50 protein-coding genes and 5 tRNA genes (2 of these 55 cut by a window edge) are annotated in these 57,671 nt (G+C 60.0%); 38 read left to right on the top strand and 17 right to left on the bottom strand.

Annotated features, from left to right (window positions below; translation table 11 throughout):
- Both HMPREF3042_RS10405 and HMPREF3042_RS10400 read left to right on the top strand, forming a co-directional pair.
- Positions 1-1,462: the 3' portion of a type I polyketide synthase gene (locus HMPREF3042_RS10405; protein WP_070857119.1), read on the top strand. The gene continues 7,652 nt to the left of window position 1, outside the view; only the last 1,462 of its 9,114 coding nucleotides appear in the window; its start codon lies off the left edge, out of view; it ends in the stop codon at positions 1,460-1,462.
- On the top strand, positions 1,459-1,863 hold the full coding sequence (locus tag HMPREF3042_RS10400) for a holo-ACP synthase AcpS (RefSeq protein WP_070857107.1): 405 nt from the start codon (positions 1,459-1,461) through the stop codon (positions 1,861-1,863). The genes HMPREF3042_RS10405 and HMPREF3042_RS10400 overlap by 4 nt, the downstream gene beginning before the upstream one ends.
- 12 nt (positions 1,864-1,875) lie before the next feature.
- Here HMPREF3042_RS10400 and HMPREF3042_RS10395 read toward each other — a convergent pair whose 3' ends face one another.
- From HMPREF3042_RS10395 to bcp, 3 genes are all read right to left on the bottom strand, one after another.
- Complete coding sequence (locus tag HMPREF3042_RS10395; protein WP_070857106.1) at positions 1,876-3,645, bottom strand: neocarzinostatin apoprotein domain-containing protein; 1,770 nt, start codon at positions 3,643-3,645, stop codon at positions 1,876-1,878.
- 159 nt (positions 3,646-3,804) lie between these two features.
- Positions 3,805-4,464 (bottom strand): TetR/AcrR family transcriptional regulator, encoded by a 660-nt coding sequence (locus HMPREF3042_RS10390; protein ID WP_070429773.1) that lies wholly within the window; start codon positions 4,462-4,464, stop codon positions 3,805-3,807.
- A 75-nt stretch (positions 4,465-4,539) separates the two neighbouring features.
- Positions 4,540-5,067 (bottom strand): thioredoxin-dependent thiol peroxidase, encoded by a 528-nt coding sequence (bcp, locus tag HMPREF3042_RS10385; RefSeq protein ID WP_070857105.1) that lies wholly within the window; start codon positions 5,065-5,067, stop codon positions 4,540-4,542.
- A 150-nt stretch (positions 5,068-5,217) separates the two neighbouring features.
- Between bcp and HMPREF3042_RS10380 the strand changes: the two genes are divergently transcribed.
- On the top strand, positions 5,218-5,499 hold the full coding sequence (locus HMPREF3042_RS10380; RefSeq protein WP_038628049.1) for a DUF3618 domain-containing protein: 282 nt from the start codon (positions 5,218-5,220) through the stop codon (positions 5,497-5,499).
- 161 nt (positions 5,500-5,660) lie between these two features.
- Here HMPREF3042_RS10380 and HMPREF3042_RS10375 read toward each other — a convergent pair.
- A tRNA-Lys gene (locus tag HMPREF3042_RS10375) sits at positions 5,661-5,733 on the bottom strand.
- Between the two features lie 661 nt (positions 5,734-6,394).
- On the opposite strand from HMPREF3042_RS10375, the gene HMPREF3042_RS10370 reads away from it, so the two are divergent.
- The gene (locus tag HMPREF3042_RS10370; protein ID WP_070857104.1) at positions 6,395-7,564 is read left to right on the top strand and encodes a L,D-transpeptidase; all 1,170 of its coding nucleotides are present in this window, start codon (positions 6,395-6,397) and stop codon (positions 7,562-7,564) included.
- Positions 7,565-7,618: 54 nt separating this feature from the next.
- Here the strand turns inward: HMPREF3042_RS10370 and HMPREF3042_RS10365 are convergent, their stop codons facing one another.
- Entirely contained in the window at positions 7,619-8,302 is a 684-nt protein-coding gene (locus HMPREF3042_RS10365) for a LuxR C-terminal-related transcriptional regulator (protein ID WP_082149821.1), read from the bottom strand.
- Positions 8,303-8,363: 61 nt separating this feature from the next.
- The gene (locus tag HMPREF3042_RS10360; RefSeq protein WP_070857103.1) at positions 8,364-9,569 is read right to left on the bottom strand and encodes a sensor histidine kinase; all 1,206 of its coding nucleotides are present in this window, start codon (positions 9,567-9,569) and stop codon (positions 8,364-8,366) included.
- A gap of 149 nt (positions 9,570-9,718) precedes the next feature.
- On the opposite strand from HMPREF3042_RS10360, the gene HMPREF3042_RS10355 reads away from it, so the two are divergent.
- Entirely contained in the window at positions 9,719-10,735 is a 1,017-nt protein-coding gene (locus HMPREF3042_RS10355; protein ID WP_083327472.1) for an FtsX-like permease family protein, read from the top strand.
- Positions 10,736-10,828: 93 nt separating this feature from the next.
- Complete coding sequence (locus HMPREF3042_RS10350) at positions 10,829-11,623, top strand: ABC transporter ATP-binding protein (protein ID WP_070857101.1); 795 nt, start codon at positions 10,829-10,831, stop codon at positions 11,621-11,623.
- A gap of 315 nt (positions 11,624-11,938) precedes the next feature.
- Here HMPREF3042_RS10350 and HMPREF3042_RS10345 read toward each other — a convergent pair.
- A tRNA-His gene (locus HMPREF3042_RS10345) sits at positions 11,939-12,014 on the bottom strand.
- Between the two features lie 143 nt (positions 12,015-12,157).
- The gene (orn, locus tag HMPREF3042_RS10340) at positions 12,158-12,811 is read right to left on the bottom strand and encodes an oligoribonuclease (protein ID WP_070857100.1); all 654 of its coding nucleotides are present in this window, start codon (positions 12,809-12,811) and stop codon (positions 12,158-12,160) included.
- A gap of 293 nt (positions 12,812-13,104) precedes the next feature.
- Between orn and HMPREF3042_RS10330 the strand changes: the two genes are divergently transcribed.
- A complete protein-coding gene (locus HMPREF3042_RS10330) occupies positions 13,105-13,749 on the top strand; it encodes a TetR/AcrR family transcriptional regulator (RefSeq protein WP_070857098.1) in 645 nt (214 codons plus the stop codon).
- A 55-nt stretch (positions 13,750-13,804) separates the two neighbouring features.
- Here HMPREF3042_RS10330 and HMPREF3042_RS10325 read toward each other — a convergent pair.
- A tRNA-Arg gene (locus HMPREF3042_RS10325) sits at positions 13,805-13,877 on the bottom strand.
- Between the two features lie 110 nt (positions 13,878-13,987).
- Here HMPREF3042_RS10325 and HMPREF3042_RS10320 point away from each other — a divergent pair.
- From HMPREF3042_RS10320 to HMPREF3042_RS10300, 5 genes are all read left to right on the top strand, one after another.
- On the top strand, positions 13,988-16,135 hold the full coding sequence (locus tag HMPREF3042_RS10320) for a bifunctional copper resistance protein CopD/cytochrome c oxidase assembly protein (protein ID WP_048734880.1): 2,148 nt from the start codon (positions 13,988-13,990) through the stop codon (positions 16,133-16,135).
- A 233-nt stretch (positions 16,136-16,368) separates the two neighbouring features.
- The gene (locus HMPREF3042_RS10315) at positions 16,369-16,908 is read left to right on the top strand and encodes a single-stranded DNA-binding protein (RefSeq protein ID WP_038628068.1); all 540 of its coding nucleotides are present in this window, start codon (positions 16,369-16,371) and stop codon (positions 16,906-16,908) included.
- Between the two features lie 304 nt (positions 16,909-17,212).
- Positions 17,213-18,883 carry an energy-dependent translational throttle protein EttA gene (gene ettA / locus HMPREF3042_RS10310; RefSeq protein WP_016422285.1) on the top strand — a complete coding sequence of 557 codons (1,671 nt, stop codon included), beginning with the start codon at positions 17,213-17,215 and terminating at the stop codon, positions 18,881-18,883.
- 136 nt (positions 18,884-19,019) lie between these two features.
- Entirely contained in the window at positions 19,020-19,463 is a 444-nt protein-coding gene (locus HMPREF3042_RS10305) for an acyl-CoA thioesterase (protein WP_048734885.1), read from the top strand.
- 6 nt (positions 19,464-19,469) lie between these two features.
- On the top strand, positions 19,470-20,270 hold the full coding sequence (locus tag HMPREF3042_RS10300) for a DUF8185 domain-containing protein (RefSeq protein ID WP_070857097.1): 801 nt from the start codon (positions 19,470-19,472) through the stop codon (positions 20,268-20,270).
- Between the two features lie 19 nt (positions 20,271-20,289).
- On the opposite strand, the gene HMPREF3042_RS10295 is transcribed toward HMPREF3042_RS10300, so the two are convergent.
- Both HMPREF3042_RS10295 and pepN read right to left on the bottom strand, forming a co-directional pair.
- A complete protein-coding gene (locus HMPREF3042_RS10295) occupies positions 20,290-20,688 on the bottom strand; it encodes a globin (RefSeq protein ID WP_038628076.1) in 399 nt (132 codons plus the stop codon).
- A gap of 67 nt (positions 20,689-20,755) precedes the next feature.
- Positions 20,756-23,458 carry an aminopeptidase N gene (pepN, locus tag HMPREF3042_RS10290; RefSeq protein ID WP_070857096.1) on the bottom strand — a complete coding sequence of 901 codons (2,703 nt, stop codon included), beginning with the start codon at positions 23,456-23,458 and terminating at the stop codon, positions 20,756-20,758.
- Between the two features lie 177 nt (positions 23,459-23,635).
- On the opposite strand from pepN, the gene HMPREF3042_RS10285 reads away from it, so the two are divergent.
- A complete protein-coding gene (locus HMPREF3042_RS10285; protein ID WP_246822425.1) occupies positions 23,636-24,166 on the top strand; it encodes an SMI1/KNR4 family protein in 531 nt (176 codons plus the stop codon).
- Positions 24,167-24,314: 148 nt separating this feature from the next.
- Positions 24,315-24,959 (top strand): mycothiol-dependent nitroreductase Rv2466c family protein, encoded by a 645-nt coding sequence (locus HMPREF3042_RS10280; RefSeq protein ID WP_070857094.1) that lies wholly within the window; start codon positions 24,315-24,317, stop codon positions 24,957-24,959.
- Positions 24,960-24,986: 27 nt separating this feature from the next.
- On the opposite strand, the gene HMPREF3042_RS10275 is transcribed toward HMPREF3042_RS10280, so the two are convergent.
- A complete protein-coding gene (locus HMPREF3042_RS10275; protein WP_070857093.1) occupies positions 24,987-26,192 on the bottom strand; it encodes a TIGR04053 family radical SAM/SPASM domain-containing protein in 1,206 nt (401 codons plus the stop codon).
- 229 nt (positions 26,193-26,421) lie between these two features.
- Here HMPREF3042_RS10275 and HMPREF3042_RS10270 point away from each other — a divergent pair, with 229 nt between their 5' ends.
- A complete protein-coding gene (locus HMPREF3042_RS10270) occupies positions 26,422-26,895 on the top strand; it encodes a ribose-5-phosphate isomerase (RefSeq protein WP_070857118.1) in 474 nt (157 codons plus the stop codon).
- Positions 26,896-27,006: 111 nt separating this feature from the next.
- On the top strand, positions 27,007-27,624 hold the full coding sequence (locus HMPREF3042_RS10265; protein WP_070653411.1) for a DJ-1/PfpI family protein: 618 nt from the start codon (positions 27,007-27,009) through the stop codon (positions 27,622-27,624).
- Positions 27,625-27,640: 16 nt separating this feature from the next.
- On the opposite strand, the gene HMPREF3042_RS10260 is transcribed toward HMPREF3042_RS10265, so the two are convergent.
- Complete coding sequence (locus HMPREF3042_RS10260) at positions 27,641-28,525, bottom strand: hypothetical protein (protein ID WP_070566880.1); 885 nt, start codon at positions 28,523-28,525, stop codon at positions 27,641-27,643.
- Between the two features lie 146 nt (positions 28,526-28,671).
- Positions 28,672-28,905, bottom strand: a complete 234-nt coding sequence (locus HMPREF3042_RS10255; RefSeq protein WP_048734899.1) for a hypothetical protein — start codon at positions 28,903-28,905, stop codon at positions 28,672-28,674.
- A 372-nt stretch (positions 28,906-29,277) separates the two neighbouring features.
- Between HMPREF3042_RS10255 and HMPREF3042_RS11035 the strand changes: the two genes are divergently transcribed.
- From HMPREF3042_RS11035 to HMPREF3042_RS10240, 4 genes are all read left to right on the top strand, one after another.
- Complete coding sequence (locus tag HMPREF3042_RS11035) at positions 29,278-29,424, top strand: hypothetical protein (protein ID WP_242451370.1); 147 nt, start codon at positions 29,278-29,280, stop codon at positions 29,422-29,424.
- A gap of 43 nt (positions 29,425-29,467) precedes the next feature.
- Complete coding sequence (locus tag HMPREF3042_RS10250) at positions 29,468-30,802, top strand: glycoside hydrolase family 1 protein (RefSeq protein WP_242458658.1); 1,335 nt, start codon at positions 29,468-29,470, stop codon at positions 30,800-30,802.
- Positions 30,799-32,106 (top strand): MFS transporter, encoded by a 1,308-nt coding sequence (locus HMPREF3042_RS10245; protein ID WP_016422298.1) that lies wholly within the window; start codon positions 30,799-30,801, stop codon positions 32,104-32,106. Before HMPREF3042_RS10250 ends, HMPREF3042_RS10245 begins: the two co-directional genes overlap by 4 nt.
- 260 nt (positions 32,107-32,366) lie before the next feature.
- A complete protein-coding gene (locus HMPREF3042_RS10240; protein WP_141764803.1) occupies positions 32,367-33,887 on the top strand; it encodes an alpha/beta fold hydrolase in 1,521 nt (506 codons plus the stop codon).
- A gap of 38 nt (positions 33,888-33,925) precedes the next feature.
- Here the strand turns inward: HMPREF3042_RS10240 and HMPREF3042_RS10235 are convergent, their stop codons facing one another.
- Entirely contained in the window at positions 33,926-34,138 is a 213-nt protein-coding gene (locus HMPREF3042_RS10235; protein WP_048735147.1) for a hypothetical protein, read from the bottom strand.
- A 186-nt stretch (positions 34,139-34,324) separates the two neighbouring features.
- A tRNA-Gly gene (locus HMPREF3042_RS10230) sits at positions 34,325-34,399 on the bottom strand.
- Between the two features lie 563 nt (positions 34,400-34,962).
- Between HMPREF3042_RS10230 and HMPREF3042_RS10225 the strand changes: the two genes are divergently transcribed.
- The 5 genes from HMPREF3042_RS10225 (at position 34,963) to clpX (ending at position 39,293) form a co-directional block, all read left to right on the top strand.
- Positions 34,963-35,039 (top strand) — tRNA-Pro (locus HMPREF3042_RS10225).
- Complete coding sequence (gene tig / locus HMPREF3042_RS10220; protein WP_126107931.1) at positions 35,012-36,475, top strand: trigger factor; 1,464 nt, start codon at positions 35,012-35,014, stop codon at positions 36,473-36,475. The genes HMPREF3042_RS10225 and tig overlap by 28 nt, the downstream gene beginning before the upstream one ends.
- A gap of 140 nt (positions 36,476-36,615) precedes the next feature.
- Positions 36,616-37,188, top strand: coding sequence for an ATP-dependent Clp protease proteolytic subunit (locus HMPREF3042_RS10215; protein WP_016422302.1), 573 nt, complete (start codon positions 36,616-36,618; stop codon positions 37,186-37,188).
- A 46-nt stretch (positions 37,189-37,234) separates the two neighbouring features.
- A complete protein-coding gene (locus HMPREF3042_RS10210; RefSeq protein ID WP_369707172.1) occupies positions 37,235-37,858 on the top strand; it encodes an ATP-dependent Clp protease proteolytic subunit in 624 nt (207 codons plus the stop codon).
- Positions 37,859-38,030: 172 nt separating this feature from the next.
- Positions 38,031-39,293 carry an ATP-dependent Clp protease ATP-binding subunit ClpX gene (gene clpX / locus HMPREF3042_RS10205; RefSeq protein WP_070857090.1) on the top strand — a complete coding sequence of 421 codons (1,263 nt, stop codon included), beginning with the start codon at positions 38,031-38,033 and terminating at the stop codon, positions 39,291-39,293.
- 62 nt (positions 39,294-39,355) lie between these two features.
- On the opposite strand, the gene HMPREF3042_RS10200 is transcribed toward clpX, so the two are convergent.
- The gene (locus tag HMPREF3042_RS10200; protein WP_049190863.1) at positions 39,356-40,141 is read right to left on the bottom strand and encodes a TetR/AcrR family transcriptional regulator; all 786 of its coding nucleotides are present in this window, start codon (positions 40,139-40,141) and stop codon (positions 39,356-39,358) included.
- A 230-nt stretch (positions 40,142-40,371) separates the two neighbouring features.
- Between HMPREF3042_RS10200 and HMPREF3042_RS10195 the strand changes: the two genes are divergently transcribed.
- The 13 genes from HMPREF3042_RS10195 to HMPREF3042_RS10140 form a co-directional block, all read left to right on the top strand.
- A complete protein-coding gene (locus tag HMPREF3042_RS10195; protein WP_069359629.1) occupies positions 40,372-41,355 on the top strand; it encodes a malate dehydrogenase in 984 nt (327 codons plus the stop codon).
- A gap of 216 nt (positions 41,356-41,571) precedes the next feature.
- The gene (locus HMPREF3042_RS10190) at positions 41,572-44,307 is read left to right on the top strand and encodes a valine--tRNA ligase (RefSeq protein WP_070857089.1); all 2,736 of its coding nucleotides are present in this window, start codon (positions 41,572-41,574) and stop codon (positions 44,305-44,307) included.
- Between the two features lie 224 nt (positions 44,308-44,531).
- Positions 44,532-46,037: a bifunctional tetrahydrofolate synthase/dihydrofolate synthase gene (locus HMPREF3042_RS10185; protein ID WP_187402728.1), complete on the top strand. Its 1,506-nt coding sequence runs from the start codon at positions 44,532-44,534 to the stop codon at positions 46,035-46,037.
- Complete coding sequence (locus HMPREF3042_RS10180; RefSeq protein ID WP_016422309.1) at positions 46,034-46,549, top strand: DUF4233 domain-containing protein; 516 nt, start codon at positions 46,034-46,036, stop codon at positions 46,547-46,549. The genes HMPREF3042_RS10185 and HMPREF3042_RS10180 overlap by 4 nt, the downstream gene beginning before the upstream one ends.
- Before the next feature lie 99 nt (positions 46,550-46,648).
- The gene (ndk, locus tag HMPREF3042_RS10175) at positions 46,649-47,059 is read left to right on the top strand and encodes a nucleoside-diphosphate kinase (protein WP_038629458.1); all 411 of its coding nucleotides are present in this window, start codon (positions 46,649-46,651) and stop codon (positions 47,057-47,059) included.
- Positions 47,060-47,629: 570 nt separating this feature from the next.
- Positions 47,630-51,742, top strand: coding sequence for a translation initiation factor IF-2 N-terminal domain-containing protein (locus HMPREF3042_RS10170; protein WP_070857087.1), 4,113 nt, complete (start codon positions 47,630-47,632; stop codon positions 51,740-51,742).
- A gap of 383 nt (positions 51,743-52,125) precedes the next feature.
- The gene (gene rplU / locus HMPREF3042_RS10165) at positions 52,126-52,434 is read left to right on the top strand and encodes a 50S ribosomal protein L21 (protein WP_005511541.1); all 309 of its coding nucleotides are present in this window, start codon (positions 52,126-52,128) and stop codon (positions 52,432-52,434) included.
- 40 nt (positions 52,435-52,474) lie between these two features.
- Positions 52,475-52,732 (top strand): 50S ribosomal protein L27, encoded by a 258-nt coding sequence (gene rpmA, locus HMPREF3042_RS10160; protein WP_016422312.1) that lies wholly within the window; start codon positions 52,475-52,477, stop codon positions 52,730-52,732.
- Between the two features lie 257 nt (positions 52,733-52,989).
- A complete protein-coding gene (obgE, locus tag HMPREF3042_RS10155; protein WP_070857086.1) occupies positions 52,990-54,504 on the top strand; it encodes a GTPase ObgE in 1,515 nt (504 codons plus the stop codon).
- 98 nt (positions 54,505-54,602) lie between these two features.
- The gene (gene proB, locus HMPREF3042_RS10150; RefSeq protein WP_048735120.1) at positions 54,603-55,952 is read left to right on the top strand and encodes a glutamate 5-kinase; all 1,350 of its coding nucleotides are present in this window, start codon (positions 54,603-54,605) and stop codon (positions 55,950-55,952) included.
- Positions 55,953-56,126: 174 nt separating this feature from the next.
- Positions 56,127-56,840: a class E sortase gene (locus HMPREF3042_RS10145; RefSeq protein WP_048735116.1), complete on the top strand. Its 714-nt coding sequence runs from the start codon at positions 56,127-56,129 to the stop codon at positions 56,838-56,840.
- On the top strand, positions 56,841-56,993 hold the full coding sequence (locus HMPREF3042_RS10885) for a hypothetical protein (protein ID WP_005511511.1): 153 nt from the start codon (positions 56,841-56,843) through the stop codon (positions 56,991-56,993).
- 14 nt (positions 56,994-57,007) lie between these two features.
- Positions 57,008-57,671: the 5' end (the start) of a glutamate-5-semialdehyde dehydrogenase gene (locus tag HMPREF3042_RS10140; RefSeq protein ID WP_371440727.1), read on the top strand. 680 nt of this gene lie beyond the right edge of the window; 664 of the gene's 1,344 nt are visible here — the first part of the coding sequence; its start codon is at positions 57,008-57,010; the stop codon falls past the right edge of the window.

Raw genomic sequence — 57,671 nt, 5'->3', positions numbered from 1 at the left:
TCAGGTTCCGCGCCGAATGGCGATGAGCCGCTATGTTGGCGGTCAGATTCCGCAGGGCTTTGACCCGGCACGCTACGGTATTCCGGCGGACATGATGGACAATCTGGACCGCGTGAGCTTGTGGGACATTGTCTGTACTGTTGATGCGTTCCTGTCATCGGGCTTCAGCCCAGCGCAACTGCTGGAAGCGGTCAACCCGGCGCGAGTGTCGTCGACACAGGGCACAGGTATTGGTGCGATGGAGTCGCTGCGCAGTCTCTACATCGACGGCCTGCTGGGGCAACCGCGAGCCAATGACGTCCTGCAGGAGGCATTGCCAAATGTGATTGCCGCCCACGTTATGCAGTCTTATGTCGGTGGCTACGGACAGATGATTCACCCTGTCGCAGCCTGTGCGACGGCAGCGGTGTCGGTGGAGGAGGGCGTCGACAAGATAGCCCTGGGTAAGGCAGATTTCGTTGTCGCAGGTGGCTTCGATGACCTATCCACAGAGGGGATTACAGGTTTCGGCGACATGGCCGCCACAGCTGATTCCGCCACCATGGAAGATAAGGGTATCGACCATGCGTACTTCTCCAGGCCGAACGATCGTCGACGCGGAGGCTTCGTGGAGTCGCAAGGTGGCGGAACGGTGCTGTTGGCTCGCGGAGACATCGCTCGTGACATGGGACTCCCCGTGCTCGGTGTCGTTGCATACGCCCAGTCCTTCGCCGACGGCGCGCACACATCCATCCCGGCGCCGGGTTTGGGTGCACTAGCGGCAGCTCAGGGCGGCGAGAAGTCTCGGTTGGCTCGCGCACTTGCATCACTCGATGTCACTGCGGATCAGGTCGCGGTGTTGTCCAAGCACGATACCTCGACCAATGCCAATGACCCCAATGAGTCTGAACTGCATGAACGCATTGCAGATGAACTCGGTCGCGAGCGCTCGAACCCGCTGCTGGTGGTCTCTCAGAAATCCCTGACCGGACACGCCAAGGGTGGAGCTGCAGCGTTCCAGATCATTGGTCTGACTCAAGTATTGCGCAGCGGCATTGTGCCAGGTAATCGATCGCTGGACTGCGTCGATCCCGCATTGGCTGAGCATTCGCGTCTGGTATGGCCGACGAAGGCAGTCAATTTCGGCAATACGTTGCCGCTGAAGGCTGGCTTTGTTACCTCGCTCGGGTTCGGACATGTCTCGGCACTGGTGGCAGTCGTCCATCCGGAAGCTTTCTATCAAGCGATAGTGCAGCACGATGGCGCTGAGGTTGCGGAGCGTTGGCGTAGCGCGGCGCACAACCGCGAAGCGGCTGGTCTGCGTCGCATTGATGAGGCTATTTACGGTGGGGAAACTCTCTACGAGCGTCCACGCGAGCGAAACCTGGCGGACGGTGGCCGGTTCGGCTCACCCGCTGCATTGGAAAAGGCCGTCCTGCTTTCCGATGGCGCCCGTCTGATCGATGGTGTCCTCCAGCCATGATTGGCGTAGACCTCGTCTATATTCCGAGCTTCGAAGAGCAGCTGAATATGCCAGGCAGTCAGTTCGCGCAGGCGGTTTTCACACCTGCGGAGCTACTGGTAGCTAGGCGCCGCGGAGCAGTCGGCGGCGCGCTGGCACGTCACTTAGCGGGCCGCTGGGCTGCGAAGGAAGCCTTCATCAAGGCCTGGTCGCAGACTCTCTTCGGCAGTCAACCGCCGATTGCGCGAGATCAGCTGGACTGGCGGGAAATAGAGGTGCAGCCGGATGCCTACGGTCGCGTGAGCATCAGTCTCCACGGAGCTGTGAGCCGCCATTTCCACGATCAGGGGTGGCAGCTGGGGCCGTCGTTAAGCATCTCGCACGACGGCGACTACGCAATCGCCGTCGTACGCTTGGACTAGTCCGGCGCCGTGCTAATCGACGGACTTTTGACGGCGACCGACCAGGATGCCGGCACCGAAGATTAGCGCGCCCAGGATTGCGCCGGTTCCGGCGACTGCGGCTGTTTGGAGCGGAGAGCTGGTCGCGGCCTGCTGAGTCTGCACATCAGCTTCGTCGGGCCCATTACCGGAAGCGTTGGACTTTGCGGAAGCCTTGCCAGATGCCTTGGATGCGCCGCTGGCCTTGGACTCTCCGGTCTTGGAGGCACCGGCCTTCACAGCTTCTTCTCGTTCTTTGGCGGAGCCACCGACGCTGAGATCCGTGGCCGTGTCTTGGCTGCGGTCGGAAGAACCATGTGCAGCAAAGGTGTAGAGTGCGCAGTCATTTTCGACGCAGTTGGCGGCCGAGGTGACGGCCTCGACATTGAGCGTGGTAGAGAAGCTTCCGTCGGCGGACATCTGGGAGGTGCGGACAAACTCAGCGGCGGAGAAAGCATCAGCGTTGGTGGTGGAGAACTTGTTCTTCTCAGCCACTGCGACGTAGATGCCGTTGCCACTGGTTTTGAATCCGGTGCCGGAGACGGTAATTGCGGTGCTGCCCGACGGGTTCAGCTCCGTGGTGGACAGGCTTACCGCCGGGGTTCCGGTCGAGGAGCTGCTGTCGTTGGAGCTGCTGGAGCTGCTAGAGCCGTTGGAACCGGTGGTGCTACTCGACCCACTAGACCCTGTGCTGCCACTGGCGTTGGAGCTTGCGCTGCCGGCGGACTGTGAGGAGCCACCGCCGGACGGCAGGGTAGCGTCCTGCTTGGCAGCTCCGCCGGCAAACGATACTGCTGTCGCTGTGTCCTGGCTGCGGTCGGAAGAACCGTGAGCAGCAATGGTGTAGACCGAGCAAGCGTTCTGCATGCAGTCTGCCGTGCCGAACTTCGCGCTGACCGGAAGATCCACGCTGAAGCTGCCGTCGGACTTCAGGTTGCCGCGAGAGGTAGACACAAACTTGGTATCCGGGCCGAAGGAATCGGCGTTGGTCACATCCATCTGGTCATTTTGCGCGATACCGACGTAGATGCCCGGTCCAGAGGTCTTGAATCCCTTGCCTTCGACTCGAATGGTGTCGCCGCTCGGGTTCAAGTCTGAGGTCTTGGATAGGCTCACCGATGCGCTACCTCGTGACTGCGACGGTGACTGCGAGCCCGACTGTGACTGCGAGCCCGAACCAGTGCTCTGGCCACCACTCGGCGCTGCGCCGGTGGAACCCTGCGATTGAGCAGCCTGGGAAGTAGCACCCGCCTTGAAAGTGATGGGGACCCACTGGTCATTGCTGCGGTCCGAAAGATTAGGGAACGCAGTAAAGGAGGCTACGTAGCACTGGGTGGAGGTGCAGTCGACATCGCCAAAGCTGGTCGCGACCTTCATCTCCTGCGTAAAACTTCCGTCAGCGCCGACCGTGACCTTGGCCGCTTCGCCATAGGTCGAGGGGTAGCCCGACTTTGGCTTCTCGATTGTCTGGGCCAGGTAAATATTTGCGTTAGCGGGGTAGCCGACTCCCTTGATGGTCACGGTGGCGCCGTCGGAAAGATCAGTGGCAGGGGTCACGGAGAGCTGGCGCTCAGACTGATCGATGCTACCGCCGAGAAGGTCACCGATGCCGGGGAGCGAACCGCCGAGCTGTCCAATCGATGGCAGCGACTGTGCCGATGCGGGGACTGCGGGTAGGAATCCCGTACTCACTACGATTGCCGAAGCTAGAACAATAGAGCGGGGAAGCAGGATCCGTCGGAAAGCGCCCTGCGTCGTGGACATGTAAACCTCTGATTCTGTTTGGGAGTTCCGGCGCAGGCGCGGCGAAAAACAGGGAACCCCACCGCGCTGACCAGAGTAAAGCATAAACTAAGGCAAGCCTACCCTCCGCGTATTGGTAAGGGCAATAAATGCCCCTGCCGAGGTGAGGAGGGGAGCTTTCTAGTCTGCTGCCTCTGCGACGCTCATGAGATAAGAGATAGTCATGCGTTTGATTTCCTGCACCGTCAGCTCGTAATGAGCTTCCCGCTCAGCATCGCTTCCCGGATGGTCCACCGCATAATTCAGCAGGGCGTACGTCGCGTTAATCATGAGGTCGGAGATGAAGTTCAGTTCCGCATCGCTTGACGACGGCACCAGCGGGCGCAGCACCTTTGAAATCTCGTTGACCAGACGTGACTTCGTATCTTCTGCAGTCGCGCGGGTGGCGGGCGTTGATTGAACAGCCAGCCATACGGCTCTTCTAGAAACGTCCTCGCGCCAGAGTTTTGCCAGGTGATCGATGAACTCCGAGAGAAACTCCGGCCATTTCAGGGTGGGGACTGTTTCGCCGAAGCGTGAGACTTCCTCGATGACGGCCTCGGTGTCCTGACGGTCGAGCTCGCAGATCATCACATACTTGTTTGCGAAGAATTGGTAGAGCGTACCAATGGGGATATCTGCGATGCGAGCGACTTCGTCGAAAGTGAAAGACTCAAACCCGTGCTCGATGAGCACTGTGCGTGCCGAGCTGAGCATGCGTGCGTACCGCTCTCGGCTGCGTTGTTGAGCCGGAGTGCGACGGGGACGAAGAATATTCGGTGCGTCCTGGGATTGAGTCACTACTACGAAACCGTCTAATCGGGATGATATGAGATGAGAGTTTGGGGCCGGGGCCAGAGCAGGCCTTGCGACAAGCTAGCTGTCGGAAGCCTGTGATTCCACGCCCAAATCACGCAGCACGCGCTGGACGTGGCCCTTGGCCCGAACGTTGTACCAGGCCTTTTCAATTTCTCCTTCGGCATTAACCAGGAAAGTCGAGCGGATGACGCCCTGGACAACCTTGCCGTAGTTCTTCTTCTCGCCGAAAGCGCCGAACGCGGTCATAGTTTCTTTGTCCGGATCGGACAGGAGGGTGAAGTTCAAGCCGTGGTCCTCACGGAACTTTGCGAGTTTTACCGGCTTGTCCGGAGAAATACCTACGACAGGAATGCCGGCATCGTTCAGGGCTGCGGATTCATCGCGGAAGTCGCATGCCTCAGTGGTGCAGCCTGGGGTGTTGGCCCGCGGGTAGAAGTAAATCAGCACGGGCTTGCCCGCGTAGTCCGACAGAGAAACCTGCTCGTCGGCGTCGTTGAGAAGAGTAAACGCTGGGGCAGGATCGCCAGCTTCCAGTCGGATGTTGTTCTGGCCGTATTCTTTGTCGCTGGAGGAAGAAGTAGTCATGGCTTAATCGTATCGACTCTGGAGCGGTGCGTGGCGACTCTGAAGCAATGCGTTGAGTTTTTCCCCGTGCTCGCCCACGTTGCTGTAGTGGAAGTGTTAGTCTTTTAGGCGAACAATCACTTTAGATATTCAACTTTTTAGGGAGTTTACGTGGCTCGCAGCATTGAAGATATCCAGCGCGATATTGAGCGTAACCGTAACCAGCTCGCCCGTACTCTGGATGAGCTAACCGTGCGAACGAATCCGAAGAACGTTGCGGATGACGCAAAGACCCGTGTTTTCGATGCTCTGAATGAGCCTAAGGTGCAGGCAGCACTGGGTGTCGTTGCCGCACTCGTTGTTGGCGGCATCGCAATGGGCATTCGTCGTAACCGCAATCGCAGCAAGGAAATCGACCGCATTCGCGAGATGATTGAGACTGCTGCTAAGTAGTTTTCAGTATTTAGCGCACGGTCTTCGGGTGGCTACCTGGGGTCGTGTGCTTTTGCGTATCTAATCCCTATGTGAGTCAGGCATGGGGCGCAAGTTGGCGACTGCGCTTGTTGCGCAACAAAAAGACCGGGAGGGTATTTCTACCTTCCCGGCCTGTGTTGTGCGCCATCAGGGACTCGAACCCCGAACCCGCTGATTAAGAGTCAGCTGCTCTGCCAGTTGAGCTAATGGCGCTTATTGTTTCCTGCTTGGCGCTCTCTTTGTGAGCTCCTCGCCGGCAACGAGAAGATATATAACCAGGTTTCTGATTGTTTGTAAAATCGGCTGGTCAGGCGCTGTTTTTGGATTGATGTTTTTGCGTGTTTTTGAAGGGTTTTGCGCAAGCGTTTGAAAAAAGTTCAAAAAAAGTTTGAAAATCCTCAAAGTGGGGTGGGGCTGTATCAAGGTCATCAACGCCGGGAGCGTGCATTGATGTCGTAGTTACGTTCGGTGACGTTCGGCGGTGTTTAGTAACGTCCGGTAACGTCCGGTGGCACTTTTGAATAGCGAACTGGTTACTTTTCGGTAACGCCTCCTAGGGGGTGCGCCGTTTTCCCAGGTCGGTGGAAGTGCCCCGGTTTTTTGGGGTTGCACAGCATTTTTCCAGAGGGTTAACTGTAGGAACCGTTGGGCTACTTTGCGTGCTGCGCCCTGTGAAGAGTAGAAAACTGCGATTGGGCAGTCATTATGGCTTTTTCAGTTAGGGCGGGTGTTTTATCGGCGGCTAGTGCCGTTGCAGGGTAGTCTGAACTTTTTCGAGGGCGCACCAGGGGCTGTAGCAGGACTCCGCTGTGTGTCACAGTGTGTCCTCGGGACTTACTACTTAATAATTGCACTGTTGGAGTGAAGCACGATCATGCGGCAATCTTTTAAGCGCCTGTCGATGGCGGTGGTGACATTTGCGGCCACCATTTCGCTAGCTGCTTGTACCGTCGGCGGAGATAATGCCGAGCAGCAAGAGGCGGAGAAGCCAGACGTTGGTCTTGTCGCCAGTGTGAAGGACGATGCCACCGATGTTTCGGTGGTTGACCCGATTTCGGTTCAGGTGGAAGAGGGACATCGCCTGGACAAGGTTGTAATGACCAACCCTGAGGGCAAAGAGGTCAAGGGCAAGCTCGACTCCAGTGGTACCAAGTGGACCACTGCAGAACCCCTGGGCTACTCAAAGACCTATGAGATTAACGCCACCTCAGGCACAGAAAAGCTGGCTACTTCTTTCACCACCGTCGAGCCGACTTCTCAGGTGAATGGGTACCTGTCCCCGCTGGATGGTTCCACCGTGGGTGTCGGTCAGACTATTGCTGTGAAGTTCAGCGCGAGTATTTCGGACCGCAAGGCCGCTGAGGAAGCCATTAAGGTGACCACCGAGCCTAAGGTGGAAGGTGCTTTCTACTGGCTGAATAACAGTGAGGTGCGCTGGCGTCCAAAGGAGTACTGGAAGCCGGGTACCAAGGTTACCGTGAAGTCCGATATTTACGGCACGGATCTCGGTGACGACATGTACGGTGCGGAGTCCGCCGAAACCAGCTTCACCATCGGTGATGAAGTCATCGCTATCGCTGATGATGCGACGAAGACCATGGTCATTAAGAAGAACGGTGAAGTCGTAAACTCCATGCCTATCTCTATGGGGTCGAATGTTCACCCGACTCCGAATGGCCAGTACATCATCGGTGATCGCAACGAGACTATGGTGATGGACTCCCGTACCTACGGCCTGTCTCTGGAAAACGGTGGCTACGTCACGCCGGTCAACTACGCAACGCAGATGTCCTACTCCGGTATCTACGTCCACGGTGCGCCGTGGTCAACATGGGCACAGGGCAGCGTCAACCAGTCTCACGGCTGCATCAACGTCACTGACGCCAACGCTAAGTGGTTCCTGGACAACACTAAGCGCGGTGACATCGTGATTGTGAAGAATACGATTGGCGAGACGCTCTCCGGTGTTGATGGACTAGGTGACTGGAACATCCCGTGGGAGACCTGGAAGAAGGGCAACGCCGACGAGACCAGCTCTTGGTAGCCCCCTGTCCTCTAAGCGAGGCCATCACTTAAGTCACACGGGTTAGACCGCTTACTATTCACCCAACATTCCCAGCTCCTGCGCCCGAGCAACAGCCGCGGTGCGGGAGCTGACGTCTAGCTTGGTGAAAATATGCACCAGATGCGATTTCACAGTCGCTTCGGTGAGCACCAGCTGTTCGGCAATCTTCCTATTCGACATACCCCGCGCGACCAACTCGAGCACCTCGAGTTCGCGCGGGGTTAGTGCTGTATTGGGGTTGCGCATCCGCCCCATCAAGCGCCCGGCCACCTGTGTGTTCAGCACGGTCTCGCCGCGAACGGCGCGACGGATGCCATCGATGAGTTCTTCCGGAGCGGCATCCTTCAGTAGATAACCAACTGCGCCAGCGGTGACAGCGCCGAGGACATCGGAGTCCGAAGAATAGTTGGTCACCACCAACACCTCCGGAGCCTTCACGCCGCGGCCGGCGAGTGCGCGGATGGCTGCGGTGGCATCAACTCCGCCTGCGCGGGAAGCGGTGCCAGGGGCCTCGCCAAAGCGAAGATCCATGAGTACCAGATCGATGTGGTCGCAAGAGTCGTCGTCAAGCGATGCACGCACCTTCTCGACCGCGTCGTCACCGCTGGCCGCCTCGCCAACCACGACGATATCCGGCGCCGATTCAACGACGGCGCGAAGACCAGCGCGCACGATGGGATGATCGTCGGCGATGAGGACTCCGATGGGCTTGGTCACCTGGCTATCTCCTCGGGTGATGTGAATGGTCGTTTGCTACCTGCATACCAGGCGCGGGGCTTTAAGAGGCGAGCTCGTGCGGGATGCTGACGCTGACACCGCAGCCGCGCCCAGGTTCCGACTCGATTGTGAAGGTGCCGCCGAGCTTTTCCACGCGTCGGCGCGCGTTGGCGATACCCACGCTGTCGTCGTTGGTTGGTGCGGTGGGGTCGAAGCCGATGCCGTTGTCGACGCAGTCGAGCAGAACCTCGTCGGGCTGATAGGTCAGAGTGACGCGGCAGCGCGTGGCGTGTGCATGCTTGACGACGTTCGCCAAGCTCGCCTGGGCCACCCTGATGATTGTGGCTTCGACGGTGGCCGGCAGTCGCGTGGGTGTGCCGTCGACGCAGAAGCTGACAGCATCGCCCAGCACCGTGGAAGAGCAGACTTTCTCCAACGCACCGGATAGGTCAGCCCCTTCGAGGGGCGCCGGCTGAAGTGCTGCGATAATGCGCCGAGTCTCGGCGAGGTTGTCGGCCGCGACCTTGCGAGCGAGCTGCAGCGAATCCACCGAGGCCTGGTCATGCTGAGTGGGAGCACTTTTCATGCGAGACTCCACCGAATGCAGCAGCAGCTGGATGGAGGAAAGTCCCTGCGCCACGGTGTCATGAATGTCGGCTGCGAGGCGTGCGCGTTCGTCCAGCTCACCGGCACGACGGGACAGTGCTTCCGAGTGGGCGCGGGCAGCTGAGAGCTCCTCCAGCGCCTTGGTCTTTTCGATAGTCTCCTTCTGCAGGAGCCGAAACCCCAGACCCACCGTGAGTACAAACGTCCCGCCCAGGATGGGGCCGAGGACACCACCAAATGTCAGCGGAGTATGGATAGCGATGGCGCCAATTGCCGTCGCCGTTGTCGCCGCCACCATGATTACAGCCGTAAGGCCGCCAGTGACCTGCAGAATTACGAAAAACAGTGGGAAAACCAGGAACGAGGCGTCGAGCGTCGCAAACGCCAACGCCGCCCAGCACAGCAGCAGAATCACCAGCCAGCCCAGCAGCAGGCCGCGCGGCTTCGTCAGCGCAACCTCGTTGGCAACGTTGCCATGGCGAGCCCGCCCGATTGGTCCGACCGAACCCGCAACATAAACCACCAGAAAGCACGCCGCGTAGGTGATGATTCGCCACTGCGGGTCCGGAACCACGCATACCGCCAGCAGCACCAGCACCAAAACGTCCAGGGCAAACCGCAGTATCTGCCAGCTGCGGTTCAGGGTCTCAGGAGTATCCACGCCCTCGAGCTTAGGACAGTTCCACCTGCCAAAACACCGCTGACAAGCCGGAATTGTCAACATCAACCGAAAGTTGGAGACGAAGTTCAACCTCCCTGGCGATTAAATCCTCCTTTGAATCCACAACCATAATGAGTATGTACCAGTCAATGAAAGAACTTCGAGCCGCTCCAGGCCGTGCCGCACTGATTACCATCACCGTCGGCATGATTGCTGTGATGGTCACATTCCTCTCGGCTTTGGCTGCCGACCTGTCCGACCAGTCCGTCTCCGCACTTGATGAGGTCTACGGCAAAAACGATGCCGTCGTCGTCTCTGAGGGGGCTACGTCGTTGTCGTCGTCAAGCATGGGCGAGTCGGTGCGTAAGAACGTCCGGACGTGGGCGAGCGATAACGGCGCAGACGTCCGCGATGTCTACGTCAGCCGTGCGCGCGTCAATGAAACGCCCGTCACCGTCATCTCCGACTTTTCGCTTAACGACGATCAGGTGGCCGTCACCGACGGTGTCAGTGAAACCGCCATTGCGGAAGGTGAATCGCTGACCCTGTCTGGCGCGATGGGCGACCACGAGACCACCGTTGCGCGCGTGGTGGGGGATAAGTGGCTGGATCACCAGGCAGTTATTTACGCCGGGCGCGGCGTGATGGAAGACCTGACGCCGGGGCAGATGGTTCCGGCGGCGATGGTTGTCGACGAGACTACGGCGCAGCTGCCGAATGTCTCGGAAGGAACCATTCTGCGCGACGGCGAGCGTAACAACCTGTCGGCGTCCTACCAGGGAGAGCAGACTTCGCTCAACGCGATGACCTCGATGCTGTATGTGATCTCCGCGCTGGTGGTAGGCGCTTTCTTCACCGTGTGGACCGTCCAGCGACTGCGTGGTGTAGCCATTTCCTCGGCGCTCGGTGCGTCCCGCTCCGTGCTGGTGGCTGACTCTCTGGCACAGGTCCTGGCCGTGCTGGCAATCGGAGTCGGCGGCGGCGTGGCGGTGACTGCAGCTGCAGGCTGGGCTCTGCAGAGCGCCAACGTCATGCCGATTGTGATCGATGCTTCCACGACCATCGTTCCGGGGCTCATTCTCGCTGCGACCGGCGTAGTTGGTGCGCTGCTGGCACTGGTGCCGGTATTCCGCGTCGATCCGACCACCGCACTGGCGAACGCATAGTGGCTCGTTACTACGGCGGCTTCCCACACAACCCGTACATCGCGTTAATCATGCGAAACCTGCACAACCAGCAACTGAGGAATTGAGGACAAAATGACTACCTACATCGACAACAAGGCTCCCGTGGCACTGGCGCTGAAGAACATTTCGCTGACCGTCCAGGACGGTGAAAACAAGCGCACTATTTTGGATGACATCTCGCTAAAGATTCGAGCTGGCGAGGTAGTTGGATTGGTTGGTCCATCGGGTTCCGGTAAGTCGACTCTGTTGACCATCGCAGGTTGTTTGAAGAGCGCCGATACCGGACATGTCACTCTGTACTCCACCAAGCAGGACGCGAACGGTGCCGGCGCGGACGAGAGTGCGGAAAGGACGGCCATTGACCTGAGCGCTCGCGGCGCGGATGCTGCCAAGGTTCGTCGCGAACATGTCGGTATCGTCTTCCAGCAGCCGAATCTTCTGCCAGCGCTGACGGTTAAGCAGCAGCTCATCGCGATGCGGCGACTGGGCCGCGTCTTCGGTTGGCCCGCGGGTGGCCGTCGTGAAGCGGAGAAGCGCGCGGATGAGCTGCTAGAGGCAGTTGGCCTGGAAGGGCTTGGAGACCGTCGCGTAAGCCAGCTTTCCGGTGGTCAGCAGGCGCGCGTCAATGTTGCGCGGGCACTGATGAATGAGCCGGAAGTACTGCTAGTCGACGAGCCGACCGCGGCCTTGGATCAGAAGAGCGCAGGGGCCGTGACGCGACTGATTATGGATGTGACGCGGAAGATGGGGGTGGCCACGCTGTACATCACCCACGACCTGGGGCAGCTCCACGGCGCCGACCGAATCGTGGAGATGGTCGATGGCAAACTGCAGGCATCGGATGCAGGGCTGGTAGCTACTCGGTAGTCACTGCGTGAGCGGATGAGTGAGTGGGTGAGTGGGTGAGTGGGCAGGGGGGGGCATCCAAAGGCTGGGGCAAAATAACCACGCCCGGGAAAGGCGCACATTTTGTCCTTGAACTCCAGAAACAATGGGCTGCAAATGTGAAACTGTGTGAGTTTATGACACTTTCATGCCATTTTTGGGCCATTTTTGACATAAACGTAGTCAGTAACTCGCATTGGCCCGCTGCCGCTAAACATAAACGCAGTCGGCGGATTCTAGGGGTCGTGGAAACACAAAAACCCTCGGCCAGGAAAATTCCTGGCCGAGGGTTCTACTTGGGGTGACTGACGGGACTCGAACCCGCGACACCCAGGATCACAACCTGGTGCTCTACCAACTGAACTACAGTCACCATTACCGCATTAAATGAACTGTTTTCTCAGTTCATCTCTGCAGCGAACTATATGGTAGCCCACAGTGGGCTGGAAACAAAAACAGCAGGTCAACCCGGATAAATTTGGAAAGGGTTAGGGTTTGGGGCCGTCGTAAAGCGAGCTAGCCGCGAATTTCACCGTACTTTTCTGTGGATTCCTTGCTTGCGGCGGAAACAGCGTCGGCATCGGGGCCAGGGTGGGGTAGGAGCATGGCGCGGCGGTAGTAGTCCAGCTCGCGGATCGACTCCTTGATATCTGCGAGAGCTCGGTGAGCGAGACCCTTTTCTGGAGCGCCCTTGAGAACCTGGGGGTACCAACGGCGGGCCAGTTCCTTGAAGGAAGAGACATCAATCATGCGGTAGTGCAGGTGCTGATCGAGCTCTGGCATGTAGCGGTGGATGAACTTGCGGTCGGAAGCAATCGAGTTTCCTGCCAGCGGAGCGGTGCGGGGCTCGGGAACCCACTGGTGGATGTAGTCCAGAACAGCTTGTTCGGCGTCGGCGACATTTGTCTTGCTTGCGCGAATCTCCTGATCCAGGCCGGACTTTGCATGCATCTTGGTGACGAAATCGTCCATCTGTGCCAATTCGGTCTCGGACGCGTGCACGACGATGTCCACGCCTTCTCCAAGCACGTTGAGGTTGGCATCGGTGACGAGAGCCGCGATTTCGACAATGACGTGGCGCTCGGGCTCGAGGCCTGTCATCTCACAGTCAATCCACACAATTCGGTCGAGCTCAGTGGAGAGCTGGAGATCGGGATCGGGCTGAGCCATGATTTCACCTTTCGCTGAGATTCGGCATGTTTCTGCAGTGCGCCTTATTTTGTGCCCGGACTGGGCTGTGGGGCACGTGTTGACTACGCCCAGCTTAGCGATGTGGATTGTGATGCGGTTGGGCGCGTGGATTGGCGCGTGGTTTGGCGCGTGGTTTGTGGAACGAATTGCGGGGAAACGAAATTAACTGGAAAGTGAGGTTTTAGAATTGGACAACGGGGCATGAACTAAATCGACCTATTTGCCTGATAAAATTACTTCTGAATTCGGATTCCAACGGGAGAAATAGTTACATGGATGAGACGAGTCGTGTTGGCGACGCTGCTCAAAGCAACACCGCGGCACAGAAACCATCCGTCGATGATGTCATCATTGCCGCTGCGCGTGAGAGCGTAATGACTGTTGGCTTGCGTAGGACTTCGATTGCAGAAATTGCTCGCAAGGCAGGAGTTTCGCGGCCGACTGTATATCGCCGTTACGCCGATATTGGCGAGCTTCTCGCGGAAGTGACCAACCGCGAAATCCTGCATATGCTTGAGGGGCTCCGTTATGTCCCTGGCGATTCACGCGCTCGTATGTTGCTGCGTATTCGAATCGTCGTTCAACGCATCATTGAAAGTGACTTTTTCCCTGGCCTGGTCAAGACAGATCCCGACCGCGTCTTAGAAGCGCTCACTGGGGAGATGAGCGACACTCAGCTGGAAATTGTGGAGAAGTTTATTCTCCCCGGTGTCCGTCACGGGCAGGAAGACGGCACTATTCGCGAGCACGATCCATATCTGCTGGCGCGAAACATTTACCGTCTGATTCAGACGATGGTGCTGGTGTGGCGTCCGGATGGCAAGGGCGCGACGCTAGACAAGAAATCTGTCGAAGAGGTCGTCGACATGGTTGACCGCTACTTGCGTCCGGATCCTGGAGATAACACGAAGAACTAAGAAGTAAAAACCCGCCTGATGCTGGTATAAAACCAGGCCAGGCGGGTTATTTTTGCGCCCCCAGAAGGATTCGAACCCTCGACCAATCGGGTAGAAGCCGACTGCTCTGTCCACTGAGCTATGGAGGCTAGCTAAGAAAAGCATTGTAGCGTCTTTAATGTAGCCAATCACAACCGGTTCTCATCCCAGTGCAGTTACCGGTTCTGTTCTAGGGACTTTGGTCGCTAAGCTTAGGGCTATGACTGCCACAACCAAGGCCGAGACCTCTCCGCCTGTTAGCAAGGATAAGAAAGTCCGTAAATCTGCTGGTTGGTACGTTGTTTTTGTGCTTATCGGCGGCGTTCTAGCCGGTTTGCTCTCGATGGCGTTCAACATGGATTCGCGCGCCACGTTGGGCATTCCTGATCCGGGCACAATCACTACCTTCGGATTTCCGTTCGCCAAGGCGACCGGTGAGTTGCTCGCTTGTCTCGGTGTCGGCTCGTTTATGCTCGCTGCTTTCGGTACGAAGCAGCGTGCCGACGGCACTTTGGGCCTCGACGGCTACACTGCATCCCGCACGGGTATGTGGGCCATGCTCGGCTGGGGTCTCATGGCGCTGATGGAGATTCCGCTGGTTCTCTCCGATGTGTCGGGCCAGCCGCTGTCAACTACGATTCAGCTGAGCAACTGGGCTGTGTCCTTGGAGCAGACCAAGGAGGGCTTGGCGTGGCTGTGGGTAGCTATTTTTGCGGGCATTGTGGCGCTTGGTTCATCGCTGACTCGTAAGTGGATTTGGCAGCCGGTGTTCTTCGCCATCAGCTTGGTGTCGATGATGCCGTTGGCTGTTGTGAGCCACAACGCCTCCGGTGGTGCGCATGACTACGGCACCAACTCCTACATCTGGCACTTGACTTTCACTGTGTTTTGGGTCGGCGGTTTGATGGCGTTGGTTGGCCACGCGCGTCGTCGTGGTGAGTGGATGCCAGAAGTCGTGAAGCGCTACTCCTTCGTGGCGTTGGTTGCATTCATTGCAATGTCTGCCTCTGGCTTCATTAACGCAGCCATCAACATCGACTGGTCTGACCTGGTCAGCAATAACTACGGCATCATGGTGCTGGTCAAGGCGGTGCTCACCATCCTGCTGGGCCTGTGTGGCTATGTGCACCGCAAGATCACCATTCCGGAGATTGAGCGTGCCCAGTCGAATCGCCCGTTCTGGCGACTGGCCATTGTTGAGGTCATCATTATGGCGCTCACGATTGGCGTTGCCGTGGCTCTCGGCCGTACTCCGCCGCCACCGAATTTCTCTGAGCAGGCCGGTGGTGAGGGCCTGCCGTCCATTACGCAGATGCAGGTCAAGCTCGGCTACAACCTGGAGATCCCATTCGGCTGGGAGGCCATGTTCACGCAGTGGCGCTTTGACATTTTCTTCGGCTCTGCCGCCATCATTGCCGCGTGGATTTACCTGTACTGGCTCTACTTGCTGAAGAAGCGTGGAGGAACCTGGCCACTGTCCAACACCCTGTGGTGGCTCGGCGGTTGCGTCACGTTGCTGTTTACTTCGTGCAGCGCCCTGGGCGTGTACATGCCGGCTCTGTTCTCGGTTCACATGATCGCCCACATGCTTTACTCCATGGGTATCCCGGTCATGCTGGTACTGGGTGGTCCGGTCACGCTCGCGCTGCGTGCGCTGAAGCCGGCCGGCCGCGACGGTTTGCCGGGTATTCGTGAGTGGCTGGTGGTCTTCATCAACAATCCGGTGTCGCGTTTCCTCACGCACCCGGTGGTGGCAACTGTGCAGTTCGTTGCAGGGTTCTATCTGCTCTACATGACGCCGATTTATGACTTCCTGGCAGACGAGCACGCCGGTCACGTGTTCATGAACATCCACTTCTTGATCTCCGGTTACATCTTCTACTGGGTCATTATCGGTGTCGATGCTGCGCCACAGCAGATTGAACCGTCGGTCAAGCTGGTCACGCTGATGGGTTCGTTGCCGTTCCACGCTTGGTTCGGTATTTCGCTGATGCAGTCGCAGAAGGTGCTTGCCGAGACCTACTACGCCAGCCTGGATCTCCCTTGGGCAGTCAATCTCCTGGAGGATCAGAACGTCGGTGGTGCCGTCGCGTGGGCCGCCGGTGAGGTTCCGCTCTATATCGTCACCGTTGCGCTGTTTGTGCAGTGGCGACGTTCCGATGAGAAGGATGCAGCACGCTACGACCGCGTCGCAGACCGCAACAACGATGAGGAGTTGGCTGCATACAACGAAATGCTCGCGCGTATGAGCCAGCAGGTCGGTGTCGGTGGCGAGGATGAGCGCGACTACTACACCTCAGAGGTTGACGCGCAGCATCCGGTGCACATGGACAATCCGATTGATGCCTCGAAGAGGCGTGGAAGGTAGCGTCGTTAAGCAGATTTCGTTCGCTTGACGACGAGGATTGCTGCGACCTCGCCCCTTACCTTCATATGAAGCCTGTGGATAGTTGTCTTTTAGACGAACTTATCCACAGGCTTTTTGTTTGCCTCTTTCGCTTGCCTCCCGGAGCCGGAAAAGTAATTGGCACGGCACGAATGAGACATCTTCGGATTATTCGGCCGAAGTAGGTAAACGCTTTCTTTTGGGGGAGGAGCCCGATGTCTGAGGCAGTTATTACCGTGGTGGGCAATGTGGTCCATCATGTGGAAAATCGAAATACCAATTCTGGGGCAAAGGTCTGCAAGTTTTCTGTGGCATCCAGCAAGTCATGGAAGGGGGAGAATGGTTGGGAGCAGTCGGAGACGTCATATTTTGATGTTGAATGCTGGGGCAAACTAGCCGAGAACGTGAATAACACGGTGTGGAAGGGCCAAGCCGTTATTGTCCACGGTCACGTTCGTACGGATCGTTGGGAGGGCGATGATGGTACGAAGCATCAGCGCCAGAAGATCATTGCTAAGGCGGTGGGGCCGAATCTGCGTCGTCACCTGGCAACGGTCAAGACTATGACTGAGAAGCCGCATGAGTCGCCGACGGGTCTTGGTGAGGCTTCTGCTGGGGAATCGGACGCCTCGGTTACCGAGACAGTGCGTACATTCAGCGCTGGTGCTGGCGACGCTAGTGAGGCTGGGAACACAAGTGCAGCTCGTGCTGAGCAGCAAGAAATGGCTGGTGCAGGAGCTAGTGCGCCGTTTTAGTGACGGAGTTAGTTGGCCTGTTCCAGGCAAGGAGTTAGTTGGTCGTTCTAGAGCGGATTAAGGGGGAGTGCCGCTAAAAGAGGGGAGGGGTATTTGCTGCATGTGAGATGACGCTGCTGAGAAAGGGGAGGGATCGCATACGATTCGGCAGCGTTATCTCGCAGCTAGTTTTGCTAGTAGCCTGGCAGAGACTTTGGTGGGAAAGGATTGCGGGTACGCCCATGTAGATTGTGCCTTTTGGTTCCTATGCGTAACCTCTACAGGGATTGCTTATTTCCTTTTTACGAGGGGACGAAATTCCACCATGGGTGAGTTCATCTACCAGATGAAAAACGTGCGTAAGGCGCACGGCGATAAGGTTATTCTCGACAACGTCACCATGGCGTTTTACCCGGGCGCAAAGATCGGCGTGGTCGGTCCGAACGGCGCAGGTAAGTCGTCGATTCTGAAGATTATGGCTGGCCTGGATCAGCCGAGTAACGGTGAAGCTTTCCTGGAGCCGGGCGCCACTGTTGGCATCCTGCTGCAGGAGCCTCCGTTGAATGAGGAGAAGACCGTTCGCGGCAACGTCGAGGAGGGCCTCGGCGACATCTTCGAGAAGAAGGCTCGTTTTGAAGCCATCGCCGAGGAGATGGCCACCAATTACACCGACGAGCTCATGGAAGAAATGGGCAAGCTCCAGGAGGAGCTCGACGCCGCTGATGCTTGGGAGCTGGATTCCAAGATTGAGCAGGCAATGGATGCACTTCGCTGCCCGCCGGCAGACGAGCCGGTTACTCACCTCTCCGGTGGTGAGCGTCGTCGTGTAGCACTGGCTAAGCTGCTGCTCTCCGAGCCGGATCTGCTGCTTCTCGACGAGCCCACTAACCACCTGGACGCCGAGTCCGTGCTGTGGCTCGAGCAGCACCTGGCTAAGTACCCGGGCGCTGTCCTGGCCGTGACTCACGACCGTTACTTCCTGGATCACGTCGCTGGCTGGATTTGTGAGGTCGACCGCGGCAAGCTCTACCCGTACGAGGGCAATTACTCGACTTACCTGGAGAAGAAGGCTGAGCGCCTTGAAGTTGCAGGTAAGAAGGACGCCAAGCTGCAGAAGCGCCTGAAGGATGAGCTGGCGTGGGTCCGCTCGGGGCAGAAGGCTCGCCAGGCCAAGAACAAGGCCCGTCTGGAGCGCTACGAGCAGATGGTGGAGGAAGCCGAGCAGTACAAGAAGCTCGACTTCGAAGAAATTCAGATTCCGACCCCGCCGCGCCTGGGTAACCAGGTTGTTGAGGTCAAGGACCTGGAGAAGGGCTTTGATGGCCGCGTCCTGATTAAGGACCTGTCGTTCACCCTGCCGCGTAACGGCATCGTCGGTGTGATTGGCCCGAACGGTGTTGGTAAGTCCACCTTGTTCAAGACCATCGTGGGGCTGGAGCAGCCGGATTCCGGTGAGGTCAAGGTCGGTCAGACTGTTCAGCTCAGCTACGTTGACCAGGGCCGTGAAAATATCGATCCGGAAAAGACCGTCTGGGAGGTTGTCTCTGATGGTCTCGACTACATCGTGGTCGGCCAGAACGAGATGCCGTCTCGTGCGTACCTGTCTGCCTTTGGTTTCAAGGGCGCGGACCAGCAGAAGCCGTCGAAGGTTCTCTCCGGTGGTGAGCGCAACCGTCTGAACCTCGCGCTGACCCTCAAGCAGGGCGGAAACCTTATCCTCCTGGATGAGCCGACTAACGACCTTGACGTCGAAACCCTGTCTTCGCTGGAAAACGCACTGCAGAACTTCCCGGGCTGTGCCGTGGTCATTTCCCACGACCGTTGGTTCCTGGACCGCACCTGTACCCACATCCTCGCATGGGAAGGCAACTTCGAAGAGGGCAAGTGGTTCTGGTTCGAGGGCAACTTCGAGGGCTACGAGAAGAACAAGATTGAGCGTTACGGCGAGGAGGCTGCACGCCCGTCGCGCGTCACTCACCGTCGTCTGACCCGCTAATCTGTTTCCCGCGAATCTGATTTTTGCCAACGGCAAGGCCCGGAACCTTTTGGACTGGCTCGCACCAGTGCACAGGTCCCGGGCGTTCGCGTTATTTGCAGGCTCGTAGCGCCAGAAAACGCCTATAGTTCTGGGTATGACTGAATCAGCACCATTTCGTACCAACGTCGCTATCCGCTGGTCTGATTTCGATCAGTATGGCCACGCTAACAACACCGCATTCCTGGAATACGCCCAGCAGGCTCGTCTGGACTTTGTGATGCGCGGCCTCGGCGGCGGGGCAGGGATGCCTGCGGCAGTGGTGCGTCGCCTGGAGATTGACTACGTCCGCGCTATCTTGCCGGACACCCAGGAAGTTGTGGTTGAGACCGAGATCATCAACTTCGGTCGCACCTCTTTCACACTCCGCCAGACTATCTCCGACCAGCATGGTCATATCGTGGCTGTGCTCGAAACCGTGATGGTGATGTTTGATCTCAAGACTGCGAAGGCAGTCGAGCTCTCCCCGTCTGCCCGCCGTGAACTGGAGCGTTTTGCAGCTCCCGCAATCGAAGACAACAAGGAAGACCAGGACAAGTAATTCGCCGTGACCACTTCTCATCCCGCTGCCGAGCTGACCTTCGGCACTCCCGATGCCCTGAAGAACCTGGGCGTCCTAGCCCATAAGGCCTACGCCCTCGACGAGAACACGTTGCTTCGCATCCGCGCACGAAAGACCGCCGCCGGTATCAGTTCCTCGCCCGAGCCCACCGCTGCGCCAGCAATGTCACAGGTATGGGTGAAGACCCCGATCGGCCCGCTCGCCATGCGCACAATTGCGCTACATGCGCTTCCCGACGACATCATCGTCACTGCCGCGGAGATTAAAGACATCGCAGTGCGTGCCTTCGCGCAGGCAAAATCATCCGACGATGCGGAGGACAAGGAAGCTTCGCTCACCGCGCTGCCGTACCGGGTGCATGCGCAGTCGGCGTCCTCCTGGCCGGGATTCTTGCCAGTTCCGGAAGGATGGCAGGTTGTCGACTATGTTCCGGCCACTGCTTTCCGGACTCTCGAGAAGCAGGGGCGCGCGGTCGCGGTGGAATCTTCCGGCCCCATGGGTATGCCGCCATCTCTGCTAGATCAGAAGGTTCTTACTGTCAGCGGCGAGGCCGGTGAAGCCACTGTTGACTCAGGGGAGGGGCAGTCGCAGGAGACGTCGAAAAGCGTGGTGGACGTGACCATGCGGGATGTGTTTGCGCTGTGTGCGATGGGCTTCATTCCGGAGCAACCGGATGAAAAAGAGCCGGTGCGCGTGTCCACGAAGGGACGGTGGCACCGGCTGGATGGGCGGTTTGGCTCGATCTTTACGCTCGAGTCCTTTGGCGTGCTGCCGCTGCTGAACTAGCGGGGTAGGAGCATAATTCCTACTGCGCGTCGAAGCGGTTGATGAGCATGTCAGCGACCTGCACCATGTGATTCCACATGGCTTCGCGTTGAGGGCGGGGGAGCTCTTCATCGGAAATGTCTGCGAGTGAGGCGCTCATGATCTCCAGCCAGCGGTCGCGTTCGGCTTCGCCGATGGAAAACGGCATGTGGCGCATGCGCAGGCGCGGATGACCACGCTGTTCGCTGTACGAACGCGGCCCGCCCCAGTACTGGACGAGGAACATGCGGAGTCGATCCTCGGCGCCCTCCCAGTCATCGCTGGGGTACATCGGGCCGATGAGGTCATCGGAACGCATACGCGTGTAAAAGCCATGGACGATGCGATTGAAGACATCCTCGCCGCCGACGGAGTCAAAGAGCGTCTGAGAAGTTGTCATGGCACCAAGTCTATCGACTTGATGCCACGAAAACGATAACGGCCAAAGTGCCGGCCGAAATCACTTGCTACTTCGCGTCGAACTCGCGGGCACGAAGAGCGAGCTTCACCAGGAACTGCTGCTCAGAGATGATGCGCTTGACCGGCGACGCAGTCTCATCGCTGTCGAGCAGGCGCTGAGCGGCCGCAATTGCCGACTCGCTGATCTCCCAGGTGGGGTAGAAGCCCTCGAGCAGAGTCTGGGCCGTCTCGGAGGAGAACTGCTTCCACCAGCTGTTGGCAACGGCGAAGAAGTGCTCCGACAGCGAAGTCGCCGACTGCTCCGCGTTGATGGTGGCGCGGGAGTCGTCGTCAAGCGCCTGTGCGAGCACCTCACCCGAGCCCGGCGCGTTGAAGCCGGCCAGCAAGTGGCGAATGACAAGGTTCGACGGGGCATCGTTGCCGGAGACCGTCGCCTCTGCCCAGACGCGGGACTTGTTGGCGAGCGTCGGCACAGAGGCGCGGCAGGCGATGGCGGCCTGCGCACCGAGTGCCGAGTTGTCGGTCTTTTCAAGCTTTGCGATGGCTTCCTCGCCCTCGAGACCGGCGGAAACCAGCGCCTTCAGGGCGCGCCACTGCATGTCGGTGTCTACTGTGACAGCTGGGAAACCAGCCTTGTCTGCGTCGCCAGCGTAGATGGCGCGCAGTGCGTCAACGACGTCGCTATTCGACGAGCCCACGGTGGTCAAAGCGTTAACGAAAACCAGGGCGCGGTCGGCGTCGGTTTCCTTCTTCGCGTAGTCCAACAGGCCCTGAGCCAGCAGGTCGCGGCCGGTGGAATCAGCCCACTGTGGATCGGCGTAGACGTTGACGGCGCTGACCGCCTGAGCGATGACGCGCTCCAAGACGGAGAGCTTGTCCTCGCCCGGGATGCCGCGGAGCACCAGGTTGACGAAGTCGCGAGCGCGCATCTGACCTGCGCGAACCATCTGCCAGGTAGCGGACCAGCACAGGGTGCGTGCCATTGAATCGGTGAAGGCACCGATGTTGTCGATGACGGTGGCAAGCGAGCCTTCGTCCAAGCGGATCATGCTGTAGGTGAGGTCGTCGTCGTTAACCAGCACGACATCGCCGACTGGAGTGTCGACCAGCTCTGGGACTTCGGTGCGTGCACCACGGACGTCGATTTCCACGCGCTTGGTGCGCTCGAGTACGGCATCCGATTCGGTGCCGCGCAGGTTGTAGATACCCACGGCGATTCGGTGATCGCGGAGTTCTCCGGCACCCGGCTCGGCACCTTCCTGTGTGACTGCGAAGGAGGTGTACTTACCGGCCGACTGGCGGAAGTCCGGTGCCAGGGTGGTGATACCGGTGGTGGTCAGCCACTGATCGGCCCAGCCAGACAGATCGCGACCGGAAGCCTCGGAGAGCGCGTCCAGCAGATCCGCGAAGGTGGCATTGCCAAAGCGGTGACGGGCAAAGTGCATACGAGCACCGGCGAGGAAAGCATCCTGACCAACGTAGGCGGCCAGCTGCTTGAGGGTGGACGCGCCCTTGGCGTAGGTGATGCCGTCGAAGTTCTGCTCGACGGTGTCAATGTCGCTGGCGTCGGCGGCAATCGGGTGCGTCGACGGTAGCTGATCTTGCTTGTAGGCCCAGGCCTTTTCGACGTTGGCGAAAGTGGTCCAAGCGTGGCTGTAATCGGAAACCTCGACCTGAGCGGCGGCGGCCGACCAGGTGGCGAAGGACTCATTGAGCCAGAGGTCATCCCACCACTGCATGGTGACCAGATCGCCGAACCACATGTGAGCCATCTCATGCAGGATGGTGTCGTTGCGGCGTTCGTAGAGGTAATGGGTGGGCTTGGAGCGGAAGACGTACTCGTCGCGGATGGTCACACAGCCGGCGTTTTCCATCGCGCCCATGTTGTACTCCGGGCAGAAGATCTGGTCGTACTTACCGAACGGGTAGGGCTCGCCGAAATGTTTGGCGTAGAAGTCGAAGCCCTCCTTGGTCTCCTTGAACAGAGTGTCAGCGTCGAGGTACTCGGCGATGGACTGGCGGCAGTAGAGCCCCAGTGGAATGGTCAGCTCGCCCTCCGGCTGGTGTTCGGCAGGGGTTTCCGGGTGCGGTGCGACAGTGCCGGTCCACGAGTCAGTGACCTCGTGCCATGGGCCCGCACAGACTGCGATGAGATACGTCGACAACGGAACGTCCACCGAGAAGTCGAAGGTATCGGCCTCATTGCCGTGGACATCGGTGGTGGCGCCGGTCTTGGCCACCGAGTTGGAAATAACCTTCCAACCCTTCGGTGCCACGACGTGGATTGAATACGTCGCCTTCAAATCCGGCTGGTCAAAGCAGGCGAACACGCGCTTGGCGTCGGCAGTTTCAAACTGTGAGTACAGGTATGTTTCGCCGTCGGCAGGATCTTGGAAGCGGTGAATGCCCTGGCCGTTGTTGGTGTAACGGCAGTCCGCGTCGATAACGACGGTGTGGTCACCTTCGGTCAGGTCCACGTTAATACCGGTCTCGCTGGCATAGCGAGCGGCCTCCGTGGCATCGACACCGTCGATGGTCACACTCTTAACAACAGCATCACGCAGATCAATAAAGGTGGAACCAGCGCGCTTCGCCGTCAGAGAAATTGTGGTCTTGGAAGCGAATGTTGGTGCGCTGTGCGGCCCACCGACGGGTGCGGTAGTGAGGTCGAGAGAGATGTCGTAGTGGGACACCTCGAGCATGGCCGCACGGTCGGCGGCCTCGGTCCTGGTTAGGTTCGTGGAAGTCATGCGACAAGTGTAACCACGACCCCGGATTGACAATCGGACAGTAGCGGGGTGGGCGGGGCGACCTCGACTTCCTCGCTCATTCCACGTCGATTGAGGCGGTCGCATCGGCGGTCGATTGGGCGAGATTTTGGCCTCTTTGGCATGCGAGCAAAGCCGAAGGTGAATACACTTCGTTTCATGTACGAACTCAGTGATGATACAAGCAAGGTTGAACGGGTCAACGCGGCGTGGGATTGCATTGAAGCAAAGCTTGGCGACGACGCACTGGAGGCTGCGGCGACAGAAGCGGAACTGGATCAGCTTGAGGCTGATCTCGGAGTAAAGCTGCCGGACTACGTGCGAGCTTCGTGGCTGCGGCACGGTTCTGTGGACGGTGAGCCGTGGGACGGCGGCTGGATTGCGCCACCGAAGTCGATTCTAAACGACTACAAGCTATGGACTCAGCTGCAGGCAGACGGCGAGTTCGATGATTTTGAAGCCGAAGGCATGGATAGCGCCGACTCGGATGGCAAGTGGTATCACGAGGCATGGATTCCGCTGGTCATGGACTTCGGCGGAAACAACTACTGCCTGGACATGCGCTCGGGGAAGATGGTCTCTATGGATCACGAGGTGGGCCCGGAGTTCCTGGACTATGCCGACTGGCCTGCCTACTTGGAAGCTGCTGCTGATTCCCTGGAGGACACGGGCTTGCCCTGGAACGGCTAGGTAAGCAATCTGGACGGTGCCCGATGGGGGAGCCAGTTAGCACCGGGTCCGGTAGAACTTCGGACCCATTCGAATTCATGCATGCGAGCCGAAAAATTCCGCCCTATAGTCGTTGATAAGTCAATCAATGCTTTAGGAGGACTTTCACATGAGCAATCGAGACAAGGTCACTTTCTACTTCGACGTTTCCTGCCCGTTTTGCTGGGTGACGTCGCGCTGGATTAAGGAAGTAGAAAAGGTCCGCGACATCGAGGTCGAGTGGAAGCCGATGAGCCTGTCTGTGCTCAACGAAGGCCGCGACGAGCTGCCGGAAGACTACAAGTTCATGATGCAGTGCAACTGGACTCCGGCACGCCTGTTCAATGCAGTGTTCTCTCAGGATGGTCAGGAGGCTGTCGACAAGCTTTACACGGCGCTGGGCACGAAGGTTCACAATGAAGACCGCATTGATCGTCATGCGCATGTCGACGAGCCGAAGCACGCATTCGACGAGCTAATCAAGGAAGCCCTCGGAGAGGTTGGGCTGCCGGAAGAGCGTCTGACCCAGGCTCTGACCACCGAGTTTGATGAGCTCATGCGTGAAAATCATGCAGAGGCCATGAATGAGGTCGGCAACGACGTCGGCACTCCAGTGGTCAAGCTCAACGACGTTGCCTTCTTTGGCCCGGTACTGACTCGCATCCCACGCGGCGAAGAAGCCGGCAAGATTTTCGATGGCTCGGTTGCCGTCGCCAGCTACCCGTACTTCTTCGAAATTAAGCGCTCCCGCACTGAGAGCCCGCGCTTCGACTAAGAAAGCTGTAGCGGCTAGGGCTTGTAGCTAAAAAGCCTGTGCCGTCTCAGACCCAGCATTCTGCCCGGTAGAGGCCTGCCGCTCTTCTTCGCTCAGGGCAGCCCACCGCGGCGGAATGTAGATGCAGGTCGGGTCGGATGCGGTGTAATCCCCGGTCAGTGCATACGCAGTGGACCGGGACCCACCGCATACGCTGTGGTACTCACAGACGCTGCACTTTCCATGCCAATTGTCCGGATCGCGAAGGGCCTTGAACGCCGGCGAGTTCGAATAGATTTCCTGGAATGGCGTGGCCTTCACATTTCCGCAGTGAAGCGGCAGGAAACCATTGGGGTAGACATCGCCGATGTGGTCAATGAAGGCAAAACCTGACCCGGAATTGACGGCCATGGGGGAGCGCGGTCGACGTGGCTTTTCCGGCACAGCGCCGAGTAGCTTTGTCGTTTCCTCAGTCAAGTAGCGGTAGAGCTCGCCGCCCTCATAGGGTGGCAGCCCCTTTTCTTTCGCTTCCTCCTGCTGCATGACGACGCGCCGATACTGCGGCGCTTCCGTCGTCTTAATGGCAATTCGGTTGGAGACATCCGACAACCAGTGCAGAACGTCCTCGCGTTCCTCCGGCGACAAAGCGCCCAAATCCGCACCACGACCAGTGGGAACGAGGAAGAAAACGTACCACATCTTGGCCTGCATCTCCATGACGGTCTTCAGCAGCGCTGGTGCCTCATGAATATTTCCCTTGGTCAGGGTTGAGTTGATCTGTAGCCGGTAACCGGCCTCGTTGATGTGCGGAGCCATCTCGAGCGTCTTTTCAAAAGTGCCCGAAAACCCGCGGAACTTGTCATGGGTCTGGGCAGCCGCGCCATCGAGCGACATCGACATCGCCTTGCCACCGGCCTCACGCAGTGACTGAATCCGCTCCGGCGTCAATCGCGGCGTCACCGATGGCGACAGCGACATATTCAGGCCCTGTTCCGTGCCGAACCGAACCAATTCTTCCAGGTCATCGCGCTCAAACGGATCACCGCCGGTGAGCACTACAAGAGGCTTCGGCTTGCTATACGACGCTAAGGTCTCCAGCAGCATCTTGCCCTCGGTGGTCGAAAGCTGGTGAGGATGCGGCTCGTGCTGTGCATCTGCACGGCAGTGCTTGCAGACCAAGCCACAAGCCCGTGTGACCTCCCAAATGACAATAAATGGCTTCTTATTGATGTCATGTCGAACCGTTCGCACCACCGGTGCGTGATGATTCCCATGGGAGCCATGGGCTTCCGGATCGACTTGGAAGTGAGCTTGCGGCGCAGGAGACACGGTAAAAGCACCCAATTTCCGGTTTCGAAGACGTGCTGAGACGCAAATACAGTCACTTTTCACCCTATTCGGCTGCGCAGGGGGACGTCGTCAAGCACTACCTAAAACGGGTGCAGACGCCGTGGAATCCGTGGGAACCGCTAAACTTGCTGCCATGCGTATTTACCTTGGTGCAGACCACGCCGGTTTTGAAATGAAGAACCTGATTAAGGCCCACCTGGAGAAGGCTGGCCACGACGTCGTTGACTGCGGCGCTCACACTTACGACCCTGCAGATGACTACCCAGCATTCTGCATTGAGGCGGCTTCCCGTACCGTCGCCGATCCGGGCAGCCTGGGCATCGTGCTCGGCGGTTCCGGTAACGGCGAGCAGATCGCTGCTAACAAGGTCAAGGGCGCTCGTTGTGCGCTGGCTTGGTCGGTGGAGACCGCAAAGCTTGCCCGCGAGCACAACAATGCTCAGCTGATTGGCCTCGGCGGTCGTATGCACTCTGAGGAGGAGGCCCTGGCCATCGTCGATGCTTTCGTTTCCCAGCCGTGGAGCGAGGAGGAGCGCCACCAGCGCCGCATCGACATTCTTGCAGAGTACGAAAACACTGGCGTCGCCCCGGAGCTGCCGAAGGCTTAAGAGGCCACTGTTCTCCATCTGGGGGATAGGTATAGGAAAGGATAGGGGCTGTTTCCAGAATATTCTGGAAACAGCCCCTATCGTGTGCTTAGGCGGAGTAGGAATTGGCCTATGGCAAATCCGGAAGCACACCGCCGAGTAACTGTTGTACTGTTCCCCGGGTTCGAACTCTTAGACGTTTTTGGGCCGGTTGGCCTTTTTGGTCATGTCCCAGAGATTGAGGTCGAATATGTCGCCGACATTGCCGGTTCGATAACCAGCGCTCAGGGGGCGGAGGTTATCGCCACGCGCTGCACCGCTGAACTCGAGGCAGTCGATATTCTCCTGGTGCCCGGTGGAGCAGGGAGCAGAACACTAGTTGAGGATGCAGAGTTTTTGGACTGGCTTAAGCACATCGGGTCCCGGGCGCGGTTAGTGGCATCGGTCTGCACGGGGTCGGCACTGCTAGCTGCGGCTGGGCTACTTGAAGGAAAGCGAGCAACTAGTAATAAGTTGGCTTTTAATTGGGCTACCTCGTTCGGAAACGAAGTGACGTGGGTGAAAGAAGCCCGATGGGTTGAAGACGGTAATCGGTGGAGCTCATCAGGAGTTGCAGCAGGTATGGATATGGCTGTTGCTTTAATTAGCAGCATCCTTGGCGAGGAAGCTGGGAGACTTGCCGCCAGAAAAATTGAGTATCGGCCCCAGACAGACGGCACTGTCGATCCTTTTGCGAATCGAGCGAAATAGCGGCGCCGGGCTTTTCCTAAATATCGAAGCCGTCGAATCCGCCGTCGAAGAACCCGCCACCGTCGCTGCCACCATCGCCGCCGCCGAAGAGGCCGTCGAAGAAGCCGCCACCGTCGCCTGCGTCACCAGCATCAGCGGCACCCCCACCGAAGTCGCCGCCGCCAAGGTCATCGCCACCGAAATCGTCTCCACCGAAGTCATCGGAACCAAAGTCCTCGGTGCCGCCGAAGTCGTCGGCGCCGGTGCCCATGCCGCTGGCGAACTCATCAGCGCCGTAGGCAACGCCGGCCATACCGTGGAAGAGAGTAGAGAACAGCAGCATCGAGCCTGCGGTCCAGACACCGGTGCGGAGCGCGGACTTCCACCAGGGCTCGGAGTACCAACCGGCCGGAACCGGACGGCCAGCGACACGACCACCGGGGTAGTAGTTCGGAGTTTCCGGGGTGGCGTATGGAGAGGCGGTAACCGAGTGGCCTTCGTGCTCAATGGTGCGAGTTTCGGTCACAGAACCAGCGGCCTTCTGACCCTCCAGCGGTGGCAGTGTCGGCCCCGCCGGCAGGCCCATAATTTCGCGAGCCGCATTGATGTAGTGCAGACCCTCCAGCGCCGATTCGCGGGCCATTCGCGCCTGTGCCGGGGTGCGCGCAGTAGAAATCTGCGAGGAAGCGGCATTGTAGCGCTCGGATGCGTCAGCAAGAGCCTGCGTGGAAGCCGAATCGGTGCCAGCCAGGTTCAATACCTGTGAGCCCAGTCGCTCAATCCATCGGCGGGCGTCTGCGACGGCGTCTTCCAATTGATTGTTCTGGCGAGCATCAAAGGCCCTGTTTGAACGGTTTTGAGCCATCGACGCGATGATAATTGCGCCGCCGACGGTGATCGCGATCAGAATTAAAGCCCCCATGGGCTAGGCCTCCAAAAAGGAAATTGCGGGTACTGCTTGTAATTACTTGAGATAACGCATGTAGAGCGAAAAAAGTTCCCGAGCTTACATATCTGTCCGACAGATGTAGCTCGGGAACCAGGAAATGATTGGGTATGGGTAGGTATCTATGATTCGGCGGAGTCGGTGCTCTTGGTGCGGCTCTTCCGATTGGCGTGCCATGCGCGAACTTCTTCGGAATCCCACAGGGTCAACCCATGAAGCTTCGCGACGGGTTCAGGAGCCTTCTTGCGGCCAGCGTAGCTGGTGAAAGTGCCACGTGCGGTGCCGGAAAAAGCAGCGCATTCGACCGCGGTCCATAGTTCGTGTCCAGTATCGGCATCGATAATGGTGGGCTTCATGGTGCCCAGAGTACCCGTAGCACTGGATCCTGAACAGAGGTCAGAAGAATTTCTGGTCCCCGGACGTCGGCTCAGAAAGTAAAAACCGGGAGCAATGCGCCCGGTTGCGTGGAGGGGATGACGGGAATCGAACCCGCGTCTTCAGCTTAGAAGGCTGACAAGTGGGGTTCCTAACGTGATTTTTGATTTTTTTGGGGGGACATCGTCAACAACGGGCCGGGGCTCCGATTCGTTCCAGGGGGAGCGGATTTTTCGCGAACGATCCGGTTGCTCTACTCGGTTGCTTTACGACGACCCCGTCGACGCGCGAAACCCATAACATTTTGTTGGAAAACCAAAAACTAGGCGTGATGTGTGACATAGGATGTCGGCATGTCAACCAATGTGCCTGCCAATGACCGAACTCTCCATCCTCAGCCGCGCACGTCGCCGCTCGCGAAGCCGTTGCATCACGACGTCGATCTGCGGGGTCTGCTGATCGGCACGGCGTCGGCCGCCGGGCAGATCGAGGGGCGGTGACGAGAACAACGACTGGTTCGATTGGGCCCGCGAGCCCGGCAACATCGCCGATGGTTCGACCCCGCTGCGCGCCACCGACCACTGGAACCGGTGGCGGGAGGACAACGAGCTCATGGCGTCGCTGGGTCTGCCCATCGCTCGCATCGGCGTGGAGTGGGCGCGTATCGAACCGCGGCCGGGGGAGTTCGACCATGCGGTGCTGGATCGCTACCGTGAGGAGATTGCCGACCTGCGGGACAAGGGGATTCGTCCGCTGGTGACGCTCCATCACTTCGTCAATCCGCTCTGGTTCGCTCGGCGCGGCGGCTTCACCTCCGATGAATCGCCGGCGGCTTTCCTGCGCTATGCGGAGACGACCGTGCGGGCGCTCGACGACCTCGTCGACGAGTGGATCACCGTCAACGAGCCGAACGTGTACGCCACCCAGGCGCACATGTTCCGCTCGGGCCCGCCGGGCAACCGCTCGTGGGGCGACACGATGGCCGTGCTGCGCAACATGGCGGTGTCCCACATCCGCGGTTACGAGGTCATCCACGGCATCCAGGGGGATCGGGCGAAGGTCGGCATCGCCCACCACGCACGGGCGTTCGCGCCGCGCAATCCGCGCAACCCCATCCACCGCGGCCTGGCGCGGATCAATCGGCATCTGTTCCAGGACATCGTCGCCGACGCGCATCTGGCGGGGAAGTTCCATCCGCTGCTGGGCGGGGCGAAGGTCGGCCGCGGGTTGCCGTCGGGCCGCCACCACGACTTCCTGGGCCTGAACTACTACTCGCGCACGGCCGTCGACAAGTTCGACGACGGCACCTTCGTCGGGGCTCCGGTCAACGACCTCGGGTGGGAAATCCACCCCGAGGGCCTGGTCGAATGCGCCCGCGACCTGAACGAGCGTTTCGGCGGACCGGTCTGGATCACCGAAAACGGCACCTGCGATCTCGGCGATCTGGAGCTGTCGGTCGGTGGCGTGGACGCGGGCGTCGAAAAGCCGAATCCGGCCGGGGACTACGCCAACCCGGACGCCGGGGCTGCCGACCGCAGGCTGGAGTCGTTCCGGCCGCGGTTCATCCTGGAGCACCTGCGGGCCATCGCCGAGTCGGACGTGCCCATCGAGCGCTGGTACCACTGGTGCTTCGTGGACAACTGGGAATGGGCCGACGGCGAAGAGCCGCGATTCGGCATCGTCCACCTGGACTACGAGACGCAGGAACGGACGATGAAGCCGTCGGGCCACCTGCTGGCCGAGCTGGCCCGCACCGGGCGGATCACCCCGGAGCTGCACCGGCGCTACACCGCAGGCCGTCGTTACCCCGTCGCGGACGAACACACCGACCCCAACGTGCGGGCGCAGCCGCCGGAGCCGGATGGGGTGCAGGGATGAGCTCCTCCGAACACGCCGGCTCCTCCGAACGCGCCATCTCCGACGTCGGGCGTTTCACCGCCGACCCCGCCCAGCGCACGCCGGTGACCACCGGCTGGATCGTGCGGTACGGCCTGCTGTACCTGGGGCAGAACATCTCGTGGGCAGCGCCGACGCAGCTGTTGTTGGCGCAGCAGATCCTCATCTGGCATCCGGGGGAGAAGGAGGAGAAGTTCGCGCTCCTCATGGCGGTCGGCGGGTTCTTCTCCATCATCGGGCATCCGCTGGCCGGGTGGTTGTCGGACCGCACGGACACGCGCTGGGGCCGCCGCGCCCCGTGGATCCTCTTCGGCGGGCTGGCGGCGGCCGGGTCGCTGGTGTTCCTGGGCGCCGCGCCGGGCTTCATGGCGTTGACCATCGGGTGGGCGGTGTTCCAGCTGGCCATCGCGGCGTCAATCAACGCGGCCCAGGCGGTGGCGCCGGATACGGTGCCGGACAATCAGTACGGCGTGGTCTCGGGTGTGCTGGGGCTGACGTACACCCTCGGCGTGGTGCTGGGCACCGTCGTGGCCACGGTGTTCGACCTGGGGCTGGCGTACATCGTCACCGCGGCGCTGCTGCTGGTGCTCATCGGCCAGTTCCTGCCGGGCTTCCGCGACGTGTCCCGGGTGCGGTCGCAGGCGGCCGCATCTCCGGTGCTTGACGACGCCGGCGGGGACGCTGACGCCGTGGTGCCCGCCGTCGCCGAGGTGCCCGGAGGGCTCTACCGCGACTTCACGTGGGTGTTCATCGCCCGGTTCCTGGTGACCACGGGCAACTCGGTCGCGTTGTTCTACCTGTTCTATTACCTGCGCGATCACATCGGCCACCCCGATCCGGATGCCGGCGTGCTCGTCCTCACCGGCGCGTATGCCCTGTGCGTCATCGTCACCGCGATCCTGTCGGGCAAAGTGTCCGACAAGATGGGCAAGCGCCGGGTGTTCGTGGCGTTGTCGTCGATGGGCGTCGCCGGGGCCTGCGCGATCATGGCGTTCGCCGGGAGCTTCGCCATGGTCGTCGGCGCGGCGGTGCTGTTGGGTCTGTCGTGGGGCGTGTTCATGGCCGTCGATCAGGCCCTGATCAACCAGGTGCTGCCCAAGGCCGATGAGCGCGGGCGTGACGTGGGCGTCATGAACCTCGCCGTCGCCGGCCCGAACATGGCCGCCCCGGTGCTCGCCGCCTTCGCGTTGGCGAACCTCGGCGGGTACCCCGGCCTGTACGTTTTCGCGGGCGCGCTCACCGCCGTCGGTGCGGTGCTGGTGTACCGGGTGCGGTCCGTGCCCTGATCTCCGTGCGTTGAACAGCGTGCGGCCGGTGCCCTAATCTTCGTGCCTTGAACGGCGTGCGGTCGGCGTTACGGTTTGATACCGTTCGTTGCAGTCGATGAAAGGTGTTTATCCCCGTGCGCCCCACGAAGAAGTTGTCCCCCGCCGCATTCGGCGCAGCGTCCCCCGCCGTCTCCTCTGTGGAGACCGGTGCCGAGGCCCGGTCCGCGAGCCGAGTCTCAGCGGCCCCGTCGTCCCGGACGTCCTTCGTCCGCAGGGCGTTGGCCCCGGTCACGGCGCTCGCGCTGGCGGGCACGTTGCTGTCGGTGCCGCAGGCGTCGGCCGGCGGCTCCGCCGGTCCGGCCGATCTCGGCGGGTTGGACTGGGGCGCGTGCCCGACCGCGGCGATGACCGCGCCGGGCACCGTGTGCGCGGACATCGACGTGCCACGTGATTATTCCGACCCGGAGGGCGCGACGATTTCCCTCACTGTCAGCCGGGTTCCGGCGACGGGGGAGCGCCGTGGCGTCATCGCAGGCAATCCGGGCGGCCCCGGCGGCGACGCGTTGGGAATGTTCTCCGACGAGGCCGTGAGGATGCCGACCGCCGTCCGGGAGCACTTCGACCTCATCGCCGTCGAGCCGCGCGGCCTGGCCTGGGGCACCCCGCTGAACTGCAACGTGGCGGACATCCCGATGACGGGTCTGCTCTCCGGGCAGGTCGGCGCGATGTACGCCTCCTGCGAAGCCAACGAACCGGGATACGCGGCGACCATCACCACGGAGAACACCGCTCGCGATCTCAACCATGTCCGCGACGTGCTCGGCCAGGACGTCATGCACCTCTACGGCCTGTCCTACGGCACGGATCTGATGAGCACGTACGCGACCCTGTTCCCGGACAAGACGGGCCGGATGGTGCTGGATTCCTCGGTCGATCCTGCCGACCGTTACTTTCGGCTCGGAGACTCGCGCGAGCCGTGGCGCCGCGAGGCTCTCAACGCGATGTTCCAGTGGATCGCCGACCGTGACGACGAGTACGGCCTGGGCACCACCGCCCTGCAGGTGTACGCGCGCTGGTCGCAGCGCATCAACGAGGAGGTTGGCGCGCCGGGTCAGGTCTACCCGCCGCCGACGCAGGTGGGCGACGTGCCCGCCGCCTTCGCCGACGACCCGGAGGCGTTCATGCAGCTGGCCGACGGCGTTCTGCCCGTCGCGTGGCGCAGCCATTCCTTCGCGGCGAACCTGATGCGCCCCGGCGCCGGCAATCAGTCGGTGCTGCTGCAGCAGACCTTCGCGGCGACGTACTCGGAGAGCATGTGGCCCGACGTCGCCGACGCCGTGGTCACCGGCGAGGTGGAGACCCCCGAACTACCCGAGGGCGTGACCCCGGAAGACATGATGGCGCAGACCGAGGCGATGGGAACCATCGAGCGGGCGATCATCTGCAACGACAACGTCACCGCCGCCGACCCGTCCCGCATTCCCCGCACGTACCTCGACCAGTTCACCGGCGGCGACATCTTCCGCCTCAACGCCGATGCGCTGTCGTCGGGGCAGCTATGCCTCGGCTGGCCGGGGCAGGGCGCTGCCGTGGAACTCAGCGGCGACGCCCTCGAGTCGAAGCCGCTGCTGCTCCACTACGACCGCGATGCGGCGGTGACCGGCACGGGCGGCCGCGCGATGCAGGCGGTCATGGGCGGCGAGCTCATCGAGCTGCCGGGCCACGGCCACGGCGTGCTCGTCGCCCACAACGACGCCGACGAGATCGCCAACGTCGTCGCCGCCCACTACTTGGGCTGACCGGTCATGCCGGGCTGACCGGTCCGAGATTGGGCCGGCTACTTGCCCTTCGCCTCGTGGCCTTTCTGCCACTCGCGCACGTCGTCGGAGTTCCGCGGGTTCAGCCCGTGGAGCTTCGCCGCCGGCACCGGCGCTTTGCCACGGCCCGCATAGCTGGTGAACGTGCCGCGCGCGGTACCGGTGAACTCCGCGCATTCGGCGACGGTCCACAGCTCGACGCCGGTGTCCTTGTCGATGATGCGAGGATTCATGCCGCCGGGACTAGTTGTGCGTGACGACGGCAAAAGACCCGACATGACAGTGCCACCGACTTGTTACCGACGCTGTATGAAACCGTGACGCGCGCACGCGGTCGTGACATGCCTGTGACGGATTTCGGGACGGATCCCGTCAAAAAGAAGAACACCCTCCGACGCTGGCCGGAGGGTGCTTTCACATGGAGGGGATGACGGGAATCGAACCCGCGTCTTCAGCTTGGAAGGCTGAGGTATTAGCCACTATACGACATCCCCATAGACAGAAATCCGGCTTAGATGCGCAATCGCCTCCACCAGACTGTGTCTTGGTACAAGGCATATTAACCCGTTAAAGCGCACATACAAAAATCGATGCCAGGTTTTTCTCGAAGGCTTTAAAGAAAAGTGGCTGTGGCCGGGAAAAACAGAAAATGAAACTAAAGCAACGTGGGGTATGTGAAACAGGCGTATAGCCGTTGATTACACTGTCACACGACTCAACAAAGGGGCAGTCGTTTTAGGCGGCTTCTTTGGAGGGTCGGCCGACGAATGGAGTGTTTGCAGCAAACGAGGCCGCCAAAAGCAGTGCCGAGGTGATGCAAACGCCCGGTGATATGCATGGATTTCATGAAACCAGTAGTAGTTGGCAGGTTGGCTCTCGATGGCGTCGTAAAGCGTTTTCAGACAGAGCATTAGCCTGGTTGAACGCGTGGTTTTGTGATTTCATTAATCGTCAGGTAAATCTATACGGGTCCGTTATGGAAACGCGATTTCGCGACTATGAGGGCCCCGGTGCAGATGCTCCAAAGGGGTTTCTGCTAGGTTTCGAATGACGCATACGGGGTATGGCGCAGCTTGGTAGCGCGTCCGCTTTGGGAGCGGAAGGCCGTGGGTTCAAATCCCGCTACCCCGACCAGTATCACGGGCACTCCCGTGGTCTATGAATTAATCATCGAGTTGCAGGAGAGTGCACCAGTGAAGTCTTCCGTTGAGAAGCTCAATGAGACCCGAGTGAAGATTACCGTCGAGGTCCCGTTTGATGAGCTGAAGCCAGAGTTCGACAATGCCTACAAGGCACTGGCTCAGCAGGTCCAGATTCCGGGCTTCCGTAAGGGCAAGGCCCCGGCAAAGCTGATTGAGGCCCGCTTCGGCCGCGGCCCAATCCTGGAGCAGGTGCTCAACGACATGGTTCCGTCCCGCTACGACGAGGTCGTTCGCGAGGAGGACCTGAAGGTTATCGGTCAACCTGAGGTTGACATCACCAAGCTGGAAGATGGCGAGCTCGTTGAGTTCACCGCTGAGGTTGACGTCCGCCCGGAGATTGAGCTGCCGAAGTTCGAGGACATCGCAGTTGAGGTTGACCCGCTGGTCGCCGACGAGGAAGCTGTTGAGGCTGAGCTGCAGAACCTGCTCGCTCGCTTCGGCACCCTGACCGGCGTCGAGCGCGCAGTCGAGAAGGACGACTTCGTCTCCATCGACCTGTCCGCCACCATCGACGGCGAAGAGCTGGAAGAGGCTTCGACCGAGGGGCTGTCCTACCAGGTTGGCTCCGACGACCTGATTGACGGCCTGGATGACGCTGTTGTTGGCCTGTCCCAGGGCGAGTCCAAGGAGTTCACCACCAAGCTGGTTGCTGGCGAGCACGAGGGCGAGGACGCTCAGGTCACCGTTACCGTTCAGTCCGTCAAGGTCCGCGAGCTGCCGGAAGCTGACGACGACTTCGCTCAGATGGCTTCCGAGTTCGACACCATCGACGAGCTGAAGGAAGACCTGGCCCGCCAGGTCGAGAACACCAAGAAGGGTGAGCAGGCTCAGCAGGTTCGCGACAAGGTTTTGGCTGCCGCTATGGAGCAGACCACCATCGCTCTGCCGGAGGGTGTTGTCAAGGAGCAGGTCGAGGGCCAGCTGCAGCAGCTGCTGGGGCAGTTCGGCGGCGACGAGAAGGTTCTGAACTCCATGCTGGAGGCTCAGGGCACCACCCGCGAGCAGTTCGACGAGGACTCCAAGAAGTCCGCTGAGGAAGCTGTCCGCACCCAGCTGTTCCTGGACGCACTGGCTGAAGAGATCCAGCCGGATGTTTCCCAGCAGGAGCTCACCGACCACATCCTGTTCACTGCTCAGTCCTACGGCATGGATCCGAACCAGTTCATCCAGCAGATTCAGCAGTCCGGCCAGCTCGGCAACCTGTTTGCAGACGTTCGCCGCGGCAAGGCTCTGGCCACCTCGATTCTGAAGGCTTCCGCCAAGGATACCGAGGGCAACGAAATCGATCTGAACGAGTACTTCGGTGAGGTCGAAGCTGAGGCTGAGAAGGCTGAGTCCGACAAGGCTGAGGACAACTCGGCTGAGTAAGCCCCGCCGTTAGCGCGACGCATTCCTTATGTTGCAACGCTTATAGCGAACAAGGGCCGTTCCTGAAACAAAGGGACGGCCCTTTTCGTTACCCTCTAGTGAACGACAAACTCGCACACGTACGAAGAAGGAGTACACAGATGAGCGATAACGCCCAGATGTCGACGAACACAGTTTTCGACAAGCTGCTCAAGGAGCGCATTATTTGGCTGGGTGAGCAGGTCGACGACGAGATTGCCAACAAGCTCTGCGGTCAGATGCTGCTCCTGGCAGCTGAGGACCCGGAGGCGGATATCTCGCTGTACATTAACTCCCCGGGCGGCTCCGTCACCGCCGGCATGGCCATTTACGACACCATGCAGTTTGTTCCGTGCGACGTGGCTACCTACGGCATGGGCTTGGCAGCTTCCATGGGCCAGTTCCTGCTCGCCGCAGGTGCTAAGGGCAAGCGTTACGCACTGCCGCACGCCCGCATTATGATGCACCAGCCATCTGCCGGTATTGGCGGTACCGCATCCGACATCACCATTCAGGCTGAGCAGTTCGCTGCCACCAAGAAGGAGATGGCTCGTCTGATTGCGCAGCACACCGGTCAGCCGGTCGAGCGCATTGAGGAAGACTCGGACCGCGACCGCTGGTTTACCGCAGCTGAGGCAAAGGAATACGGCCTGGTTGACCACGTCGTGACCGCCCTCAAGGACACCGCACGCTAAAAGCGGACAGTAGCGAATAATTAGAGGCGATTTAATCAACATGGAGATGAACAATATGCAGATGCCGCAGTCGCGCTACGTGCTTCCTTCTTTCGTGGAGCACTCCAGCTTTGGTGCTAAGGAATCCAACCCGTACAACAAGCTCTTCGAAGAGCGCATTATCTTCCTCGGCTCCCAGGTCGATGACACCGCCGCTAACGACATCATGGCGCAGTTGCTGGTGCTTGAGGGCCTGGACCCGGATCGTGACATCACGATGTACATCAATTCCCCAGGCGGCTCCTTCACCTCGCTGATGGCCATCTACGACACGATGCAGTACGTGCGTCCCGACGTGCAGACCGTGTGCCTGGGCCAGGCTGCCTCCGCGGCAGCCGTGCTGCTCGCTGCGGGTGCACCGGGTAAGCGTGCAGCTCTGCCGAATGCGCGCGTGCTCATTCACCAGCCGGCTACCCAGGGTATCCAGGGCCAGGTTTCCGACCTGGAGATTCAGGCGAACGAAATCGAGCGCATGCGCAAGCTGATGGAGGAGACGTTGGCTCGCCACTCCGGTCGCACTGCAGAGCAGATCCGCAAGGACACCGACCGTGACAAGATCCTGACCGCTGAAGAGGCCGTCGAGTACGGCATCATCGACCAGGTCTTCGAGTACCGCAAGCACAACGCCTAAAAGGAGACATGGTCTCTTTGGAGTGCTGCGCACTGGCCGTCGTAAAGCGCCGGGCGAGATCGCGTGAAATTCACCTCGCCCGGGCGTGGAAGCCGGTATTTGCGCGCACTCACGGTAGGCTGGTCTGAAGCAGTTATTGGCAACGAAGCGGAAAGGCGGCGGCGGGAGCCTCATGGCGCGTATGCAAGAAAGTGCGGATTTGCTGAAGTGCTCTTTCTGTGGAAAGAGTCAGAAGCAGGTCAAAAAGCTGATTGCCGGACCTGGTGTGTACATCTGTAATGAATGCATCGAGCTCTGCAACGAGATTATTGAAGAGGAGCTCAACACCGGCGGCGAGGCAACTGGCAACGACGACCGCCTGCCGCGCCCGATGGAAATTCGCGACTTCCTCGATGAGTACGTCATCGGCCAGGACACGGCAAAGCGCACGCTAGCGGTAGCGGTCTACAACCACTACAAGCGCCTTCGTGCTGCAGAGACCAAGTCGGACAACGACGTCGAGCTGCAGAAGTCGAACATCCTCCTGCTGGGGCCGACCGGCTGTGGCAAGACCTACCTGGCACAGACGCTGGCTCGCAAGCTGGATGTGCCGTTTGCAATCGCCGATGCCACCAGCCTGACCGAGGCCGGCTATGTCGGTGAGGATGTGGAGAACATCCTGCTGAAGCTGCTGCAGGCTACTGATTTCGACGTCGAGAAGGCGCAGCGTGGCATCATTTACGTCGATGAAATTGACAAGATCTCGCGTAAGTCTGAAAACACCTCCATCACTCGCGATGTCTCCGGTGAAGGTGTGCAGCAGGCGCTGCTGAAGATTCTCGAGGGAACCGTAGCCGCCGTGCCCCCGCAGGGTGGGCGCAAGCTGCCGAACCAGGAGTTCATTCAGTTCGACACCTCCAATGTCCTGTTCATCGTCGCCGGTGCGTTTGCCGGTCTGGAGAAGGTCGTGCAGGAGCGTGTCGGCAAGAAGGGTCTGGGCTTCGGCGCAGATGTCACCTCGGCTAACGACGCGGATATGAAGGATCCATTCCGCGACGTGCTGCCGGAGGACCTCGTTCGATTCGGCCTGATTCCTGAGTTCATTGGTCGCCTGCCCGTCATCGCATCGGTCACCAACCTCGATGAGGACGCGCTGGTTCGCGTACTCACCGAACCCAAGAACTCCCTGGTCCGCCAGTACCAGCACCTGTTCGACATGGACGGTGTGCGCCTCACCATCGACGATGAGGCACTGCGCGCCATTGCTGCCAAGGCGATTAGCCGCGATACCGGCGCCCGTGGTCTGCGCGGCATCATGGAAGAAATCTTGGTTCCCGTGATGTTCGAAGTACCAGAGCGTGACGACGTCGCGGAGGTCATCGTCCACAAGGAATGCATCACGGACGGTGCAGCGCCAGAGCTCGTTGAACGCAGCGAGAACAAGAAGACTGCGTAAAGGTAGCTGAAAACCCGGTTAGAGTAGCCGCTCTAACCGGGTTTTGGTGTCTGTATGGAGCCCTAGTCGTCCATGCCGTAGATGTCGCGGTAATCCGGGGCATCATCAGCAGCCAAGTCCTGAGTCTCTGGGTTGGGCTGATCGCCATAGACCTCTGCGCCAAGCGCGGACGAGTTCGCGCCATGGGAGGCCAGCAGGGAAGTGTACGAGCTGCCCGGTTCGTTGCGAGGCGAGGATGTCAACAGGCTGGTCACGGTGTCCTGTGCGAACTCACGCAGCTTGTCCGACAGCACCGTCGATTGCATTTCAATGCCGTAGAGGTTTTCAAAAGTTCGTTGGTGCAGGGTGGGGAAGGTGGCCAGCGACAGCACGAGAATATAAAGATCAAGTGCGGAAATGTCAGTGCGGAATGCACCGTAATCGCGGCCGAGCAACAAGATGCGGTCAAACTCCAAAACAATAGGGCTCTGGCCACCAAGCCCAGTCACGCCTTCAAGCGGCAGGACTGGGTGTAGGTTTTCCTGGATGATGAACCGTACGGCGAGTGGGTTCGCCGAGAAATAGTCGTAGATAACGCCGACTACATGCTGCAGGGCTTCCACCGGCACATTGGAGTGCGGACGCAGGTCGTCGTCGTCAGGCCTTACGGTCTCCAGCACATGTGCCCACGTCGCCCTGTAGAGTCCCAACTTGTCACCACAGTGGTAGTGAAGCATACGCTTGGAGACACCAGAGGCGGCAGCAATGGCATCCAAACGGGCATCTGCATACCCCTTTGCGGTGAATTCTTGAAGTGCTGCCACCAAGACTGCATGGGGGATTGCATCAGAGGAGCCTGGAGACTTCATGAAAATCCTTTGCTTGGACTAGAGAGCGACTACGGGGTTTTGGCTATCTAACGGGGGTGAAATTGGTCAGTCGCGGACTTCTTTCTAGTGAAATGAGTACACGACCGTAAGTTATGCCTAATGCTATCCGTTTTTCAGAAATGGCCTGAGCGCATCGCCCCCGTCTGCGCCAATTCTGCAGTCGCATTAGAGTGGGCAGCGAATTGATTCTCTCTCGAGAAAGGCCTGTAGTGAACAAGACTCCCGTAAAGGTTGCAGTTACCGGCGCCGCCGGACAGATCGCTTACTCCCTGCTCTTCCGCATTGCCAGCGGTTCGGTTTTCGGCCCTGAGACCCCGGTTGAGTTGAACCTGCTGGAGATTACTCCGGCGCTGCACGCCACCGAAGGCGTCGCCATGGAGCTGTTTGACTCCGCCTTCCCGCTTCTGACTGGCATCAACATCACCGATGATCCGGCAAAGGCATTCGACGGCGCCAACGCCGCATTCCTGGTCGGTGCGAAGCCGCGTGGCAAGGGCGAGGAGCGCTCCGCACTGCTGGGCGCCAACGGCAAGATCTTCGGTCCGCAGGGTGCCGCACTGAACGATCACGCAGCAGACGACATCAAGGTTCTGGTTGTCGGCAACCCGGCTAACACCAACACCATGATTGCCGCTTCCCACGCTAAGGACATCCCGGCAGAGCGCTTCACCGCCATGATGCGCCTGGACCACAACCGTTCCCTGTCCCAGCTGTCGCAAAAGATTGGTGTTCCGACCACTGAGATCAAGAACATGATCGTCTGGGGTAACCACTCCGCAGACCAGTTCCCGGACATCACCTACGCCACCATTGCAGGCGAGAAGGTCTCCGACAAGGTTGACGCTTCATGGGTCGAGCAGGACTTCATCCCGCGTGTCGCCAAGCGTGGCGCAGAAATCATCGAGGTCCGCGGTTCTTCCTCCGCAGCTTCCGCTGCAGCTGCCGCAGTTGACCACATGCGTGACTGGGTGACGGGTACCCCAGAGGGCGAGTGGGTCTCTGTCGCACTTCCGTCCGATGGCTCCTACGGCATCGACGAGGGCCTGGTTGCTGGTGTTCCGTGCTACGCCAAGGACGGCGAGTGGGTTCGCGTTGAGGGCCTGGATCTCTCCGAGGTGCAGCGCGCTGGCATCGAGCGCAACGTCAAGGCACTGCGCGAAGAGCGCGACGCAGTTAAGGACCTGCTGGTCTAAGGGTCGCTTAACGCCTGTTTAAAGGTGCCCTCTTGTGATGGTTTCACAAGAGGGCACCTTTTCATTTACTGCGGTAATCGCAGATTGGCTCGGGGCGTGAGTAAAGCTTGAATTCGGCGGTGCGTAAGTCGCCGATAGCAGATATGGGTTGGGGCGCAAGGGTCGTCGTAAAGCCCCTGGAAAAACAAATCCGGGCAAGGCGCTAAGATGTGACGCGTGACTGAGAACAACGTGGACCTAAACAGAGCAGATAAGTTGCCCAAGTCGTGGAACCCGGCTGACGTGGAGTCGGACCTGTACCAGGGCTGGGTAGACGCTGGCTATTTCGAGGCTGATCCGTCTAGCTCCAAGCCGGCTTACTCTATTGTGCTGCCCCCGCCGAATGTGACGGGTCAGCTGCACATGGGCCACGCATTGGACCACACTTTGATGGATGCGCTGGTGCGCCGTAAGCGCATGCAGGGCTACGAGGTGCTGTGGCTGCCGGGTATGGACCACGCGGGTATCGCAACGCAGACCAAGGTCGAGGCGATGCTGAAGGAGTCCGAAGGCAAGGACCGCTTCGATTATGGCCGCGAGGAGTTCGTGGAGAAGGTCTGGGAGTGGAAGCACGATTACGGCGGACGTATCGGCAACCAGATGCGCCAGATTGGTGACTCCCTGGATTGGTCCCGTGAGCGCTTCACTCTGGACGAGGGCCTGTCCCGTGCGGTTCAGACGATTTTTAAGGAACTGTTTGACCGCGGCCTAATCTACCGCGCCAAGCGCATGGTTAACTGGTCTCCGGTGCTGCAGACTGCAATCTCGGATATTGAGGTCAAGTACGAGGACGCTGAAGGCGAGCTCGTCTCCTTCCGCTACGGCGATGGGGAAGACTCCATTGTTGTGGCGACGACTCGTGTGGAGACGATGCTGGGCGACGTGGCAATTGCCGTGCACCCGGAGGATGAGCGCTACACGCACCTGGTGGGCAAGGTTTTGGACCACCCGTTCCGCGAGGACCTGAAGATTCAGGTCATCGCCGATGACTATGTGGACCGCGAGTTCGGTACCGGTGCGGTGAAGATCACGCCGGCACACGATCCGAATGACTTCGCCATGGGCCAGCGCCACGACCTGGATATGCCGGAGGTCATTGACACCACTGGCCGTATCTTCAACACTGGCACGCGTTTCGACGGCATGGATCGTGCGGAAGCCCGTACTGCGCTGACGGAGGCGCTGCGTGAGCAGGGGCGCATTGTCAAGGAGGTCCGCCCGTACGTTCACTCGGTCGGCCACTCGGAGCGCTCGGGTGAGCCGATTGAGCCGCTGCTGAGCCTGCAGTGGTTCGTTAAGGTCGATGAGCTGGCCAAGATGTCCGGCGATGCTGTTCGCGAGGGCGACACGGTTATTCACCCAGCTTCGCAGGAGCCGCGCTGGTTCGACTGGGTCGATGACATGCACGACTGGTGTGTTTCCCGCCAGCTGTGGTGGGGCCACCGCATCCCGATTTGGTACGGCCCGAATGGCGAGGTCGTCTGTGTCGGCCCGGATGATGAGGCTCCGACGGGCGAGGGCTGGACGCAGGATCCGGACGTGCTGGATACCTGGTTCTCCTCTGCGCTGTGGCCGTTTTCCACGATGGGTTGGCCGGAAGCCACCCCAGAGCTGGAGAAGTTCTACCCGACATCCGTGCTGGTCACCGGCTATGACATTCTGTTCTTCTGGGTCGCGCGCATGATGATGTTCTCGACCTTTGCTGCCACCCTGCCTGATTCACCGCTGGGTAAGGGCCGCGATAGCCGTCCGCAGGTGCCGTTTAAGGATGTCTTCCTGCACGGTCTGGTCCGCGATGAGCAGGGTCGCAAGATGTCGAAGTCCCTCGGCAATGGCATTGACCCACTGGACTGGGTCCGCGACTACGGTGCGGACGCACTTCGCTTCACGCTGGCGCGTGGCGCTAACCCAGGCTCTGACCTGCCGGTCGGTAATGACGCCGCTCAGAGCTCCCGTAACTTCGCTACCAAGCTGTTCAACGCCACCCGCTTTGCGCTGATGAACGGGGCCCACGTGGGCGAGCTGCCGGACCGTGACCAGCTCACCGACACCGACCGCTGGATCCTGGACCGCCTGGAACAGGTCCGCGCCGAGGTTGATGCTGCGCTGGATAAGTACGAGTTCTCCAAGGCCAACGAGGCCCTCTACCACTTCGCATGGGACGAGGTCTGTGACTGGTACCTGGAGATGACCAAGGTTGACTTCCCGCGCCTGAACGACGGCGAGACCATGACCGAGGAGCAGGCCGCCCGCGCAGCCTCCACGTGTCTGGTTCTCGGCCGCGTGCTGGATACGCTGCTACGTCTGCTGCACCCGTCCATGCCGTTCGTCACGGAGACGCTGTGGAAGGCGCTTACCGACGGCGCGGAGGGCTTCGAGGATTCTCTGGTTATTTCCGCCTGGCCGGATGCCACCATGACCACCGACGGCGCTGCTGTCGACGAGGTTGCCGCACGTCGTATTGCCGATGCCCAGAAGTTGGTCACCGAGCTGCGTCGTTTCCGCAATGACCAAGGTGTGAAGCCGTCGCAGCGCGTGCCGGCACGCATGAACCTGGCGGATGCTGATCTGGCTGCTCAGGAAGAGATGATTCGTTCGCTGGCTCGTGCTGAGGCACCGGAGGATGGATTCACCGCTACCGCTTCCATTGAGGTGCGCCTGTCTCAGGCCACGGTTCTGATCGAGCTGGATACCTCCGGCACCGTCGACGTGGCCGCTGAACGCAAGCGCCTGGAAAAAGACCTGGCCAAGGCCGAGAAGGAACTGGCCGGCACCGAGAAGAAGCTCGGCAACGAGGCCTTCCTGTCCAAGGCTCCGGAGCAGGTCGTGGAGAAGATTAAGACTCGCCACCAGTTCGCACTGGAGGAGATTGACCGCATTAAGGCTCGTTTGGAGGGACTTCCGCAGGCATGACCGAACCACGGGATATCGAACCTCGGGGTGCTGAATCACACGATGAGATTGCTGGGGAGATTCGTTTGAATCTTGGCGGCGAGGACGATTCGGTGGCGCAGGAAGAGTCTGCGGTGCGAGAAGAGTCCACTGCAGCGCCTGAGTTCGAATTCGATCCGGCTGACTCCCAGATCGTCGAGGACCTTGAGCCTCGCGAAATCGCCGGTGTGATGGCCGATGACCGCATGCCCGATGACATGCGCCTCGGTGAGGTCTCCGTGTCCGAGGAAGGCCTGAGCCTGCCGGTCGATGTGGACCGCCCGGTCAACGAGCCGGCTCCGCTGGAGGCCACCGCCGAGGAGCTGCGCGAGCTCGCAGAGGTGGAAGCCGAGCTGGATCAGCGTTGGCCGGAGACCAAGATTGACCCATCACTCGAGCGGATCGAGATGCTGATGGACATCCTTGGCCATCCCGAGCGTGCCACTCCGGTGATTCACGTTGCCGGCACTAATGGCAAGACTTCCACTGTTCGCATGATTGAGTCGCTGGTGCGCGCTCTCGGTCGGCGCACTGGCCGCACCACCAGTCCGCATCTGCAGCTGGTTACCGAGCGCATCGCCATCGATGGCCAGCCCATCCATCCACGCGACTACGTGCGCATCTGGCGCGAGATTCAGCCCTACGTGGAAATGGTTGACGCCAAGTCCGCCGAAAAGGGCGGCCCGCAGATGAGCAAGTTCGAGGTCCTCACGGCCATGGCCTACGCTGCCTTCGCCGACGCTCCTGTCGATGTCGCCGTGGTGGAAGTCGGCATGGGCGGCACATGGGATGCGACCAACGTGGTGGAGGCCGACGTGGCAGTCATCTGCCCGATCGGTCTCGATCACACGGAGTACCTCGGCGATACCCTGGCTGAAATCGCTGCTGAGAAGGCCGGCATCATCAAGTCGCGGTGGAACAAGGACGACCTGCTCACACCACCGGACAATGTCGCCATTGTTGGCGAGCAGGAACCGGAAGCAATGGACGTCGTTTTGCGCCGTGCCGTGGAAATGGATGCCTCGGTCGCCCGTGCTGGGGTTGAGTATGGCGTCGTCAGCCATCAGCTGGCGGTCGGCGGGCAGAACCTAACGCTCAAGGGCCTGGCCGGCGAGTATGACGACATCCATCTGCCACTGCACGGTCCGCATCAGGCGCGCAACGCCGCCACAGCGCTGGCCGCGGTGGAGGCGTTCTTCGGCGCAGGTCCGGGACGTCCGCTCAACATTGATGCGGTTCGCGAAGGCTTTGCGACGGTCGCATCGCCCGGCCGCCTGGAGCGCGTGCGTTCGACCCCGACGGTGTTTATCGATGCCGCCCACAATCCTCACGGTGCCCGTGCGCTACGCACGGCGCTCTCCGCTGAGTTCGACTTCCGCCGTGTCATTGGTGTGCTGTCGGTGTTGGGGGAGAAGGATGCTCGTGGGCTGCTGGTGGAGCTGGAGCCGTACTTCGAAGAAGTGGTAATCACCCAGAACACCTCGCCGCGTGCGCTGCACTACGACGACCTGGCTGACCTTGCGGAGGAGATTTTCGGCGAGGAGCGCGTGCATCGCGTGCCAACTCTGCCGTCCGCCGTTGAGCTAGCTGTCGCGCTGGCTGAGGAAACCGACACCGGTGACGGTATTGTCTCTGGTTCCGGTGTGATCGTCACTGGATCTGTTGTTACCGCGGGCGAGGCCCGGACACTATTTGGAAAGGACCCGCAATGAGCGAATCTCAGGCGAGCCAGCCACAGGGCAATGGCGCGGAGGATTACACCGCTGCCGATCGCGAGGCCCTGCGTGCCTACCGCGAGGGCCGTGACCTGAGTGAGGGCGGCAAGTACGGTCCGCTCGGTGCGGGACACGATCCGGCTAAGGACCCGCTGAAGGGGCTGCGCGGTGTTATGTCCGGCACGCTGATTATGCAGGCTATCTCGGTGCTGCTTGGTCTGACCGTGGTCACGCGCATTCCCGACGGTCAGATTAACCAGACCTTCTCGGTTACGTACATCACTATCCTGGGCCTGGCTCTGATTGCGATGGCTTTCCTGCAGAAGCAGCCCTGGGCGCTGAAGGCCAACATTGTGCTGCAGGTCTTTGGTGTGCTGGCTATTTTCACACACGTGTCGATGGGCGTGGTGGGTATCTTCTTCGCACTAGTGTGGGCCTACATTCTGCACCTGCGGAAGAACCTCATCCAGCGTATGGAGCGCGGTCTGTTGACCACCCAGCACTCGTAGATTTCCCGCGCTCGTAGTCGCGCTGGGTTACGCTGCACATTTCACCCCGCTGCACCACCACTCCGGTGCAGCGGGGTTTGTCATAGTATGATGCACACCATGACTGAACGTACTCTTATTCTGATCAAGCCGGACGGCGTTTCCCGCGGTCTGGTCGGCGAAGTTATCTCCCGCATCGAGCGCAAGGGCCTGAAGCTGGTCGCGCTTGACCTCCGTGTTGCTGACGAGGCAACTGCGAAGGAGCACTACGCAGAGCACGTCGATAAGCCGTTCTTTGGTGAGCTGGTTGATTTCATCACCTCTGCACCGCTGGTCGCTGGTGTTATCGAGGGCCCGAACGCAATCGCTGCTTGGCGTCAGCTCGCTGGCGGCACCAACCCGGTTGAGGCCGCAACTCCGGGCTCCATCCGCGGTGACTTCGCACTTGAGGTTGCTAACAACGTTGTTCACGGTTCCGATTCTCCGGAGTCCGCTGAGCGCGAGATTGGTATTTGGTTCCCGAACCTCTAAACGTTGACGGTTCAGCATTGACCCGTAAGCGTTGAACTGGCGCCGAACTGAGCAAGCAATTGTTTGCCGGTCCGGCGCTTTTTGCTTGTCGACGACCGTGGGGTGGCCCTTCAGCGGGCTGCACGTGTGAATGCGGGCATGGGCTGCAAATGTGAAACTGTGCAAGTTTATGACACTTTCGGCCATTTTTCGAGCCATTTTTGTCATAAACGCAGTCAGTAACTCGGATTGGCCCGCCGCCGCCAATGTCGGTGCGCGCCACCTGCTCGATATGTGCGACAATGGACAGCAGCAGTTGTGCCCGGGAGTTCGCTCCGGTGGATGAAATATTCCGCATGTGATCGCTGAATCCCCGAGTCAGCCGGAAGGCCTGCCAATAAGACTTTCATAATTGTTCATCGTTTTCGGCCCTCTATCTGCGCATATGGCGCAAATGAAGTGGCTGTCGCAACATCGTTGCTCCGCCTGGGTTTCAAGGCCACAACGGATGTAGGCGCACATGGAATGACAAAGAGTGCGCTTCCTGTTGTCGAGTTTTGCGTGGTGGGGTGTCAAGGAGAAACAAATACAGTGGCAAATTTCAGCCAGGATGTTGTCGCTAAGGCACGCGAATTTGATCGCGAGTCGGCGGCTCTGAAAACCCGAGTCCACCACCTGGCCAAGAGCTTGGGGTTGACCTCGAAGGAAACCATCGAAGCACTGGGGCACGCGGGGATTGTCGTAAAGTCCGCTGCGTCCACCATTAATCAAAATCAGCTCGACGCGGTGCTGAATTTCATCGGCGAGCATCCAGAGGATGCCTCGCTTAACGACGGATCCGCTGCGACCAAGCCAACCGGCGAAGAGTCAGCTCCGAAGAAGGACGCCGCAAAGCCAACAGCTGATACCAAGGCTGCGAAGGAAAAACAGTCGGCAGATAAGCCGAACGCGGCGGATGAGAAGTCGGACGAGCAAACCGCAGCTAAGTCCGAGAAGAAATCAGCTGCTAAGAAGAGCAGCAAGAAGTCGGCTGCGAAGAAGGCCACAAAGAAGGCTGCGCCGAAGGCAGAAAAGAAGGCCGACCAGAAGGCAGCTCAGAGCGAAGCGGAGTCGGACGCAGCGCCTGCTGAGGAAGTGACCGAGAAGAAGGACACCAAGAAGGCCTCGGCTAAAAAATCCTCGGCAAAGCAGAGCGCAGAGAAGCAGGCTGAAGAGAAGCAGAGCGACGAGAAGAAGAGCTCGACTAAGAAGCGGGCAACGCGTAAGCGGGCTGTGAAGAAGACCGCTGGAGCTCCGGAAGAAACCGCAGCGAAGGACGAGCAGAAGGACTCGAACTCGGTCGTCGAGGAAGCGGTTGAGGCTGTAGTTCAGTCGTCGTCGAAGAAGACTGCAGATAAGAAGGCTGCCGACACCGTAGCCGAGACCGCTGAGAAAACTTCCGCTGAGAAAGCGTCCGCCGAAGCACCTGCTGCAAAGAGCGCTGCAGTGACCACACGTCGTGGTCGCCGAGTTCGCCGTGCGGTCCGCACGACCAGCGCTCCAGTGGCAGAGGAGACTCGGGAAACTCAGGAAGCGCAAGAACCGCAGGATACACAGGCAACTCAGGGCGAAGCCCTGCAGGACATCGAGCCGCCGGTAGTCCCGGAGCCGCCGGTTGCGGAAGAGCAGACCGCGTTTGCGCCTATCTTCCTGGCTCCGCAGGCTGTACCGGCCACGGCCAAGAATTCGGCCACCGAGGATGCAGCTTCGGCTGACAGCGGTGCCTCCAACCAGGATTCCGATGACAACGCGGGGGAGGGGCAGGACGGCTCGTCGTCAAGCGAAACGGAGCGTCAGCCGCGGCCGCGCCGTCGCCGTCGTGGACGTGGGCGTCGTAATGATGATGCTCAGCAGGCGGAGAAGACCACCGAAAAGGCAGAGCGCGAGGAGGCGGAAACCCGCGAGGCGGTCGAAGAGCCGCAGGCGATTAAGGGCTCGACTCGCCTGGAGGCGCAGCGCCGTCGCCGTATCGAACGTCGTGAGGAATCGCGCAAGCGCCACGTGATCTCGGAGGCTGAGTTCCTGGCTCGCCGTGAGTCGGTGGAGCGCACGATGGTGGTGCGTGAGCGCAAGCGCCATGACCACTCGGGCATTGTCACTGAGGTGGGTGTGCTGGAAGATGACCTGTTGGTCGAGCACTTCGTTACCTCTGACACGCAGACCACGCAGATCGGCAATATCTACCTCGGTCGCGTGCAGAACGTCCTACCCAGCATGGAAGCGGCGTTCATTGATATCGGAACCGACCGCAACGGTGTCATTTACATAGGTGACCTGAACTGGAAGCTGCTGGGCACGAAATCGCGTTCGCGCAAGATTGAACACGCGCTGAAGGCCGGCGACCAGATTCTGGTCCAGGTGTCCAAGGATCCGATTGGTCACAAGGGCGCGCGTCTGACCACTCACATTTCGATGGCTGGTCGATTCCTGGTGTACGTGCCGGGCGGCCGGAGCGCGGGTATTTCCCGCAAGCTGCCGGAGCCGGAGCGCAAGCGCCTGAAGTCGATTCTGAGTGAGGTTACGCCGGAGGGCTCGGGCACGATTATTCGCACCGCGGCCGAGGGCGTGTCCAAGGAGGCCATCCAGGCCGACATTAAGCGCCTGGAATCGCAGTGGCAGGAAATCTGGGAAACCTCCGAGGCGGCGAAGGCGAAGCGCGGGGCAAAGCCGATTGCGCTGTACGAAGAGCCGGACATGCTGGTCAAGGTCGTCCGCGATGTCTTCAACGAGGACTTCTCGCGTCTTGTGGTGGAGGGCGACCGTCCGTGGAACACAGTGACGGACTACATCGGCGACCTGGCACCGGAGCTGGAGCCGCGTCTGCAGCGCTACTTCGCCAAGGAGCACGGCGGCGCTGATGTCTTCGAGCACTTCCGCATCGATGAGCAGCTGGCCAAGGCACTCGACCGCAAGGTCTGGCTGCCCTCGGGCGGCACGCTGGTCATCGACCGCACCGAGGCCATGACGGTCATCGACGTCAACACCGGCAAGTTCACCGGTGCTGGCGGAAACCTGGAAGAGACGGTCACTCGCAACAACCTGGAGGCCGCTGAGGAAATCGTCCGCCAGATGCGTCTGCGCGATCTGGGCGGCATGATCGTCGTCGACTTCATCGACATGGTGCTGCCGGAAAACCAGGACTTGGTGCTGCGCCGTCTGAAGGAGGCGCTCGGCCGCGACCGCTCGCGTCACGAGGTCTCCGAGGTCACCTCGCTCGGCCTCGTCCAGATGACGCGCAAGCGTCTGGGCACAGGCCTGCTGGAGACCTTCTCCACGCCGTGTAGCTGCTGTAATGGCCGTGGTCTGATTATCCACATCGACCCGGTCGAGCAGGACAATCAGGGCCGTGGTCATAAGAACGGTCGTCGCAACGAAGAGCAGGGTAAGTCCAAGCGCCGCAACAAGTCTCGCTCGGAGCACAATCCGGCCAACCACCCGGCCGCGCTGGCCATGCACCGCGATCAGGGCGACCAGGCAGGAGCTTCCAAGGCAACGCTTGACGACGACGCGGAGACCAACCAGCGCGATAAAGACGCAGCCGACAAGCGTGTCGCAGCTGCTGTCGAAGCGGTCATCGTCTCTTCTGGGAACGATGAGCCGAAGCCACCGCGTCGTCGCCGGGTTCGTAAGAGCCAGAGCCGAAACGATGAGCAGCGACAGGACGGCAATGGCCGTCAGGAGCGCCGCGAGCGTGATGAGCGCAACGAGCGTTCGGAGGGCTCCGATGACCTGGCTGCTCTGGCTGCCGCAGCTGTTGCGGAAGCCCGTGAGAAGGATCCGGAAGAGCCATCGGATGACCGTTACATGCCGCAGGAGGGACAGCGCCGCCGCCGTCGGGCTACGCGTCGCCGGGTAGCGGAGCATGTCGCCGTTGATTCGGCTGCACGCGACGCTGATGACCGCGACGAAGAACATGGCGATCGTCGCAAGCGTTCGGAGCGCCCGGCTCGTGCTGAGCGCGCCAACATCGCCGATAACGGTGGCGGCCGTGGAGGCCGTGGCGACGCTGAACGCTCCAGCAGCGCCAGTGCTCGACGTCGCCGTCGTCGCGCTGTTCGTCGTACGGCTGTGGATGAGACCACTGCGCCTCAGACCGAGTCCCAGGCAGCTTCCACCACAGATGTGCGGGAGCCAGCCGAGGATGACAAGGGTGGCAACGCTAACAAGACCGCCAAGGCTGCGGCCACGGAGTCCCAGACCTATGAGGAGGCCAAGGAGGCGTTCGAGCGTTCCCCACGCCGTCGTCGTCCGACTCGCGGTAACTCCCGCTCGGATCGTGCACCGCGTCGCGAGGACTTCGAGTCCACTAAGCCAAAGGCGGACGCTGAAGGCAGCAAGGGCGGAGATCGTGCCAAAGACAACCACGATGACAGCAACCGCAGCGCCAACCGCAGTGGCGGTGGCCGTCGCTCGGGCAAGTCACGGGTTGAAGTGGTAGCGGTCCAGGGCACGGGAGCTCGCCGTAATCGCCGTCGGGCGGTGCGCAGGGTCTCGTCGCAAAGCGATGCCGGAGCGACTGCGCCGAAGCAGCGACAGGGCGCTTCAAACCGCGCTACTAAGCCAGAGCAGAAGCAGGCTAATCGCGGTGCTGCGGCGCCGCAGACGAAACCGGCCAATCGTCGCCGCCGAGTGCGTCGTGCGGTGCGCCGAAGCAGCCGGAACTAGGTATTAAAAATCTGGAATAAGGCCAGATAGGAGGCTGTTTTTCGTTCCCTAAAGTAGGGGGTGGAAAGTGGCTTCGGAAACTGCCCGAGAAGACCGTGAAAACCAATGGGGGACAGGGTCTTACTCGGGCAGTTTGTAATTTAGGGGGATTTTTCGCTACTCTTGACCAGTCGCTGATTAGTAGGCGTATCTGGTCATGCCCGCTGGCGCTTGAGGTGCTGGCGGTAAGGAAACGGCCAGAGCGGGGAAATCTACTCGGATTTGGCTTTCGGGTATGTCCCTGAAGTGTTCTGCACACGCAACTAATCGCAATTCCATTGTCCAGTCAAGGAATTACAAAGATTCCTTGAGTCGAGTTTCTCAGATAAAGGGGTAGCCCTCCTATGTACGCGATCGTCAAGACCGGCGGCAAGCAGTACAAGGTTGCCGAAGGTGACCTCGTCAAGGTCGAGAAGATCGAGGGTGAGCCGGGTTCGTCCGTGGCTCTCACCCCGGTTCTGCTCGTCGATGGCGCAGATGTCATTGCGGATGCCGACAAGCTTGCCAACGTTACCGTTAACGCAGAGATCGTCGAGGCCGCCAAGGGCCCGAAGATCCGCGGCATGCACTACAAGAACAAGACTGGCTACAAGCGCCGCTACGGCCACCGTCAGCCGCTCACTGTTCTGAAGATCACCGGCGTCTCCAAGTAAACCGCCGAAATTCCAATTAGCTTTTCCCTAGGAGAAAATCATGGCTACTAAGAAGGGTGCATCCAGCACCAGCAACGGCCGCGACTCCGAAGCTAAGCGCCTCGGCGTGAAGCGCTTCGGCGGCCAGCAGGTTAAGGCAGGCGAGATTCTCGTTCGTCAGCGCGGTACCTCGTTCCACCCGGGTGAGAACGTTGGCCGTGGCGGCGACGATACTCTCTTCGCTCTGAAGGCAGGCGCAGTCGAGTTCGGTACCCGCCGCAACCGCCGCATTGTCAGCATCGTTGAGAACAACTCCTAAGAACAACCTTCGGTTGTCCGCCTAGGATTACTGCAACGTTGAATTTGAGGCAGGTTTAACTGCCTTGCAGAAGAGCCGATTCCTTTCCCACTGCGAAAGGTAATCGGCTCTTTTGTTGTTTATGTCCTGTTTCGCGCCGTTAGGTTGCGAGGCAGCGTTTTGTTACCGCCTAGACTTCTGCCCGTCGGCTCGCTTAAATTAGGGCATTACTCCAGGCACTAGAAGATGGCTCTCCGCTCGGAAGTGTGTGTGATTTTATGTCTCGTTTTGTAGATCGTGTCGTGCTGCATTTGCAGGCCGGCGACGGCGGTCACGGCTGTAACTCGGTGCTGCGTGAAAAGTTCAAGCCACTGGGTGGCCCCGACGGCGGTAACGGTGGCCACGGTGGCGACATTGTGCTTGTGGTAGACCCCCAGATCCATACTCTGATGGACTTTCACTTCCACCCCCATATCAAGGCTGCCAACGGTAAGCCGGGCGCTGGCGATCACCGCAACGGCGCTCGTGGTGAGGATCTGGTTCTCGGAGTGCCGGAGGGCACGGTTGTGATGACCGAGGATGGGGAAGTGCTGGCGGACATGACCGGTAAGGGCGCCCGCTTCATTGCCGCTGAGGGCGGTTACGGTGGCCTGGGCAACGCAGCGCTGGCAAACAAGAACCGCCGTGCGCCGGGATTTGCTCTCCTCGGTGAGCCGGGCGAGGCCAAGGATCTTGTTTTGGAGCTCAAATCCATGGCAGACGTTGGACTGGTGGGCTTCCCGTCGGCCGGAAAGTCGTCGCTGGTCAGCACCTTGAGCGCTGCTAAGCCGAAGATTGGTGACTACCCATTTACTACGCTGCAGCCGAACCTGGGTGTAGTCAACGTTGGCTACGAGTCCTTCACCATCGCAGATGTGCCGGGTCTTATCCCGGGGGCTTCTGAAGGCCGTGGACTTGGGTTGGACTTCCTGCGTCACATTGAGCGCTGCGCTGTGCTCGTGCATGTGGTTGACGCTGCTGCTCTGGAGGGCGACCGCGATCCGGTCTCTGACATCAAGGCGTTGGAGACGGAGCTCGCCAACTACCAGTCGGTGCTGAAGGCCGACGTGGGGCTTGGGGATCTCGCAGAGCGTCCGCGCGTCATCGTGCTGAACAAGATTGACCTGCCCGATGCTCGCGAAATGATTGACATGCAGCGCGAGGAACTGGAGAAGTTCGGCTGGCCAATTTATGAGATCTCCACGGTGACGCACGAGGGGCTCAAGGAGCTGACCTACGGCCTGAAGGATCAGATCGCCGCCTACCGCAAGGCGCATCCGTTGCCAACAGAGCAGGAGCCCCGTGCGATCATCCGTCCGGAAGGGGTGCGAGGCAAGAAGCGCGAAGGCGCCGACTTCACCATCGAGCGCGATCCGAATACCCCAGACGGGTTCATTGTGTGTGGGCGTAAACCGGAGCGCTGGATTAACCAAACGGACTTTGAAAACGACGAGGCAGTCGGCTACTTGGCTGACCGCCTGGCCAAGCTTGGTGTTGAAGATGCCCTGGCAAAGGCTGGGGCAACAGTTGGCTGCCCGGTGACGATTTCCTATCTCACCTTCGAGTGGTACCCGCAGCAGGTCGCGGGCACCGATGACTTCGTGCCGAGTGGTCGTGGTACCGACGATCGTCTCTATGTCAACGAACGCACCAGCGCCGAGCAGCGTAAGCGAGCATCGCAGGCCCGCCGTGGTCTGATTGACGAGTACGATTTCGGGGATGGCGAAGAGGCTATTCGCGACCGGTATTCATAGGCGCGGGCGCCAGCGTCGTCGGCAAGCGAAGACTTCAAACTTGCATTTTGCCATTGATTGTTTAAACAATTATATGGTCAGAATTAAATGAGACCGTCATGTTTTCCATCAGTGAAATGAGTGAGTCAGTTATCCCTTCCGACACCGTTGCCAACGATGTTGACGTCACTGGAGCAGATGCATTAGATGCCCCGGTAGCTACCGCGCCGAAGTCTGAATCGGACGCGCCGATTTCCCGTGAGGAGGTCGACGAGCTGCTTCACGACAATCCCGAGTCCACCGTCGCTGAGATTGAAAAGGCGACTGAGAATTTATCTCCGGGAACCAAGGGCGGTTTCGATTCCGAGACTCGTGAGGCAATTCGGACCGCGAAGCGTGTCGTGGTGAAGATTGGTTCTTCCTCGTTGACCGGATCTGACGGTCGTACCGATCCCGAGCGCATCGACTTCATCGCCGATGCTTTGGAGAAGCGTATGGGCATTAGCGATGTCATCGTTGTGTCCTCCGGCGCGGTGGCATCTGGAATGGGGCCGCTGGGGCTGACTTCGCGTCCCACTGATTTGGCAACCAAGCAGGCGGCTGCGGCTGTGGGGCAGGTGCGCCTGGCACAGGAGTGGGGACGCTCCTTCCTGCGCTATGGTCGCACTTCTGCACAGGTGCTTTTGACCTCGGACGATGCGGGTGTGCGTTCGCGTGCTCGCAACGCCCAGCGCACTATCGACCGCCTGCGCCAGCTGGGCGCGGTGCCAATTGTCAACGAAAACGACACGGTCGCGACCTCGGAGTTCCGCTTCGGCGATAACGACCGCCTCGCCGCGCTGGTCAGTCACCTGGCGTACTGCGATGCACTGATCCTGCTTTCCGACGTCGACGGCCTCTACGACCGCAACCCGGCCGATCCAGGTGCAACCTTTGTGCCGGAGGTGCGCAGCGGTAACGACTTGCGTGGTGTTATCGCCGGTGACGGTGGTGCACTGGGCACCGGTGGAATGGCCTCGAAGGTCTCTGCCGCACGCCTGGCTTCGCGTGCTGGGGTGCCGGTGTTGCTGACTTCGGCGTCCAACATTGAGCGAGCACTGGACCAAGCAGATGTGGGAACCGCTTTCGCCGCGAAGGACAACCGCCTGAGCGCCTGGAAGTTCTGGATGCTCTACGCAGCGGATAGCTCGGGTCTACTTCGCTTGGATGCCGGTGCGGTCGACGCCGTAACCCGCATGCGTAAGTCGCTGCTCCCGGTCGGTATTACCTCGGTTGACGGTGAGTTCTCCGCTGGTGACATCGTCGATCTAATCGGTCCTGGTGGTGAGGTCATCGGTCGCGGCGAGGTCAATTATGACTCCGAGGAACTGCTGGGCATGATCGGCTACCACACCGAGGAATTGCCGAATGACATGCAGAAACCTGTCGTTCATGCCGACTACCTGTCGGATTTCGCTTCCCGCGCTTAGGAGGGTGTTGCGCTGAGAGCTGCAGCGCTTAAAGACGCACACCTGGGCGCGCCCGGATAGAGGTGCCTCGGCAAAGACTGGCCGAGTGCGGACTGGCCGAGTGCGGACTGGCTGGGGGAGGACTGGCTGAGTGCAGACTGCCTGGATGAGGAACTTTCGGGCATAATCCTAAGTGTGTTATCGAAGATTATTGGCGTCATCGGCGAGTTGCTCTTGACAGCTGGAGTGCTGGTGGCGCTCTTCGCCTTTTACCTGCTGTACTGGTCTGGTCTTGAGACCGGGAAAGCTCAGCAGCAGGCTCGTGATGAGCTGCAGCAGGCATGGTCCGCACCGGCGTCGGCCCCAGCTCCGGCGCCAGAAGGCACGGAGCCAGCTGTTGAGGGCTCCTGGATGCCTGGGGCCGCGGTGGCGCTGATTTCCGCTCCTAAAGCGGGTTTTAGCGATTTGGTCGTATTCGAAGGTGTCTCCCAGGAAGTTTTGCGCGGTGGCCCCGGCCATTACCCGAGCACGGCCCTGCCGGGGCAGGTGGGCAACAGCTCTTACGCCGCTCACCGTGACGGCCACGGAGCTCCCTTTGACAACATTGACCGCCTGCAGACGTGCGATGACATCACTGTAGAAACGCGTGATGCTATTTACCGCTACAAGGTCTTGCCGGTCGACGGTATGGCTGGCGCAGGGGAAAGCTTCGACTGCGTGCCAGAGGGAACTAATGTCCCCGAGATTCCCGGCCAGCACATTGTCACTCCGGACCGGGCCGATGTCCTCAATCCGGTCGATGACGCCACTCTACTTACGCTGACTACCTGCCATCCGCAGTGGGACAATACTCATCGGCTCATTATTCACGCGGTTCTCGCCGGTGTTGAGACCAAGGAGGTCAACTAGATGTACGCAGCATATTGGCGATCCCTGCCGGGGCCGTGGTGGGTGAAAGCGATTATCACCATCGTGATTGCCGTCATCGTGTTCCTGCTGTTGATGAATTACATCTTTCCTTGGGTTGCTGAGCTAATTCCCTCAAATGATGTCTCACTCTAGTTATGCTGGTAGGCATGACTGCTCAAACGAACGAAACTGCTAACACCAATCAACAGAGCATTGCCGAGGATTCGGCTCTTAGCCCGGAGCGTGCTGCTGAGCGCGCCGAGGTTTTAGATAAGGCACAGCGTGCCAAGGCTGTCGCGGGAGAGCTGTCGCGCTTTACGTCGGCACGCAAGAACGAGCTCCTGCTGGCCGCAGCCGACGCGCTGGTTGCCCGTACTGAAGACATTCTGGCGGCCAATGCCAAGGACATCGAGGCCGGTAAGGCCCGTGGTTTTAGTGACTCCCTGCTGGATCGCCTGCGTCTTGACGCCGATCGTGTTGAGGGTATTGCCGGTGGGCTTCGTCAGGTTGCGGCCCTGCCGGATCCGGTAGGCGAGGTGCTGCGTGGAAGCACTCTTCCCAACGGCATTAAGCTCTCCCAGGTCAGCGTCCCGCTGGGCGTGATGGGCATGGTCTACGAGGCTCGCCCGAACGTTACTGTCGATGCCTTTGGTCTGGCGCTGAAGTCGGGCAACGTGGCCTTGCTGCGTGGCTCCAAGTCCGCCGTCCACTCCAACACGCAGCTGGTCGCGGTTTTGCGTGAGGTGCTGGCCAACCACGATGCACCGGAGGACCTTGTCCAGCTGCTGCCGTGTGAGACCCACGATTCCGTGCAGGATCTCATCACTGCCC

Origin of the sequence: Corynebacterium sp. HMSC074C05, from assembly GCF_001838325.1 — a bacterium.
GTDB classification, from domain to species: Bacteria; Actinomycetota; Actinomycetes; order Mycobacteriales; family Mycobacteriaceae; genus Corynebacterium; species Corynebacterium amycolatum.
Note: the sequence above shows the minus strand (reverse complement) of the source record. Positions and strands in the feature narration are given on the sequence as shown.

Excerpts from the sequence above, each read along its gene's own strand:
- HMPREF3042_RS10400 (WP_070857107.1), top strand. The coding sequence starts at position 1,459 with ATGATTGGCGTAGACCTCGTCTATATTCCGAGCTTCGAAGAGCAGCTG.
- HMPREF3042_RS10395 (WP_070857106.1), bottom strand. The coding sequence starts at position 3,645 with ATGTCCACGACGCAGGGCGCTTTCCGACGGATCCTGCTTCCCCGCTCT.
- bcp (WP_070857105.1), bottom strand. The coding sequence starts at position 5,067 with ATGACTACTTCTTCCTCCAGCGACAAAGAATACGGCCAGAACAACATC.
- HMPREF3042_RS10370 (WP_070857104.1), top strand. The coding sequence starts at position 6,395 with ATGCGGCAATCTTTTAAGCGCCTGTCGATGGCGGTGGTGACATTTGCG.
- HMPREF3042_RS10355 (WP_083327472.1), top strand. The coding sequence starts at position 9,719 with ATGAAAGAACTTCGAGCCGCTCCAGGCCGTGCCGCACTGATTACCATC.
- HMPREF3042_RS10350 (WP_070857101.1), top strand. The coding sequence starts at position 10,829 with ATGACTACCTACATCGACAACAAGGCTCCCGTGGCACTGGCGCTGAAG.
- orn (WP_070857100.1), bottom strand. The coding sequence starts at position 12,811 with ATGGCTCAGCCCGATCCCGATCTCCAGCTCTCCACTGAGCTCGACCGA.
- HMPREF3042_RS10330 (WP_070857098.1), top strand. The coding sequence starts at position 13,105 with ATGGATGAGACGAGTCGTGTTGGCGACGCTGCTCAAAGCAACACCGCG.
- HMPREF3042_RS10320 (WP_048734880.1), top strand. The coding sequence starts at position 13,988 with ATGACTGCCACAACCAAGGCCGAGACCTCTCCGCCTGTTAGCAAGGAT.
- HMPREF3042_RS10315 (WP_038628068.1), top strand. The coding sequence starts at position 16,369 with ATGTCTGAGGCAGTTATTACCGTGGTGGGCAATGTGGTCCATCATGTG.
- ettA (WP_016422285.1), top strand. The coding sequence starts at position 17,213 with ATGGGTGAGTTCATCTACCAGATGAAAAACGTGCGTAAGGCGCACGGC.
- HMPREF3042_RS10305 (WP_048734885.1), top strand. The coding sequence starts at position 19,020 with ATGACTGAATCAGCACCATTTCGTACCAACGTCGCTATCCGCTGGTCT.
- HMPREF3042_RS10295 (WP_038628076.1), bottom strand. The coding sequence starts at position 20,688 with ATGACAACTTCTCAGACGCTCTTTGACTCCGTCGGCGGCGAGGATGTC.
- pepN (WP_070857096.1), bottom strand. The coding sequence starts at position 23,458 with ATGACTTCCACGAACCTAACCAGGACCGAGGCCGCCGACCGTGCGGCC.
- HMPREF3042_RS10285 (WP_246822425.1), top strand. The coding sequence starts at position 23,636 with ATGTACGAACTCAGTGATGATACAAGCAAGGTTGAACGGGTCAACGCG.
- HMPREF3042_RS10280 (WP_070857094.1), top strand. The coding sequence starts at position 24,315 with ATGAGCAATCGAGACAAGGTCACTTTCTACTTCGACGTTTCCTGCCCG.
- HMPREF3042_RS10270 (WP_070857118.1), top strand. The coding sequence starts at position 26,422 with ATGCGTATTTACCTTGGTGCAGACCACGCCGGTTTTGAAATGAAGAAC.
- HMPREF3042_RS10265 (WP_070653411.1), top strand. The coding sequence starts at position 27,007 with ATGGCAAATCCGGAAGCACACCGCCGAGTAACTGTTGTACTGTTCCCC.
- HMPREF3042_RS10260 (WP_070566880.1), bottom strand. The coding sequence starts at position 28,525 with ATGGGGGCTTTAATTCTGATCGCGATCACCGTCGGCGGCGCAATTATC.
- HMPREF3042_RS10255 (WP_048734899.1), bottom strand. The coding sequence starts at position 28,905 with ATGAAGCCCACCATTATCGATGCCGATACTGGACACGAACTATGGACC.
- HMPREF3042_RS11035 (WP_242451370.1), top strand. The coding sequence starts at position 29,278 with ATGTCAACCAATGTGCCTGCCAATGACCGAACTCTCCATCCTCAGCCG.
- HMPREF3042_RS10245 (WP_016422298.1), top strand. The coding sequence starts at position 30,799 with ATGAGCTCCTCCGAACACGCCGGCTCCTCCGAACGCGCCATCTCCGAC.
- HMPREF3042_RS10235 (WP_048735147.1), bottom strand. The coding sequence starts at position 34,138 with ATGAATCCTCGCATCATCGACAAGGACACCGGCGTCGAGCTGTGGACC.
- HMPREF3042_RS10215 (WP_016422302.1), top strand. The coding sequence starts at position 36,616 with ATGAGCGATAACGCCCAGATGTCGACGAACACAGTTTTCGACAAGCTG.
- HMPREF3042_RS10210 (WP_369707172.1), top strand. The coding sequence starts at position 37,235 with ATGAACAATATGCAGATGCCGCAGTCGCGCTACGTGCTTCCTTCTTTC.
- clpX (WP_070857090.1), top strand. The coding sequence starts at position 38,031 with ATGGCGCGTATGCAAGAAAGTGCGGATTTGCTGAAGTGCTCTTTCTGT.
- HMPREF3042_RS10200 (WP_049190863.1), bottom strand. The coding sequence starts at position 40,141 with ATGAAGTCTCCAGGCTCCTCTGATGCAATCCCCCATGCAGTCTTGGTG.
- HMPREF3042_RS10185 (WP_187402728.1), top strand. The coding sequence starts at position 44,532 with ATGCCCGATGACATGCGCCTCGGTGAGGTCTCCGTGTCCGAGGAAGGC.
- HMPREF3042_RS10180 (WP_016422309.1), top strand. The coding sequence starts at position 46,034 with ATGAGCGAATCTCAGGCGAGCCAGCCACAGGGCAATGGCGCGGAGGAT.
- ndk (WP_038629458.1), top strand. The coding sequence starts at position 46,649 with ATGACTGAACGTACTCTTATTCTGATCAAGCCGGACGGCGTTTCCCGC.
- rplU (WP_005511541.1), top strand. The coding sequence starts at position 52,126 with ATGTACGCGATCGTCAAGACCGGCGGCAAGCAGTACAAGGTTGCCGAA.
- rpmA (WP_016422312.1), top strand. The coding sequence starts at position 52,475 with ATGGCTACTAAGAAGGGTGCATCCAGCACCAGCAACGGCCGCGACTCC.
- obgE (WP_070857086.1), top strand. The coding sequence starts at position 52,990 with ATGTCTCGTTTTGTAGATCGTGTCGTGCTGCATTTGCAGGCCGGCGAC.
- proB (WP_048735120.1), top strand. The coding sequence starts at position 54,603 with ATGTTTTCCATCAGTGAAATGAGTGAGTCAGTTATCCCTTCCGACACC.
- HMPREF3042_RS10885 (WP_005511511.1), top strand. The coding sequence starts at position 56,841 with ATGTACGCAGCATATTGGCGATCCCTGCCGGGGCCGTGGTGGGTGAAA.